General features: G+C 58.0%; 53 protein-coding genes and 1 riboswitch (1 of these 54 running past the window's edge). Of the genes, 35 read left to right on the top strand and 18 right to left on the bottom strand.

Annotated features, from left to right (window positions below; translation table 11 throughout):
- The 5 genes in view from frlD to ABHT90_RS01800 are tightly spaced (at most 33 nt apart) and all read left to right on the top strand, a layout consistent with a single transcriptional unit that may run on beyond the window.
- Positions 1-180: the final stretch of a fructoselysine 6-kinase gene (gene frlD / locus ABHT90_RS01820; RefSeq protein ID WP_195239143.1), read on the top strand. 621 nt of this gene lie to the left of the window's left edge; only the last 180 of its 801 coding nucleotides appear in the window; the start codon falls outside the window, past its left edge; its stop codon occupies positions 178-180.
- Between the two features lie 27 nt (positions 181-207).
- A complete protein-coding gene (locus tag ABHT90_RS01815; protein ID WP_229055555.1) occupies positions 208-1,068 on the top strand; it encodes an amidohydrolase family protein in 861 nt (286 codons plus the stop codon).
- 2 nt (positions 1,069-1,070) lie between these two features.
- Positions 1,071-1,499: a secondary thiamine-phosphate synthase enzyme YjbQ gene (locus tag ABHT90_RS01810; protein WP_117735290.1), complete on the top strand. Its 429-nt coding sequence runs from the start codon at positions 1,071-1,073 to the stop codon at positions 1,497-1,499.
- A 33-nt stretch (positions 1,500-1,532) separates the two neighbouring features.
- Positions 1,533-2,342: a BtpA/SgcQ family protein gene (locus ABHT90_RS01805; RefSeq protein WP_117786628.1), complete on the top strand. Its 810-nt coding sequence runs from the start codon at positions 1,533-1,535 to the stop codon at positions 2,340-2,342.
- A gap of 6 nt (positions 2,343-2,348) precedes the next feature.
- A complete protein-coding gene (locus ABHT90_RS01800; protein WP_346981393.1) occupies positions 2,349-3,866 on the top strand; it encodes an FGGY-family carbohydrate kinase in 1,518 nt (505 codons plus the stop codon).
- A gap of 81 nt (positions 3,867-3,947) precedes the next feature.
- Here ABHT90_RS01800 and ABHT90_RS01795 read toward each other — a convergent pair whose 3' ends face one another.
- Positions 3,948-4,730 (bottom strand): TatD family hydrolase, encoded by a 783-nt coding sequence (locus ABHT90_RS01795; protein ID WP_270226770.1) that lies wholly within the window; start codon positions 4,728-4,730, stop codon positions 3,948-3,950.
- A gap of 14 nt (positions 4,731-4,744) precedes the next feature.
- A complete protein-coding gene (locus tag ABHT90_RS01790) occupies positions 4,745-5,539 on the bottom strand; it encodes a tRNA threonylcarbamoyladenosine dehydratase (protein ID WP_117745882.1) in 795 nt (264 codons plus the stop codon).
- Between the two features lie 178 nt (positions 5,540-5,717).
- Between ABHT90_RS01790 and ABHT90_RS01785 the strand changes: the two genes are divergently transcribed.
- From ABHT90_RS01785 to ABHT90_RS01765, 5 genes are all read left to right on the top strand, one after another.
- Positions 5,718-5,996: an autorepressor SdpR family transcription factor gene (locus tag ABHT90_RS01785; RefSeq protein WP_117794490.1), complete on the top strand. Its 279-nt coding sequence runs from the start codon at positions 5,718-5,720 to the stop codon at positions 5,994-5,996.
- The gene (locus ABHT90_RS01780) at positions 5,989-6,693 is read left to right on the top strand and encodes an SdpI family protein (protein ID WP_270226768.1); all 705 of its coding nucleotides are present in this window, start codon (positions 5,989-5,991) and stop codon (positions 6,691-6,693) included. The genes ABHT90_RS01785 and ABHT90_RS01780 overlap by 8 nt, the downstream gene beginning before the upstream one ends.
- A gap of 183 nt (positions 6,694-6,876) precedes the next feature.
- Positions 6,877-8,556: an energy-dependent translational throttle protein EttA gene (gene ettA / locus ABHT90_RS01775; RefSeq protein WP_346981392.1), complete on the top strand. Its 1,680-nt coding sequence runs from the start codon at positions 6,877-6,879 to the stop codon at positions 8,554-8,556.
- Between the two features lie 280 nt (positions 8,557-8,836).
- On the top strand, positions 8,837-9,964 hold the full coding sequence (locus tag ABHT90_RS01770; RefSeq protein ID WP_161144873.1) for a hypothetical protein: 1,128 nt from the start codon (positions 8,837-8,839) through the stop codon (positions 9,962-9,964).
- Between the two features lie 31 nt (positions 9,965-9,995).
- On the top strand, positions 9,996-10,334 hold the full coding sequence (locus ABHT90_RS01765; RefSeq protein WP_195245735.1) for a hypothetical protein: 339 nt from the start codon (positions 9,996-9,998) through the stop codon (positions 10,332-10,334).
- 10 nt (positions 10,335-10,344) lie between these two features.
- Here ABHT90_RS01765 and ABHT90_RS01760 read toward each other — a convergent pair whose 3' ends face one another.
- On the bottom strand, positions 10,345-11,691 hold the full coding sequence (locus ABHT90_RS01760; RefSeq protein WP_346981391.1) for a hypothetical protein: 1,347 nt from the start codon (positions 11,689-11,691) through the stop codon (positions 10,345-10,347).
- Positions 11,692-11,829: 138 nt separating this feature from the next.
- Positions 11,830-12,783, bottom strand: a complete 954-nt coding sequence (locus tag ABHT90_RS01755; RefSeq protein ID WP_161144876.1) for a hypothetical protein — start codon at positions 12,781-12,783, stop codon at positions 11,830-11,832.
- Positions 12,784-13,278: 495 nt separating this feature from the next.
- Here ABHT90_RS01755 and ABHT90_RS01750 point away from each other — a divergent pair, with 495 nt between their 5' ends.
- The 9 genes from ABHT90_RS01750 (at position 13,279) to ABHT90_RS01710 (ending at position 24,188) form a co-directional block, all read left to right on the top strand.
- A complete protein-coding gene (locus tag ABHT90_RS01750) occupies positions 13,279-13,560 on the top strand; it encodes a DUF2087 domain-containing protein (RefSeq protein ID WP_055251466.1) in 282 nt (93 codons plus the stop codon).
- Positions 13,538-14,197: an MFS transporter gene (locus ABHT90_RS01745; protein ID WP_346981557.1), complete on the top strand. Its 660-nt coding sequence runs from the start codon at positions 13,538-13,540 to the stop codon at positions 14,195-14,197. The genes ABHT90_RS01750 and ABHT90_RS01745 overlap by 23 nt, the downstream gene beginning before the upstream one ends.
- Entirely contained in the window at positions 14,176-14,721 is a 546-nt protein-coding gene (locus ABHT90_RS01740; protein ID WP_346981390.1) for an MFS transporter, read from the top strand. Before ABHT90_RS01745 ends, ABHT90_RS01740 begins: the two co-directional genes overlap by 22 nt.
- 7 nt (positions 14,722-14,728) lie before the next feature.
- Positions 14,729-16,876 carry a B12-binding domain-containing radical SAM protein gene (locus ABHT90_RS01735; RefSeq protein ID WP_346981389.1) on the top strand — a complete coding sequence of 716 codons (2,148 nt, stop codon included), beginning with the start codon at positions 14,729-14,731 and terminating at the stop codon, positions 16,874-16,876.
- A 486-nt stretch (positions 16,877-17,362) separates the two neighbouring features.
- On the top strand, positions 17,363-19,363 hold the full coding sequence (locus ABHT90_RS01730) for an NAD(+) synthase (protein ID WP_346981388.1): 2,001 nt from the start codon (positions 17,363-17,365) through the stop codon (positions 19,361-19,363).
- A gap of 118 nt (positions 19,364-19,481) precedes the next feature.
- Positions 19,482-20,645, top strand: a complete 1,164-nt coding sequence (locus ABHT90_RS01725) for a pyridoxal phosphate-dependent aminotransferase (RefSeq protein WP_346981387.1) — start codon at positions 19,482-19,484, stop codon at positions 20,643-20,645.
- A 201-nt stretch (positions 20,646-20,846) separates the two neighbouring features.
- Positions 20,847-21,797: an L-lactate dehydrogenase gene (locus tag ABHT90_RS01720; protein ID WP_117735270.1), complete on the top strand. Its 951-nt coding sequence runs from the start codon at positions 20,847-20,849 to the stop codon at positions 21,795-21,797.
- 114 nt (positions 21,798-21,911) lie between these two features.
- Complete coding sequence (locus ABHT90_RS01715; RefSeq protein ID WP_195624772.1) at positions 21,912-23,072, top strand: Mbeg1-like protein; 1,161 nt, start codon at positions 21,912-21,914, stop codon at positions 23,070-23,072.
- Between the two features lie 111 nt (positions 23,073-23,183).
- The gene (locus ABHT90_RS01710) at positions 23,184-24,188 is read left to right on the top strand and encodes a nucleoid-associated protein (RefSeq protein WP_022094136.1); all 1,005 of its coding nucleotides are present in this window, start codon (positions 23,184-23,186) and stop codon (positions 24,186-24,188) included.
- A 245-nt stretch (positions 24,189-24,433) separates the two neighbouring features.
- Here the strand turns inward: ABHT90_RS01710 and dapD are convergent, their stop codons facing one another.
- The 3 genes from dapD to dapA are packed head-to-tail and all read right to left on the bottom strand — an operon-like array spanning position 24,434 to position 28,235.
- On the bottom strand, positions 24,434-25,153 hold the full coding sequence (dapD, locus tag ABHT90_RS01705; protein ID WP_346981386.1) for a 2,3,4,5-tetrahydropyridine-2,6-dicarboxylate N-acetyltransferase: 720 nt from the start codon (positions 25,151-25,153) through the stop codon (positions 24,434-24,436).
- Between the two features lie 39 nt (positions 25,154-25,192).
- The gene (gene dapB, locus ABHT90_RS01700) at positions 25,193-25,933 is read right to left on the bottom strand and encodes a 4-hydroxy-tetrahydrodipicolinate reductase (RefSeq protein WP_346981385.1); all 741 of its coding nucleotides are present in this window, start codon (positions 25,931-25,933) and stop codon (positions 25,193-25,195) included.
- Entirely contained in the window at positions 25,926-28,235 is a 2,310-nt protein-coding gene (gene dapA / locus ABHT90_RS01695; RefSeq protein ID WP_346979375.1) for a 4-hydroxy-tetrahydrodipicolinate synthase, read from the bottom strand. The genes dapB and dapA overlap by 8 nt, the downstream gene beginning before the upstream one ends.
- A gap of 65 nt (positions 28,236-28,300) precedes the next feature.
- Positions 28,301-28,469, bottom strand: a riboswitch (Lysine riboswitch).
- Positions 28,470-28,613: 144 nt separating this feature from the next.
- Between dapA and ABHT90_RS01690 the strand changes: the two genes are divergently transcribed.
- From ABHT90_RS01690 to ABHT90_RS01670, 5 genes are all read left to right on the top strand, one after another.
- Positions 28,614-29,801: an N-acetyldiaminopimelate deacetylase gene (locus tag ABHT90_RS01690; protein WP_346979374.1), complete on the top strand. Its 1,188-nt coding sequence runs from the start codon at positions 28,614-28,616 to the stop codon at positions 29,799-29,801.
- A gap of 2 nt (positions 29,802-29,803) precedes the next feature.
- The gene (locus tag ABHT90_RS01685) at positions 29,804-30,127 is read left to right on the top strand and encodes a hypothetical protein (protein ID WP_346979373.1); all 324 of its coding nucleotides are present in this window, start codon (positions 29,804-29,806) and stop codon (positions 30,125-30,127) included.
- A 164-nt stretch (positions 30,128-30,291) separates the two neighbouring features.
- Positions 30,292-30,735: an FxLYD domain-containing protein gene (locus ABHT90_RS01680; protein ID WP_195520506.1), complete on the top strand. Its 444-nt coding sequence runs from the start codon at positions 30,292-30,294 to the stop codon at positions 30,733-30,735.
- 32 nt (positions 30,736-30,767) lie between these two features.
- On the top strand, positions 30,768-31,190 hold the full coding sequence (locus ABHT90_RS01675) for an XRE family transcriptional regulator (protein WP_346981384.1): 423 nt from the start codon (positions 30,768-30,770) through the stop codon (positions 31,188-31,190).
- A 98-nt stretch (positions 31,191-31,288) separates the two neighbouring features.
- Positions 31,289-32,668 carry a serine/threonine protein kinase gene (locus ABHT90_RS01670; RefSeq protein ID WP_346979371.1) on the top strand — a complete coding sequence of 460 codons (1,380 nt, stop codon included), beginning with the start codon at positions 31,289-31,291 and terminating at the stop codon, positions 32,666-32,668.
- A 38-nt stretch (positions 32,669-32,706) separates the two neighbouring features.
- Here ABHT90_RS01670 and ABHT90_RS01665 read toward each other — a convergent pair whose 3' ends face one another.
- Complete coding sequence (locus ABHT90_RS01665) at positions 32,707-33,840, bottom strand: coiled-coil domain-containing protein (RefSeq protein WP_118377185.1); 1,134 nt, start codon at positions 33,838-33,840, stop codon at positions 32,707-32,709.
- 234 nt (positions 33,841-34,074) lie between these two features.
- Positions 34,075-34,707: an MOSC domain-containing protein gene (locus ABHT90_RS01660; protein WP_271745357.1), complete on the bottom strand. Its 633-nt coding sequence runs from the start codon at positions 34,705-34,707 to the stop codon at positions 34,075-34,077.
- Between the two features lie 234 nt (positions 34,708-34,941).
- Between ABHT90_RS01660 and ABHT90_RS01655 the strand changes: the two genes are divergently transcribed.
- Together ABHT90_RS01655 and ABHT90_RS01650 are read left to right on the top strand one after the other, a co-directional pair.
- Positions 34,942-36,198 (top strand): carboxylate--amine ligase, encoded by a 1,257-nt coding sequence (locus ABHT90_RS01655; protein ID WP_117745900.1) that lies wholly within the window; start codon positions 34,942-34,944, stop codon positions 36,196-36,198.
- Positions 36,199-36,282: 84 nt separating this feature from the next.
- Positions 36,283-37,029: an aspartate/glutamate racemase family protein gene (locus ABHT90_RS01650; RefSeq protein ID WP_270226906.1), complete on the top strand. Its 747-nt coding sequence runs from the start codon at positions 36,283-36,285 to the stop codon at positions 37,027-37,029.
- Positions 37,030-37,154: 125 nt separating this feature from the next.
- Here the strand turns inward: ABHT90_RS01650 and ABHT90_RS01645 are convergent, their stop codons facing one another.
- The 5 genes from ABHT90_RS01645 to ABHT90_RS01625 all read right to left on the bottom strand — a co-directional run bounded on the left by ABHT90_RS01645 (position 37,155) and on the right by ABHT90_RS01625 (position 43,967).
- The gene (locus ABHT90_RS01645) at positions 37,155-37,901 is read right to left on the bottom strand and encodes an energy-coupling factor transporter transmembrane component T family protein (protein WP_117745902.1); all 747 of its coding nucleotides are present in this window, start codon (positions 37,899-37,901) and stop codon (positions 37,155-37,157) included.
- Entirely contained in the window at positions 37,894-39,645 is a 1,752-nt protein-coding gene (locus tag ABHT90_RS01640; protein WP_346979370.1) for an ABC transporter ATP-binding protein, read from the bottom strand. Before ABHT90_RS01640 ends, ABHT90_RS01645 begins: the two co-directional genes overlap by 8 nt.
- A gap of 212 nt (positions 39,646-39,857) precedes the next feature.
- Positions 39,858-40,430, bottom strand: coding sequence for a hypothetical protein (locus ABHT90_RS01635; RefSeq protein ID WP_117745904.1), 573 nt, complete (start codon positions 40,428-40,430; stop codon positions 39,858-39,860).
- A gap of 406 nt (positions 40,431-40,836) precedes the next feature.
- Positions 40,837-42,639 carry a C69 family dipeptidase gene (locus ABHT90_RS01630; protein WP_346979368.1) on the bottom strand — a complete coding sequence of 601 codons (1,803 nt, stop codon included), beginning with the start codon at positions 42,637-42,639 and terminating at the stop codon, positions 40,837-40,839.
- A gap of 410 nt (positions 42,640-43,049) precedes the next feature.
- Positions 43,050-43,967, bottom strand: a complete 918-nt coding sequence (locus tag ABHT90_RS01625; protein WP_055309791.1) for a diacylglycerol/lipid kinase family protein — start codon at positions 43,965-43,967, stop codon at positions 43,050-43,052.
- 98 nt (positions 43,968-44,065) lie between these two features.
- Here ABHT90_RS01625 and rnd point away from each other — a divergent pair, with 98 nt between their 5' ends.
- From rnd to ABHT90_RS01590, 7 genes are all read left to right on the top strand, one after another.
- Complete coding sequence (rnd, locus tag ABHT90_RS01620) at positions 44,066-45,199, top strand: ribonuclease D (RefSeq protein ID WP_148345575.1); 1,134 nt, start codon at positions 44,066-44,068, stop codon at positions 45,197-45,199.
- 64 nt (positions 45,200-45,263) lie between these two features.
- Entirely contained in the window at positions 45,264-45,968 is a 705-nt protein-coding gene (locus tag ABHT90_RS01615; protein ID WP_346981383.1) for a zinc metallopeptidase, read from the top strand.
- Between the two features lie 115 nt (positions 45,969-46,083).
- Entirely contained in the window at positions 46,084-47,535 is a 1,452-nt protein-coding gene (gene xseA / locus ABHT90_RS01610) for an exodeoxyribonuclease VII large subunit (protein WP_346979367.1), read from the top strand.
- Positions 47,536-47,577: 42 nt separating this feature from the next.
- Positions 47,578-47,844 (top strand): exodeoxyribonuclease VII small subunit, encoded by a 267-nt coding sequence (xseB, locus tag ABHT90_RS01605; RefSeq protein WP_161144749.1) that lies wholly within the window; start codon positions 47,578-47,580, stop codon positions 47,842-47,844.
- A gap of 49 nt (positions 47,845-47,893) precedes the next feature.
- Entirely contained in the window at positions 47,894-48,229 is a 336-nt protein-coding gene (locus tag ABHT90_RS01600) for a histidine triad nucleotide-binding protein (RefSeq protein WP_035137921.1), read from the top strand.
- A 147-nt stretch (positions 48,230-48,376) separates the two neighbouring features.
- On the top strand, positions 48,377-49,555 hold the full coding sequence (locus ABHT90_RS01595; RefSeq protein WP_138374493.1) for an acetate/propionate family kinase: 1,179 nt from the start codon (positions 48,377-48,379) through the stop codon (positions 49,553-49,555).
- 164 nt (positions 49,556-49,719) lie between these two features.
- Positions 49,720-50,898: an acetate/propionate family kinase gene (locus ABHT90_RS01590; protein ID WP_138374492.1), complete on the top strand. Its 1,179-nt coding sequence runs from the start codon at positions 49,720-49,722 to the stop codon at positions 50,896-50,898.
- A gap of 554 nt (positions 50,899-51,452) precedes the next feature.
- Here the strand turns inward: ABHT90_RS01590 and pta are convergent.
- The gene (gene pta, locus ABHT90_RS01585) at positions 51,453-52,433 is read right to left on the bottom strand and encodes a phosphate acetyltransferase (RefSeq protein ID WP_006234296.1); all 981 of its coding nucleotides are present in this window, start codon (positions 52,431-52,433) and stop codon (positions 51,453-51,455) included.
- Between the two features lie 231 nt (positions 52,434-52,664).
- Between pta and glf the strand changes: the two genes are divergently transcribed.
- Both glf and ABHT90_RS01575 read left to right on the top strand, forming a co-directional pair.
- Positions 52,665-53,867 (top strand): UDP-galactopyranose mutase, encoded by a 1,203-nt coding sequence (glf, locus tag ABHT90_RS01580; protein WP_006234295.1) that lies wholly within the window; start codon positions 52,665-52,667, stop codon positions 53,865-53,867.
- Positions 53,860-54,891, top strand: coding sequence for a glycosyltransferase family 2 protein (locus ABHT90_RS01575; protein ID WP_346979365.1), 1,032 nt, complete (start codon positions 53,860-53,862; stop codon positions 54,889-54,891). Before glf ends, ABHT90_RS01575 begins: the two co-directional genes overlap by 8 nt.
- A gap of 375 nt (positions 54,892-55,266) precedes the next feature.
- On the opposite strand, the gene ABHT90_RS01570 is transcribed toward ABHT90_RS01575, so the two are convergent.
- From ABHT90_RS01570 to ABHT90_RS01560, 3 genes are all read right to left on the bottom strand, one after another.
- Positions 55,267-56,268 (bottom strand): P1 family peptidase, encoded by a 1,002-nt coding sequence (locus tag ABHT90_RS01570; RefSeq protein ID WP_346981382.1) that lies wholly within the window; start codon positions 56,266-56,268, stop codon positions 55,267-55,269.
- A 101-nt stretch (positions 56,269-56,369) separates the two neighbouring features.
- Positions 56,370-56,951 carry a Maf family protein gene (locus ABHT90_RS01565; RefSeq protein ID WP_346979363.1) on the bottom strand — a complete coding sequence of 194 codons (582 nt, stop codon included), beginning with the start codon at positions 56,949-56,951 and terminating at the stop codon, positions 56,370-56,372.
- Entirely contained in the window at positions 56,948-57,490 is a 543-nt protein-coding gene (locus tag ABHT90_RS01560) for a DJ-1 family glyoxalase III (protein ID WP_022094094.1), read from the bottom strand. Before ABHT90_RS01560 ends, ABHT90_RS01565 begins: the two co-directional genes overlap by 4 nt.
- Positions 57,491-57,671: the final 181 nt, after the last annotated feature.

Below are 57,671 nucleotides of genomic sequence, written 5' to 3'. Positions count from 1 at the left end.
GAGCGCTTCTATGAGTGCGGGATCGTACCGGCGGAGAAGGTCGTTAATACCGTGGGTGCCGGCGACTCGTATATTGCCGGGTTTACCAAGGGCGTGATCGATGGCCTTGATATTCCGGCGTGTATGAAGGCGGGCGCTGAGCTGTCGTCCCGAGTGATTGGTTCGTTTGAGCCGTACTAGGGTTAAATGCCTGGAAAGGAGTACGAAATGGTTATCGACATGTTGGTCCATCCTATGCTCTACGGCGAGATCTGTACGCCGGGTGATGAGCCTGATGGATTCGGTTTTTGGTCACGAGAATATGGTATGGGGCATATGGGCCCCATGGATTGGGATGAGCTTCAAGTCGAGATGGACGTCTGCGACGTGCAGAAGAGTGTGCTCATGCCGCTCGATGTAACCACGGCATGCGGAGGGCATTTTGGCACCAATGACCAGATTGCCATGCTGGTTGCCGCGCACCCCGATCGTCTGTGGGGATTTGCGAGCGTAGATCCGCAGGTGAGCGGTGCCGCAGACGAATTGGAGCGCGCCTTTACCGAGTTGGGGGCAAAGGGGCTTTGTCTGCATCCGGCAAAGCAGGGTTTTGCCCCCGATGATGCTGTGGCCGAGCCGCTTTACGAGCTGTGCGAGCGCTATAACAAGCCGGTGGTTTTCCATGCCGGTATGTCTTGGGAGCCTGGCGCAGAGCTCTCGCGCAGTAACCCGCTTGCATTTGAGCACACAATCGCAACGCATCCAAATGTGCGCTTTAGTTTGACCCACTTTGGCTGGCCCTGGGTGCGCGAGACCGTGGCGATGCTGCTCAAGTATCCCAACTGCTACACGGACACCTCTATCACTTACATCGATTCGCCCGAGGAGATGATGCAGCGTCTTTTCACGGTCGATATGGGGCCGCTGTGGTATGAGCGCGCGCTATCGCATCAAGTGATGTTCGCCAGCAATACGCCGCGCTTCCGTGCATTCAAACTCAAGCGGGCGCTCGATACCGTGCCCATGCGCGACGATGCGCGAGAAAGGCTCTACTGGGGTAATGCCCTGCGTTTTCTTGAAGGGGATGAGTAAACATGGTGACGCTCGAGACATTGAGCTATCTATCGACTGCTCCGGACCAGTTCATCGATATTACCGAAGACGTGCACGCTGCCATCGAACGCAGCTCGGTGACCAATGGCTTGGCAGCGATTATTTTGTCGCATACGACCTGTGGAATCGTGGTAAACGAGGGGCTGCCCTGCGTGGAGACGGATCTTATGGAGACGCTTGATCGCATCGCCCCACTCGACGCCCCCTATGCGCATGCACACTTCCTGCCGAGCTATGGAGCCACCGGCAACAACTCCTGTGGGCATATCAAGAGCATGATTTGTGGAAACAGTTGCTTCTTTCCCGTCCAAGATGGCCACATCGTGTGCGGAGGTGCCCAGAACATCTATCTTGCGGAGTTTGACGGTCCTCAGAAGCGAAAAGTGTACGTCGAGGTGCTGGGGGAATAACGTTCCTGCAATAACCCTATGAAGGAGCATGTTATGTCGTTTCTAACCTCGATGTTCAAGACCGAAAAGCCGGTTATCGGAATGCTGCACCTGCGTCCTCTGCCGGGCGATCCACTGTATTACCCGGGCGGAAGCGTGTCGCAGGTCGTGGAAGCCGCCAAGCGCGATCTCGAGGCGTTGCAGCAGGGCGGTGTCGATGGCATTTTGATTACCAATGAGCTCTCGATGCCCTATGAGCAGCACGTTTCTCCCTCAACTCTTGCATCGATGGGCTATGTAATCGGGGCTCTGTCCCATGATCTGTCGACTCCTTGGGGAGCTGAGGCTATTTACGATGGTGATGCCACAATCGAGCTGTGCGCTGCCGTCGACGCGCAGTTCACGCGCTGCAATTTTTGCGGTGCCTGGGCCGGTGATCTTGGGCTGATTAACCGAGATTTCGCTCACACCATGCGTCGCAAGGCGGCGCTGCGCCTGGACGATCTCAAGCTTTTTCACTTCATCACGAGCGAGGGGGAGGTTTATCTCAACGACCGCACGACTGCGGACATTGCCGATTCACTTCTCTTTAATTGCCTTCCGGATGCGATGGTCATCGGCGGTTCGGCTGCCGGTCGTGGCGCTTCGGGCGAGCTTGCCGATGAAGTCCGCGAGCGTGTTGGCGAAGTACCCGTGGTATGTGGCACCGGTTGTCGCGAAAATACCGTGGCTGACGTATTTGCTCACTACGATGGCGCGTTTGTCGGCACCTGCTTAAAGCGCGACGGAAAGCTGGATGCCCCGGTTGATGTTGAGCGGGTAGCTCGTTTTATGGCTGCCGCTCGTACGGCGCGAGGGGAGTAGGCACCTATGGCGCTCTATCTGGGTATTGATATTGGGACAAGCGCCTCTAAAGGCGTTTTAATCGATGATCGATGCAACATCATTTGCCAGGCCTCTTGTGGACACGAGACGGAGAACCCGCGTGATGGATGGTACCAGCATGATGCGGAGGCAGTTTGGTGGGGCGATTTTTGCCGCTTGTCGCGCGAGCTGGTGGTGCGATCGGGGGTTAACGCGGCACAGATCGGATGCGTGGGCCTTTCCGCATTGGGTTGCGACTGCGTACCGGTCGACACCGAGTGCAACGCGCTAGCGCCCGCGATTTTGTACGGAGTCGATGCACGTTCGAAGCCGCAGATCGACGAGCTTCTTTCCGAATATGGGTCAGATCGCGCACGCGAGCTTTTCGGGCATGATCCCTGTTCGTCAGATATTGCTCCCAAGATCTTGTGGTTTAAGGAGAATATGCCCGAGGTGCACGAACGTGCCGCGAAGTTCCTGACGGCGTCATCGTTTCTGTGCGCGAAGTTGACGGGGCGTTTTACGGTGGACCGTTATTTGGCGGAGGATTTTCTTCCCCTATACGACCGCTTCACTTGGAAGGTTGATGCTCGGGAATGTGCTCGTTTCTGCCGGCCTGACCAGATGGCGGAGGTAATGTCGGCTACCGATATTGCCGGGGTGATTACTCAGCGTGCGGCTGAGGCGACGGGGCTCGCGGCAGGGACACCTGTCTTAGTGGGAACGGGCGACTCTGGTGCCGAGGCCATTTCGACGGGTGTATTTCGTCCCGGCGATATGATGGTTCAGTTGGGGAGTACGGCGTATTTCATCTATCTAGCTGATCATATGGTCGATGATGCCCGCCTGTGGCCAGGGACGTTTATCATTCCCGGAACTTACGGGATCTGCGCGGGGACCAATACGGCGGGTGCGCTCACATCGTGGCTGCGCCAAGAGCTGTATCGCGACGCCGTGGAGGCCGAGGGCCACGGTGGCCCCGATGCATATTCGGTTATGGCGCATGATGCCGCCGGTGTGGCGCCGGGTGCCGATGGGCTCCTGTGTCTGCCGTACTTTGCGGGGGAGCGCACTCCGCTCAACGATCCCGAGGCGCGTGGCGTCTTCTTTGGCCTGACCGGAAGGCATACGCGAGCCCATATGGTTCGTGCCGCCTTGGAAGGCGTCGCGTATACCGTTGCATCCCATGTCGACATTATCGAGCGAGAACATGGACTGCCAATTGGGCGCATTATGCTTGTCGGAGGTGGAACCAAGAATCCAGTTTGGATGCAGGCTATCGCCGACGTATGTGGGCGCGAGGTCTCGGTTGCCAAGGTTACGGTGGGCGCATGCTTCGGTGATGCCATCATGGCAGCTCTCGCAGGTGGCGCCTATGCATCATGGGATGAGCTCGCCCAAGTCCTTGGCGTTGCGCAAACAATCGTGCCTGATATGACTGCCCACGAGTTATATGCGTCGCGTCGTCATATCTTTGACGAATTGTATTCACGCAACCGTGATCTCATGCACGAATTGGTGTAATGCTGCCGAATTGTACTGTCTTCCAAAATAGGGACTGCGTTGTGCGATTTGCATGCCCCTTGGCATTTTTGCCCACAGGGGTTAGCGAAGGTCAAAAACAGAGTGCGCATTTGCTAAAACTGCCGACTCGATGCGCTTTGCGTCACAGTTTTTGAGTGAGACGATGCGCATCGAGGTCCTTGCGAGCGATCTGATGAGCGACTGCGCGCTTGTTTCTGTGTTTGGTTCGGCTGGCGCATCGGTCTCGAGCAGTAGACGGTCGAGTGGAATCTGCCGGGCATATTCGCGACCGCGCTTGGTGGCGAGCATACGCTCGTTCACGGAAAAATAGCAGTTTGCGTTTCGCGCGCGGGCGAGTTCGTTCGAAGTGCCGCTAAACCAGTGGAAGATGATAGCGGGGGAGTCGGGGTTTGGGATGAGTAGTCCATGCGATTCGAGGACGTCCAGTACGGCTCCTGCCGAACGAACGGCGTGAATTGATATCACGCGCCCGGTAAGAGGATGCTGCACGAGCGTATCGCAGAGCCGGTCAAATGCCTGTATTTGTAGCGGCTCACTTCCGGCAAAGCGTGCGGAAAAGTCGAGTCCCACCTCGCCGATGTAGCACTCTTGGGCAGCAACTTCGCAAAGCAGATCGACTTCGGCAGGACCGCAGCGGCCGTCGGCGAGCCACCAGGGGTGGAGCCCAACGCCAGCGATGATGCCTGGTAGGCGACGGGCGCGCTCGTTTGCGGCCGAAAAGTCGCGTGGGTCGACCCCGCAGTCAAAGAGCCCCAGACCCAACGCCGCCGACTCACTGGCTGCAGCATCGGGGCCGAGCATCAAATCAAGATGACAATGCGTGTCAAAGAATTGCGGTTCCATCGCAGGACATCCTGCTAGTCCAGGCGTTGGCCGTCGGCGCGTACGCGCTCGGTGCCGCGCCCGCTGATCTGACGGATAACCTCGCCGGCGATCATCTGGCCCATGATGGGCGGCATAAAGCTGGCGGTTCCCAGCTCGGTGCGCTCGTGGATGTTGGAAGGGTCGCGGGGCTGTGTCTTAACCGATTCCTCGCAGCTAAACAGTACGTGCAGGCTCTTGATGCCGCGCTTCTTGCATTCTTTGCGCATAATGCGGCTCATGGGGTCACGTACCGTATCGAAGATGTCGGCAAAGCGGAGGCACTCGGGATGGAGCTTGTTGGCCCCGCCCATGGAGCTAACCAAACGAATGTCGTGGTCCTGAGCATATTTGGCAATGGTGAGCTTGGCCGAGATGGTGTCGATGGCGTCGACGACGTAGTCGAGCTTGCCGTCCGTCTGCTCCAAAACGCTCGCGAAGAACTCGTCGATGTTGTCGCTCAGCAGGTATTCGGTGCGTTTGATAACGGTGGCGGCGGGATTAATGTCGTGGATCATGGCTTCCATAACATCGACCTTGCGCTTGCCGATGGTGCTGTGAAAGGCGATAGCCTGGCGATTGATATTGCTGGGCGCGACGATGTCCTTGTCCAGAATGACGAAATGACCAATGCCGCCGCGGGCGAGCGCCTCGCAGCAATTGGACCCCACACCTCCGCAGCCGAGCATCAGCACCGTAGCATCGGCGAGCTTATCGAGTGCCTCGCGGCCCATGATGATCTCGAGCTTGGTGTCGCGTGTCTCGACGAGAGCGGCAGCGGTTTCGGTCATAGACATCCTCCGATGGGGAAGCGAATCGTGTTTTAGCTATCGTCATTATAGGTAATCGCCATAGGTTGCGATGGCGTTTACTTTGATGTGGTTTGAAGCATTGCGATTAGATAATTAGACAAACATCTAAATATCGAGTATAGTGTGCGCGTCATGAGAGATGATGAGAGGAGGTCTTATGCCGGGAGAGGGTTTTAAGGCGCTGGCCGATCCTACACGGCGTCACATTTTGGAACTGCTGCGCGAGGGCAATTGCACGGCCGGGGAGCTTGCCGAGCATTTTGACATCAGCAAGCCGTCATTGAGCCATCACTTGGCGACGCTCAAAAACGCCGGGTTGGTGACCGACGAGCGCCATGGCCAAAACATCGTATACAGCTTAAACACCACCGTCATGCAGGACTTGATCGGTTGGTTTATGGGCTTTACAAACACGGAAGGTGATAAGGATGAATAACGAAAACAAGGGCATTCACGCCACGGGGGTATCGCGGCGTGTGTGGATTGCGCTGATCGCTCTGTGCGTCGCCAATGTCGTAGTGCACCTCATAGTGATGCCGAGCTTGCCTGCGCAGATTCCCACGCACTGGGGAGCGAACGGCGCCGTCGACGGTTGGGGCCCTAGCTGGATGGCCTCCGCGCTCGGCGTGCTGCCTCTGGCACTTCTTGCAATGTTCCGCGTGGTGCCGCACATCGATCCCAAAGGTGAGGCATATCGAACCTCGGGCAAGTTCTATCAGGGCTTCGTAATCGCCTTTACCTTGTTCATGTGTGCCGTAAGCTGGCTGGGAGAGCTTACGGTCTGGGGCGTGGTGCCGGCGGTCGGTTCGGTCAACGTGCTGATTTCCGGTGCTATCGGTTTGCTGTTCATCGGCGTAGGCAACTACTTGCCGCGTGTGAAGCAGAACTATACGCTCGGTATCAAGACACCTTGGGCGCTTGCCGATCCCGAGAACTGGCGCCGTACGCAGCGTTTTGGCGGCGCCTGCTTTATGGTGCTGGGTATTGGCCTGATTGTGATGGGCGTGGCAGGCAGCGTGCTTTCGAGTGAAGTCGTCGCCGCGGTGATTGCGGTTCTGGCGTTTGGTTCGGTTGGAGCCGTCTACGTCTACTCGTATCTGTTGTGGCGCAAATCGCAGCGAGCCGCTCGTTAAGGTTGCGGAAAACTAGCGTACGCAGTTCATAGTATGTTCCGGGGGACTTTTCCCAGGTAGTATTAGGGGCGTGGGCAACCATGCCCCTTTTTCGTTAAGTTTCAGAGCTGGTTTCCTCATTTCGTTTCCACTAAAGCGAATCAAGAATAGGGAAACAGCAGGTAGAAAGGATAGAACAGACATATGGCGGAGTTTATCTACCAGATGCATCAGGCTCGCAAGGCCCATGGCGACAAGGTAATCCTTGACGACGTGACCCTGAGCTTCTACCCCGGTGCCAAGATCGGCGTCGTGGGCCCCAACGGTATGGGCAAGTCGACCCTGCTCAAGATCATGGCCGGTATCGAGGAGGTCTCCAACGGCGATGCCAGGCTCACCCCCGGCTACACCGTGGGCATCCTGCAGCAGGAGCCGCCGCTCGACGATGACAAGACCGTCATCGAGAACGTGCGCATGGCGTTTGGCGACATGATCGCCAAGGTCGATCGCTTCAACAAGATCGGCGAGGAGATGTGCGACCCGGACTGCGACATGGACGCCCTCATGGCCGAGATGGGCAAGCTCCAGGACGAGATCGATGCCGCCGACGGCTGGGATATCGATTCCAAGCTCGGCCAGGCCATGGACGCCCTGCAGCTGCCCGATTCCGACATGCCGGTCAACGTGCTTTCCGGCGGCGAGCGCCGTCGTGTTGCCCTGTGCAAGCTGCTGCTCGAGGCTCCCGACCTGCTGCTGCTCGACGAGCCCACGAACCACCTGGACGCCGAGTCGATCCTGTGGCTCGAGCACTTCCTGCATAACTATCAGGGCGCGGTGCTTGCCGTCACACACGATCGCTACTTCCTGGATAACGTTGCCGAGTGGATCTGCGAGGTCGACCGCGGTCACCTTTATCCCTACAAGGGCAACTACTCCACGTATCTGGAGACCAAGGCCGCGCGTATCGAGGCGCAGGGCAACCGTGACGCCAAGCTCGCCAAGCGCATGGAGGCCGAGCTCGAGTGGGTACGCAGTTCACCCAAGGCTCGCCAGGCCAAGAACAAGGCTCGTCTGGCTCGCTACGAGGAGATGGAGGCCGAGGCCCGCGCAAGCCAGAAGCTCGACTGGACCGATATCCGCATCCCTGTGGGCCCGCGTCTGGGCAACAAGGTGCTCGAGGCCCATCACCTGCACAAGGAGTTCGACGGTCGCGTGCTCATCGATGACCTTTCGTTCACCCTGCCGCGCAACGGCATCGTGGGCGTGATCGGCCCCAACGGTGTCGGTAAGACCACGCTGTTCAAGACGATTGTGGGTCTGGAGCCGCTGACTTCGGGCGAGCTCGAGGTGGGCGAGACCGTCAAGATTAGCTACGTTGATCAGAACCGCTCCGGCATCGACCCCGACAAGAACCTGTGGGAGGTCGTCTCGGACGGCCTGGACCACATGATGGTCGGCGAGACCGAGGTCCCGAGCCGCGCCTATGTGGCGAGCTTTGGCTTTAAGGGCCAGGACCAGCAGAAGCGCGCTGGCGTACTCTCCGGTGGCGAGCGCAACCGTCTGAACCTGGCACTCACGCTCAAGCAGGGCGGCAACCTGCTGCTCCTCGACGAGCCCACGAACGACCTCGACGTCGAGACGCTGTCCTCGCTCGAGGCGGCGCTGCTCGAGTTCCCGGGCTGCTCGGTGGTCATTAGCCACGACCGTATGTTCCTGGACCGCGTCGCCACGCACATTCTGGCGTGGGAGGGCACCGACGAGAATCCGGGCAACTGGTATTGGTTCGAGGGTAATTTCGAGGCCTATCAGGCCAACCGCATCGAGCGCCTGGGCGAGGACGCGGCCCAGCCGCATCGTATTCACCGTAAGCTGACGCGCGACTAGTAGCAAGTAGAAAGGCCGCCACCAAGGGCGGCCTTTCTTGTAGCAATTGCACTGCAGCTATGCCCTGGCTGCTGGTTTGATTCATAATCAAAGTTATCTCTTTGGGATTAAAGCCCGTTTTTGCTATGAGCGATTTTCTAATTCCGTTTAAAACGTAAAGACGCATTGGGTTGCAAGGACATAAGCAAATCGAATTGAAATATAACCAGTGCTGTAACGTTACAAAAAAGATTATAGAATAGGAGTACCTTATAAGTCGCTTCTCTAGAAAGAAGAACATATGCTTTCGCGTCGTCGTTTTCTGCAACTTGTCGCGTCTTCAATTGTCGCCTTAGCCGCACGTCCGAAAGAGGTTTTTGCTTCGACGGGCAATATTGATGGTGAGCAGATACAATTTACTTCTGAAATTGCGCAAGAGCTTGCCGATAAATATATAAAGGGACTCCTCGGCTATTCGTATACGCCTTCTGACCCTATTCCTTTTGTAGATGTTGATGGGTCCCCGCTTGGTTACATTGTTCCGGTTGTGACATCCAATAGAGCCGCGGGCTATTTGGTTTTAGATGCTTCAGATGATGAAATACTTACGGGATATCGTTTTGGAGACGGCTTAGTCAGCCCTATGGATCGGGGAGGAGATCTTGGTGTCGAGTCTTATTCTTTCAATAACCCAGTCGTAATGATCAATCCATTCGAATTCGGCGTGCAATCTTTGGACGGTTCAATAACAACAAATTGCGGAAGAACAATCCCGGCTGTTTCCATAGAAGGACGGCCTGTCGTTTTATCGAATAAACCTTCAAGCTGGAACGATGTTGTAATTTACGCAACTCAAATGCAGGATTACACAGTATCTGGATTTCGTTCCATTTCTCAGTTTATGTCATATGATGAAAGCGAGATTAAGAGGCTTACCGCCCACTATGCTTGTATGGTGACAGCTTTTTCGAACGTTGCGGAACTGTATGGCATTGCCAATTTATATAGCGACCCTTCGCAATATATGCAGATATGGAGTTACACCAATACCCATGCTCTTTCCGATGAAGAACAGACTGTTCCCGGCGTTGTTTTGGGTGGAACGCCGATATCAACCTGTGCAACGGGGTTTACAAATTACTGCGCAAGCAGAGGAAGTACTCTTATCGCCCGCACTGTCTCCTCTCCGGCTATCGCGAGCATTCAAAATGAGATTAACTCTAATAGACCGAATGTTTTACATGCGAGTTTGTACAACGGATCAGCCCATTCTGTAACAGCGGAGGCTTACGCCACACTTACTGGTAAGAAAACTGGAGAGACAAGGCAGATGATTGGCATAGCGGACGGCTGGAATTCATCTTTATCCTTCCTGAAGTATGATCAGAGCTATTATGCGTGGACTTATGGAACGACTTTTTCGAAGTAGGGCGATTCGTCTAGCCCTGTCTTTGGTGCTGATGGCTTCATTGGTGGGCTGTTCAACAAAGGAAGAGATATCGCGCGGAGGTTCCGGAGAAGTGACTGCGACAGACTCAGGTTCATTAGAAATAGCTGGCGGGCATGCCGATGTGATGTTACAAGGAAAAGGCGTGCTTAGGTCGGTTGATGCTGAAGACGCTGTCTGCTCAATAGAGGATTTAAAGACAGGTGAAACTGCACCGTACCGAGTCTCAGATAATGCTGCGAATATGATTGAGTCGATACCGACTGGAGCGCAGGTTTCTTTTAGATACTTTGCTCCGCAACTTGAGGATGAGCTTGCTTCTCTGGTGTCTATATGCACCGATGACAACTAAAAGGCCTTTTTTACTCGACCGGGGCTTCGACCTTGTCGATGACCCAGGTGGCTCCGAGGCCGCCGGTGGTGTTGCGGCGGATGCGCACGGTGACTTCGTGGCGCTCGCCGGCCTGCGTGTAGTGCAGGGGGAAGCTTGCGCGGTTTCGCGCGGCCTCGATGGTACCGCGCTCGCGGGCGATCCAGTAGTACTCGCCGACGATACCGAGCGTGTCGGCGCCGTAGGGGAGATAGGTCGATAGCTCGTGCAGAAGCGGGCCGGGGCAGAAGACCTCGGTTGCGAAATCGATGGGGAAGTCCTTGGGGATGGTCGGTGCTGCGGGTGCGGGGGCCGGTGCTGCAGCGGGGGCCGGAGACGGTGCCGGTGCGGGAATTTGTTCGCAAACAGCGGCGGGCACGGATTCGATGACGGGTGCGGGCTCCGGCGTCGCTTCCGGCTTGATCGTGGAATCTGCGGGCTCCGGCGTCGTCTTCGGCTTGGTTGTGGAATCTGCGGGCTTCACGGTGACGGGCGCGTCTGCAACTGCGGTTTCAACCTCAACCTGCGTCGCGTTCTCGTTCTCGACGCTCGACTTTGCCTCGATGGGCGTGGATGCCATGGTGGTGATGCCGGCGTTTGCGTTCTCGGGGTCATAGACGACCGTGAGCGAGATGGCGGGCTGCGGCGTCTCGGGCTCCGGCGCCGACTCGGTAGCGCCTTGATCGTCGGGCTCGTCGGGCTGATCGTCCTCGGTCTCGTCGCCAAAGACATCGCTGTTTTGGAACGCAGGCGTTTCGGGCTGGTCAGCGGCTTCTTCGGTTGTCGACTTGGGAGCTTCGTTGAGCTCCGCAGTGGCTTCCTGCTCGGATATGACTTCGGGATCGGTCGTGGCGGTGATTTCGGTGTCGGCTTCTGCCGTTACCTCAATAGCGACTTCGATCTCTGCCTCGGGCTCGGGCTCCGGAGCGACTTCGGCCACGGGCTCGGGCTCGGCGCGCTTAACGTGCTTGGGGCGCACGGCCTTGAGGTCCTTCTCGCCGCGCTTTTTCTTTTTGTAGGACTGCTTGGCACCCTTGGCAGCCTTGGGCTTGTCCTCGCCCTTGGCAAGGGCGGCATCCCAGGCCTCGTTGGCGATGAGCGTGGCATACAGGCGACCGCCCTTAAAGACGGTCAGCCTTATGCAGTCGTCGAGCTCCTCGAGCAGCTCGCGCGTGGACTCGAAGCCCAGGTCATAAGCGGCCATGTCACCAGCAGCGAGCGCCTCCTCGACCTGCGTCATAAACGTTTGCTTGCCGCACCCAATCGCATCACGCAGCAGACGATACAGATAGATGTGGTTGCCCAGCGATAGCGTGGGCTTAACTATTGTCTTGCTCATGGCAAATCTCCTCTTTACACACCAAAGCATCTTACCATCGCGCGGGGCTTGCTACCTCGGCGCCCAAGGCAAACGGGCGCGACCGTTGCCGGTTCGCGCCCGTTATACAGGTCGATTATCTATGAGGGGCAAACGTGCTTAGTTGCCCGATGCCGTGCCTTGGCTCGAGCTGTCAGATGCCGTGCCGGACGCGGTTCCACTCGAGCTGTTCGAGTTGCTGGTGTTGCTGCTGTCTGCTGAGCCCGTTCCCGACGTGGTGTCGCTCGTCTGGTCGCCCGTGCTCGGTTGAGAGCCGTCAGTCGTTTGGCTTGAGTCGGTTGTGCCGGATTGCGTACCGTTGTTGTTCACAGAAGAATCGGCGCCCTGCGACTGATCGGGGGTGTTCGAGGACGAGTCGGTGGATGCGGAGGTGCCCTGCGAGTCGTCCTGCTGGCTTTGCGATTGACCAGTGCTGTCCGCGTCGTGCTCGGTCGTGCGTGACGACAGAATCGGCTCGGGACGCTCGCCCAGACCCTCACCGGCGGTGGTGATAAGGATGGCAGCGGTGCAGGCGATAACCGCGACGATGGCGATGGCGATCGAGAAGATGATGACCTTCTTTTGCGTCTGGCTGCGCTCTGCCGCCGCCTTGGCGCGCAGGCTGTCGGGGGCGACGCGCGCCGTGGTCGCGCGCCCTGCAATCTGGCGCATCTCCTGGGTAGTCGCGGCGCCGCCTAAGTGCTCCTCGGCATTTAATTCAACGGGTTCATAGGCGCCGGCGGGGTAGTCGACGGTGGCGTGCGTACCTTTGAGGGCTTCGGCGCTGGCAGAGATAAAGTGGCGGTAGACCTGCGAGGACACAACGGTGATGACCGAGCTCACGGCGGCACCGATCACCGATCCGGCGATACCGATCTTGGAGGCAAGCGCGACGCTCGTGGCGGCAGCTGCGGCGCCGGCGATGATTTGGGGAATGGAAATGTCGTCAAACAGGCCCTTTTTGGGCGCGATGGCCATGGTCTGTCCGATGGAATGGTTCTCGTGCACGCCGTTGTTGAGCGATGCCGGCGTCATGACGCGCGTGCGCGGCGCGTCGGTGTACTTGGTTGTCATACGGGGTCCTCCCGGTGTAAATCTGCTTCGTTTCGTGTAGCCATCAGGGTACCCACCAGATGTGAATCGTACGTGACATTTAACAGATACCATCAACTCATCAAGGGGGGGCTTGCTGTCTTTGGTGCAATAGCTTGATGCTAAACTGGATTTACGATTGCGAGGTGGTTTACGTGATGTACCCGTATATGACATTCGAAGACGGTACCGAGGTCGTTCATTCTGACCTGATTGCAGATGAGGATATCGAAAAGGTTGTCGTGCATTTTGAACGACCGACGGCAGAGGGCTTCGACTCCGCTCGCTGTGAGTTGCCTTCCTGTTCGTGGACTGACTGGGAAGGGCATTTTACTCAGAGTGAAAAACGAGCTTTCGAAGAGTGTTTGAGCAAATCATTTAGATTAGTTCGAGTTTAGTTCGAATAAAGAAGCCGAATGCGATGACCTAAAGCGTATGCATTTTTAGTATTAGATGCGTATGAAATGGAGGATGTGAATGGATGAGCTAATAGACTTTAAAAAACGATTTCTCAAGAATGGCGAGCTGGTTTCAATTCCAAAAAAGGAAAGCTATAAAAGAATCATGCTGCTATGGGCCGTCTCTTTCTTTGAATTAAATACAAGTTATACGGAGCTTCAGGTTAATCGTGTGCTGTCACAGCTCTATCCTGATTATGCCGTGTTGAGGCGGTACTTGGTTGATTATGGATTCCTATTAAGGGATGAACGAGGCCTGAAATACGAGGTTAATCGTGATGTTCACGGTATTGAGAGCTAGCCATCCGGTTCGGGTCCTATATATTGCTAGAGGGATAAGCGAAATAGGCAATTGGTGTGCGAATATTGCTTTGCCAATGCTGATTTACGAGGTAACTCACGATGTTTCTGCAACTGCTTTGATGGTCTGCTGCAGATTTGCCCCCTCTCTGTTTTCAGTTTCGCTCGCGCAGCTGCCTCAGAAGATGGGTATCGGGACACTGCAGGCCATGAGATTGGCAGACTTAATTCGCGCGGGATTATTCGTTTGCTATATTTTTGTTGATAGTAAATGGAGTATGTTTGCTATTACGTGCGCGGTATCGCTTTGCCGAACGGTTGAAATGCCCTGCTTTTACTCGTTGTTAAGAGCCAATACGAATAGTATCAATCGCGACGTAATTAATAATTCGTTTGGGTTTCTGCAGAATTTGATGATGGTTCTGGGGCCAGTTGCCGGCGGTTTTGTTGTCGCTCAATTTGGGGCGGAGGCTGTTCTTGCATTAGACGCGCTTTCTTTTGCCGCGTCGTTCTGGTTGCTGCGAGATGTTCCGTCGGTTATCGAGGTTAATGATAAAGAGGGGATAAGCAAAAATGAAAAAACAGGACTGCATTTAGTGATCTTAGCGCGAAGCACTTGGCAATTGGTTTCCTATTAATCGATATTTCTAGTGGCGTGGCATTCGGCTCTCTGAATTCTCTTTTGCCAGCTATAGCGCAATTGCAATTTGACTCGTCATCGATACAATATGGATTCCTTCAGAGTAGTCTTACAATCGGACTGTTGTTCGGAAATACAATATATGGTCGTTTAATTAGTGGTTCCGATTGCGTTAAATCATATTGTTTTGTGACGTATCTTGCGCTCGGTGCGTATCTGGCGTTTGGCTATCGTTATGCGTCTGGGATATCGTTTATTTTCCTTTTTATCGTCGGTGCCGGAAACGCCATTCAAGATGTGCTTCTCATAACATCGCTGCAGGATTTGGCGAGAGACGAATCTGAATCGATAAGCCTGTTTTCAATTAGGGAGTCTTTGCAATCGGTTGCTGTTGTTATTTCAACACTCCTTGTTTCGCTGTTCACGAGCACCGCGATGTTCTCAATTCTCGTTACAGGACTTGGTGTATTTTCAATTATGATGGTAGCTGCGTTTCAATTGAATTATTTGCGAAAGATGTGACGTTGATATGCCTAAAACGCTTTTAGTATTTCCCCCAGGATGGAGTCCAGTGGGGCCGTATCTTGCCTTGCCTGTTTTGAAGTCATATCTTCAAGAGGTTGAACAATATAAAGTTGACATTGTTGACTTAAACGTGGAATTTTACGATGACCTCCTATCTTTTAGACATGTCGAAGAGTGCTGTAAAAGGTATCGGGAATCAAAGGATTCGTTTAGTTCGAATGTTCAATTAACAATCGAGTTGATACAAAAGTCAGCACTTAATGTTGACGAGGCAAAAGATATTTTCAGATCGAAGAGATACTTTAATCTAAAAGAAAGACAATATGCTGAAAACATTTTTAGAAATGCACTCTATATCATAAATCACGTCTCGTATGGAGTTAAATACACGTTCAACTCCATAGATCTGCCCTATGATTATTATTCGACACCAGAAATAATGAAATCGCTTGCGGATACCTTGCATAATCCGTTTATTTCCTTCTATGAAACTGCCTTTCTTAAGCGTATTCAGAGGGAAAAAATTGAGTTTATTGGGATTTCGGTGAGCGGCTGTTTCCAATTGATTTCTGCAGTTACGTTAGCGAAACTGATTAAAGAAGAATGTCCATCTGTTAAACACGTCTCATTGGGCGGCAATTACATTACTCGTTTAGCAGATGACTGCATGAAAGAATGGCATCCCTTTTTTGAATACATTGATTCGATAATGATGTATGACGGCGAAGAGCCGCTTGCACGTCTTCTTGAGGCTCTTGACTCCGGTGATGACAATCTCGACTGTGTTCCAAACCTTTGCCATGCTAAAGGTGGAAAGATATATAAAAACCATCGGATTGAGCAAACATTTATCAACGATACAGTTCCCGATTTCGATGGCTTCGCCCTTTCTAAATACTTCATGCCTGAGTTAATATTGCCGGTTTATTCCTCTAGGCAGTGTTTTAATCATTGCGCCTTCTGCACCATTCCCGGTGCTACCGGTGGTTGTTACCGAAAGATGCCTATATCGAGAGTATTTGAAATAATGTGTCGGTTAAATGAAAAATACGGCACGAGAGTTTTCTCTTTTGTGGATGAAACATTCGAAGGCAAAAGAATGGAGCAACTCGCGGATGAAATAAACGCATCGGGAAAAACGTTTTTCTGGCATGGAGAAACGAGGTTCTCTCCAACCCTAAGTACAGACGTTTTCAACAAGATATACCAAAGTGGATGTAGGCAGATTCAGTTTGGCCTCGAGTCATACAACCAAAGAGTTCTTGATCTAATGAAGAAGAACACGAGAGTTGATTGGATTGATCGCAATATCCATGATTGTCTCAATGCGGGTATTCCTGTTCATCTATTCTTTATGATTGGCTTCCCGACCGAAACTAAAGAAGAGGCTCTGAACACCTTAGCTTATACAGAGAATGTTTTGAATTATTCAAAACAGGTATGTGGTGTTCCATATTCCACGAGAGGATTTACGAATTTTGGTCTCGTTATGGGGTCGGATGTTTGGAATCATCCCGATAAGTATGGTGTCTCTGTAATGCCGAAGTCCCAATATGAGGATTTGCGCCTCGAAGTGGATTATGTTTCAGGCACTGGTTTAACTTTAAATGAAGCAAAATCCTTATCTGATGAGCATCATATTGATTTTTATATGCAAGAGGTCATAAACGGTAGCGACACAATTGACTTGCCCCAGCGGCTTCATATTTCAGAGGTGACCTGGATCCTAGATTCTATTCACGCTGTCAGGTATAAGGGACATTTGACCAAAGTAAAGCGACGGCTAACTAGTCTAAATCCAGCTGATCGAATCTGGCTGGATTCCAAGACCTCTGTCGTGCTCGTTGAGCCATTTGCCTACTTCTATAATTCTGAATACCATCATGTCTATGCTGTTTCCCAGTTGGTATACCTTAAGTTGGCCCGTTTATTGGAGGCCGATTGTAGCATTTCTCTTATCCTTGATCAGGGCGACCTCGAGCTGACAAGGGCGATAGAAGAACTGTTGCATTATGGATTGCTGAATACAAATATCGATGCCGATTATGTAATGCACGATAATGGTTTTCAATTGGTTAAAAGTTCGTTTGTGAAAGAAGTCGGACGCTCAAAAGAGGGGGTTAAGAGTACTGCTGAGTTGTGCCACCCATAGAATGTGTGCGGTTAATGATTTTTCGTTCGCTTTGCTTTCGTTGTTTGAAAAGCCGATTACTAAGAACGAGGTGCGCGACATTTTGAAAAAAGAGGGACTATCGGCAAGCGAGGAGCAATTAAACAAGTTGGGTGATAATTGCATGAAAGCAGATATACTACAATTGATTAAATAGAGGAGGTTTCTGCATGGACGTTATTAACAAAGATCTCTTGGAGCAACTGAAAGAGTTTCAGGAAGAGGGCGTCGTGGTAGAAGTGTTCGACTTTGAGGACTACACGGATAAATTCTGCCATTAGTTTCGGAATTTACTCGCCTCGCTTAAAGGAGAAGTCGATTATCGATTCTCCTTTTTTAACTAAAGATATTTTTGAACTACATGCTCTTAGCACAGGTTGGCCTCTCAGTAAACTGGGAGGTTGCTTTGGCTAGTTAGAGATATGTGAACGTCCGTTAGACTGAATCTCAGGGTAGAAGGGGCCTCCAGTGTCCAGATCAACAAGGCAATGCTGCGTTTCGGCTAATAAGAGCGATGGCTTTTTGCGTGTGGCGGCGGCCTCGCCGCGGATTCGCGTGGCCGATGTCGAGGGCAATGCCGAGGTTGCGCTGGCGGCTGTTCGCGAGGCTACCGAGCGCGGCGTTCGCGCGCTGGTGCTGCCCGAGCTTAACCTGACCGGCTATACCGCGGCCGACTTGTTCCATAACCGCACGCTGCTGCATGCCTGCGAAGCAGCGCTGGTGCACATACTCGATGAAACCCGTGAGCTGCCGATCGTCTTTACCGTTGGCTTGCCCGTTGCGGTGGCTGAAAATATCTACAACTGCGCGGCCGTGTGCTGTGCGGGCGAGCTTTTGGGCCTCACGGCCAAGAAGTATCTGCCCAACTATGGCGAGTTCTATGAGCGTCGCTGGTTTGTTCCGGCGCCTGCGGATCCCGTGTGGGTTGAATTTGCCGGTCAGGGTCCGGTTCCGCTGGGTTCGGGGCTTATCTACCGTTGCTGTGATGAGGGTGCCGAGGATATGGTGCTGGGCGTTGAGGTCTGTGAGGACCTGTGGGTGCCGGCGCCGCCTTCGACCGAGATGGCGCTTGCCGGTGCGACGGTGATTCTCAACCCGTCGGCTTCGGACGAAATCATCGGTAAGGCAGACTATCGCCGCAGCCTTATCTCCAATCAGAGCGCACGCCTGTACTGTGCCTATGCCTATGCAGACGCGAGCGAGGGCGAGTCCACGACCGATATGGTCTTTGCGGGCGAGAACCTCGTCTACGAAAACGGCTCGAAGCTCGCCGCGACCAAACTGCTTACCTGCGATATGGCCGTCGCCGATGTCGATCTTGACCGTCTGGTTGCCGAGCGCCGTCGCTCGACGACGTGGACGCGCGCGGACGATGCGCCGGAGGCCACGACCGTTGAGTTTTCGTTTGAGGGCGTGCTGGCCGAAGAACCTGTCCTGCGCGATGCCTGCGATATCGACCGCGTTTTCCCGCGCGCGCCCTTTGTGCCGGCCGACCACGGCGACTTGGCCGAGCGCTGCGAGACGATCCTCGATCTGCAGACTGCGGGCCTCAAGACCCGCCTTGCCCACACGGGTACCAAGGTTGCGGTTATCGGCCTTTCGGGCGGCTTGGACTCCACGCTAGCGCTGCTTGTGACCGTGCGTGCCTTCGATGCACTGGGGCTGCCGCGCACTGGTATCACAGCCGTGTCCATGCCCGGCTTCGGCACGACGCATCGCACCAAGTCGAATGCCGAGTCGCTCGCTCGCGACCTGGGTGTGAGCTTCCGCGAGGTTTCGATCCACGCGGCTGTGGAGCAGCACTTCAAGGACATTGAGCATGATCCGGCCGTGCAGGACGTGACCTACGAGAACAGCCAGGCGCGCGAGCGTACGCAGATTCTGATGGATCTGGCCAACCAGGCTGGCGGTTTTGTCATTGGCACGGGCGACCTGTCGGAGCTGGCGCTCGGCTGGGCTACCTATAACGGCGACCACATGAGCATGTACGCCGTCAACGCGAGCGTGCCCAAGACGCTCGTGCGTCACTTGGTGCGCTATGCCGCCGATGTCTTTGGCGGGCGTATTGCCGAGGTCTTGCTCGATATCCTCGATACGCCGGTGTCCCCCGAGCTTCTGCCGCCCACGGGCGACGGCGAGATTGCGCAGAAGACCGAGGATTTGGTGGGCCCGTACGAGCTGCACGACTACTTCCTCTACTACCTGCTGCGCTTTGGCTTTGAGCCGGGCAAGATCTACCGCATGGCGCTCAAGAGCTTCGAGGGCGTCTACGACGCCAAGACAGTCCACACGTGGTTGCGTACGTTCTATCGTCGCTTCTTTGCCCAGCAGTTTAAGCGCAGCTGCCTGCCCGATGGTCCCAAGGTGGGCTCGGTGACGCTCAGCCCGCGCGGCGATTGGCGTATGCCGAGTGACGCCAGCTCGCGTTTGTGGCTTGCGCAGATCGACGCGCTCAATGCAATTGACTAAGGTTGGCTAAATTGAACCAATACGGGGTTTGCAAGCGTTACACTTTTGCAATCTGATGGCCCGTATCGCGCGGCGCTCTTGTCGGAGCGCCGCGTTTTTTATATCGAAAGGTGGCACCATGCAGGCATCGCAGCGTCTCGATCGCTTTGGCGCGGAGGTCTTCGCCTCGCTCAACAACAAGCTTCTCGCGCTGAAGGCTCAGGGCAAGACCATTTACAACATGAGCGTGGGCACGCCCGACTTTAAGCCGTACGGCCACGTGGTCGATGCGCTCACACAAGCCGCCCAGGATCCAGAGATGTGGAAGTACGCCCTGCGCGACCTGCCCGAACTCAAGCAGGCCGTGTGCGATTACTATGAGCGCCGCTTTGGCGTTTCGGGCATTACGCCGTCCATGGTGCAGTCGTGCAACGGCACACAGGAGGGCGTGGGTCATTTGGGCCTGGCCCTGCTCGACCCGGGTGACACCATTCTGGTTCCCGATCCGTGCTACCCGGTCTTCGAGGCGGGCGCCAAAATCGCCGATGCCAAACTCGAGTACTATCCGTTGGTTGCCGAGCACAATTACCTGCCCTATGTGGCGGGCATCGATCCCGAGGTTGCCGATCGCGCCAAGTATATGATCGTGTCGCTGCCCGCCAACCCGGTGGGCTCGGTGGGTACGCCCGAGATCTACGAGGAGATCATCGCTTTCGCCCGCGAGCACGACCTGCTCATCGTTCACGACAACGCGTACTCCGACATCGTGTTCGACGGCGAGCCGGGCGGAAGCTTTTTGCAGTATCCCGGTGCGCTCGAGGTGGGCGTTGAGTTCTTCTCGCTCTCCAAGTCGTTTAACGTCACCGGTGCGCGTATCGGCTTTTTGGTCGGCCGCGAGGACGTGGTCTCTGCCTTTGCCAAGCTGCGCAGCCAAATCGACTTTGGCATGTTCTTCCCGATCCAGAAGGCCGCCATCGCCTGCCTAAACGGTCCGCGCGATGAGGTCGAGGCGCAGCGTCTGAAGTACCAGGAGCGCCGCGACGCCCTGTGCGACGGTCTTGAGGACTTGGGCTGGGAGCGCCCCAACGCGCATGGCTCTATGTTTGTGTGGGCCAAGCTTCCCGGTGGTCGCACCGATTCCATGGCGTTTTGCGAGGAGCTCATGGAGAAGGCCGGCGTTGTGGTGACGCCGGGTGCGAGCTTTGGTCCTTCGGGCGAGGGGCACGTGCGCATGGCGCTGGTCCTGCCGCCCGACCAGATCGCTTTGGCTGTCGAGGCCATTCGCGAGGCGGGCCTGTATTAGAAAGCTATTTCGGCTCGTCAATAGCTCGAAACCGATTTCGTGCAGTTATTTTACGAATCCTGCAAACAATTTCGGTAAACGGTCGATTTTTGGCTGCGAATAGGAGCATAATCAAAGTCCCGATTGGATGTATTGGGATTACGGCAAGCCGCTCGGGTCGTTCCCGGGCGGCTTGTTTGTGGAGAGAGATGGGAGTTTCTAATGGTTAACGAGAAGAAGGTCGCTATCGTCGGCTGCGGTTTCGTCGGTTCGTCTTCGGCGTTCGCGCTGATGCAGAGCGGTCTGTTCTCCGAGATGGTCCTCATCGACGTGGACAAGAACCGCGCCGAGGGTGAGGCCCTGGATATCGCGCACGGCATGACGTTTGCCGAGCCGATGAAGATCTATGCCGGCGATTATTCCGATGTCGCCGACGCCGCCATGATCGTCGTCACCGCTGGCGCTGCCCAGAAGCCCGGTGAGACCCGCCTGGACCTGGTCAACAAGAACGTCAATATCTTTAAGTCCATTATCCCCGAGATTAAGAAGTCTGGCTTTGACGGCATTCTGCTCATCGTCTCCAACCCGGTCGATGTCCTGACCTATGCCGCCATCAAGATGTCCGGCTTGCCCGAGGGCCATGTCATCGGCTCCGGCACCGTGCTCGACACCGGCCGTCTGCAGCAGATGCTTGGCGCTCACGTCGAGGTTGACCCGCGCGACGTTCAGGCCTACGTCATGGGTGAGCACGGCGACTCCGAGTTTGTCGCTTGGTCCAGCGCTCAGGTTGCCGGCGTGCCGCTGAACACCTTCTGCGAGCTTCACGGCCACCTGGAGCATGAAGCCGCCGAGAAACGTATCGCCGAGGACGTCAAGAACTCCGCCTACACCATCATCGAGAAGAAGCACGCCACCTACTATGGTGTCGCCATGGCCGTCAAGCGCATCTGCACCGCTGTTATGCGTGATGAGCAGACCGTTCTGCCCGTTTCCTCGCTCATGGTGGGCGAGTATGGCCTGTCCGATCTGGCCATCTCCATGCCGACGGTCGTTGGCCGCGACGGCGTCGTCTGCCGCGTCCCCGTGCCGCTGAACGACGACGAGCAGCATGAGCTCACCGTCTCCGCCAAGGCCCTCAAGGACATCATCGACAGCGTCGACTTCTCCTGCTAAATCAAGCTCGCTAGAGCGAAAAGCTACAATGAAGGCGTCCGGGTCCACACGGCCCGGGCGCCTTTTTGGTGCAAAGTAACCTGACTCCAATGCACCATAGTTGATGGGAGGGCCATGTCGGATTCGCCTAATTTTTTGACCTATGTCCAGACGGCGTTTGATCCCTTTGAGGAGCGGCCGTTCTGCGCGGTGGATAGCCTGGTCTTTGCGTGGTTGTCCTATTTGCGCTTGCCGGGTGATATGGCGGGGCTGACGAACTGGCAGGGCCTAGACGTACGCGAACTGCTGCGTGCCGAGTGCTACCGGGACATGATTGACGACTTGTGGGACCCAGAGGGAAGCAGGGCCTTGTTGGAGGCCGTGGCAGCAAATCCCAGATACCGCGGCGTGCACGTTTGCGGCTATCGTGCCGTGAGCGATGTGGTGGCGACGGAGCAGTTTGCAGCCATGGCGTTCCGGTTTCCGGCGGGGTTTAGCTATCTTTCCTTCCGGGGGACCGACAGCACGATTGTGGGCTGGAAAGAGGACTTTAACATGGCGTTCCGGTGTCCTGTGCCGGCCCAGGAATCCGCGGCGCGTTATGTGGACGAGGCGGCGGATGCGATCGACGGGCCGCTTTTGTGCGGAGGTCATTCCAAGGGCGGAAACCTTGCGGTGTACGGTGCGGCGATGTGCTCCGATGTCGCCCGTGAGCGAATCGAACGGGCGTATTCCCATGATGGTCCAGGGTTCGTCGAGGAGTTTCTGAACGGCAACGCCTTTGCCGATCTTTCCGGTCGAATCGACAAGACGCTACCTCGGTCGTCGATCTTCGGCATGATGTTCGAGACACAAGAGGACTATGCCATCGTTGAGAGCACCGAGTTCAGCCTGCTGCAGCACAATCCCTTTAGCTGGGTGGTTGATGGTTGCGACTTCGTATACTGTGAGCGCCTGTCCGCCGGTGCTCGATACGTTGATGGCTCCATTCGCGAGATGCTGCTTGCAGTGTCACCTAGCGAGCGCGAGCGTTTTGTAGATGCGTTGTTCTCCGTGTTTGAGGCTACGGACGCCGAACGGTTTGCGGATATCGCAGGAAATCTGCGTGAGAGTCTGCCCGTGATGCTCCAGGCTGCGCAAGGCTTTGACAAAGATACGCGACGCTTTATCTCGCAGACCATCGTGGCGATCCTTAAATGCGCACTGTTGCCCAAACGACCCCAGATCGACGTGCCCGCTGCCGGCAAGAGTTTGGCAGAACAGCTCGAGGCTTGGCAGTCCGAGCTCCTGCGCTAGCCATTGATACAAAGCAACCTGTCCCCGATGCGCCAATCTTCGATGCGCCTGGGGCGGGCTCGACCGCTATACTGGTTCGTGCCGAAATCGATCTAGAACGGAATGCCGTATATGAAAATCAATCACGCGATTCTGCATATCCTGGACTTTGACTCTGCCGTCAACGTTATGAGCCAGCGCGAGTTGGATATCGAGAGCCGCACCGTGCGTAATTTCGTAACCACGCACCTGCGGCGCGCTCGTACCTCGGCCGACAACAAACGCGCCACGTTTGCCGAGAACTCTGCGTTTGGTGGTGAGCTCAAGGGCTATTTCTTTGGCGAGCGCGAGTTCGTGGACCTGTCGCAGCAGATTGCGGAGTTTATCTCCTCCGAGCTCACCAAAGCCGAGAAAGCCGAGTCCACCGACGTGCTCGTGGCTGATTTTGACGACGATGAGGATGCCCGCTGGTTTGCCGTGATGCTGCTGGGCTCCAAGCAGGCTTTTATGCACGAAGTGGGCCGCGAAGAGGGGGAGGTGCGCAACGACATCGCGCGCCACTACGCCATTCTGCCGAACCCCTCGCAAAAGGTGCCGAGCTATGCAATCGTGCGTGCAAGCACCATGGAGATCGGCTATGTGGATAAGAAGCGCAAGATTGCCGGCGAGGATCGCATGCTCATTCCCGATGGCCTGCTGCAGTGCGACACGGGGGTATCGGGCAAGGAGGTCATCGACACCGTGACGCGTGTGGTCGAGGAAGTCGCCGAGGAGCACGGTGCCAACACGGCCGTGGCGCTCGCCAAGGTTAAGGCTGCCGTTGCCGAGAAAGTCGAGGATGACGAGGAGCTGCCGCCTTGGGATATCGTCGATGAGGTCTTTGAGGACGAACCAGTTATCAAGGAGAGCGTGCGCGCGGCACTGACTGAGGAGAAGGTGCCTGAGCGCGTTCCCGTGGAGCGCAAGCAAGTTGAGCGCGCGGCCGTGCGCAATCACAAGATCCGTACCGACACGGGCATCGAGATCAGCTTCCCGGCCGAGATGGGTTCGAACTCCGAGTACATCGAGTTCGTCAATGAGCCCAACGGCCTCATCTCCATCGAGCTCAAGAATATCGGGTCAATTGAGAATCGATAAACTGCGCTTGGACGCTGCAAAAATAAAGGCCGAAGCCCCGGATGAGGGCTTCGGCCTTTTTACTTGGGGCTGAATTACGTTGCAGGTCGAGCATACGTCAGCGAAAACGCCCCTAAGCGAGCAAGGTGACGTGAAAGAGGAGGGAAGCGTACTTCGGTACGCGACCGACGATTGAACGTCAGATTGCCGCTTAGGGGCGTTTGCAGCGTCGGGCCGTTACGGCGTTTGGTAAAACGCCGTAACTATTAAAGCTGGCGCAGGCCCTCTTCCAGGCCGGTCTTGCTGTCGGTCTTCTCGTCGCGCATCTTGATGGCGCGGGCGGGGACACCGGCCACGACGGCGCCGGCGGGGACGTCCTCGACGCACACGGCGCCGGCGGCAACTACAGCACCCTTGCCCACGTGCACGCCTTCCAGGACCACGGCGTTTGCGCCGATCATGACATCGTCCTCGATGATGACGGGCGTGGCGCTGGCGGGCTCCACAACGCCTGCCAGCACGGTGCCGGCGCCGATGTGGCAGTTCTTGCCCACGGTGGCGCGACCCCCCAGCACGGCGCCCATATCGATCATGGAACCCTCGCCGATAACGGAGCCGATGTTGATGATGGCGCCCATCATGATGACGGCACGGTCGCCAATATCGACGCGGTCGCGGATGATCGCGCCCGGCTCGATGCGGGCGTTGATGCCCTTAAGGTCGAGCATGGGCAGGGCGGAGTTGCGGCAATCGTTTTCAACGTCGTAGTAATCGATGGAATCGGCATTGGCATCAAGGATGGCTTTGAGCTCGTCCCAGTCGCCAAAGACGGTCTTGCCGCGACGGCCGCCGTAGACATGTGCGTCACCCCAGGCAACCTTCATGCCGGGTTTCTCGCGCACATACAGCTTGACAGGCGTCTTTTTAGGCGCGGTGGCGATGTAATTGATAATCTCCTGGGCATCCATCTCGGCTGCGTTGCTCATTTGCTATCTCTCCTTTGGGTGGATTCGGTTGATACTTGGTTAGGCAAACATGACCTGGTCGAACGTATAGAAGCCGGGTTCGCGGGCGACGAGCTTCTGCGCGGCTGCCAGGGCGCCGTTGACAAAGATCTGACGGCTTGTGGCGCGGTGCGTGAGCGTGACCTCCTCGTCCTGGCCAAAGAAACTCACCTCGTGCACGCCGGCGACGGTGCCGCCGCGCAGCGAGTGCATACCGATTTCCTTGGGGTCGCGCGCGCCGCACATGCCCTCGCGACCGTAGACGGGGTGGTAGCCTGCTTCGGGCTCGGCCTCGACTACGGCGTCGAGCAGCAGCTTGGCGGTGCCGCTGGGGGCGTCGACCTTTTGGTTGTGGTGAGTCTCGACAATCTCGCAGTCAAAGCCGGGCAGCTCACGCGTGGCCTGGGCTACTAGATGACGCAGGGCTGCGATGCCGATGGAGTAATTGCCCGAGTGCATAACGCGGGTGTTCTGGCCCAGCTCGCGCAGACGGTCCATCTGCTCGGGGGTGTAGCCTGTGGTGCCCGAGACCAACGCCGCGCCCGTGCGCTCGACATAGGCGACGACGGCATCGAAGGTCGCGACGTTCGAGAAGTCGATAATCACATCGGCCGCCGGGGCGCTCTCGAGCTCGGACAGATCAAAACCGATCTGGGCGACGATATCAAAAACGGGCTGCCCGGCGGCGTCGACAATGCCTTCGGCGGTAGTGCGGATGAGCGAGCCCATGCGGCCCGTTCCCATAATGATGGTCTTAATCAAGCAGACCAGCTCCCTTCAGGGCATCGGTAAGTGCAGAGCGCGTGTCGTCTGCCATGGGGCACAGCGGCATGCGGTAGTTTGCCTCGATCATACCCATCTGAGCGAGTGCCTCTTTGACGGGGATGGGGTTGACCTCACTAAAGAGGGCATTGATGAGTGGCTGGCCGGCAATTTGGATATCGCGGGCACGCGCCACGTCACCGTCCAAATAGGCGCGGCACATGTCATGCACGAGCTGCGGCTGCACGTCGGCCCACACGCTGATGGTGCCCGAGGCGCCCAGGCTCATGAGCGGCACGGTAAGCGCGTCCTCGCCCGAGTACATGCGAAAGTCATCGGATAGCAGGTGGGCGATCTTGGCCGCGTAGGCGACGTTGCCCGAGGCCTCCTTGATGCCCATGATGTTGGGGTGCGCGGCCAAACGCTCTACGTTGCGCTCGCTGATGCCACAGCCACAGCGGCCGGGGATGTTGTACAGAATGCAAGGGATGTCCACGGCGTCGGCCACGGTCTTAAAGTGCTGGTAGATGCCCTCTTCGTTAGACTTGTTGTAGTAGGGGGTAATGAGCAGCAGACCATCGGCGCCCAGGCCCTGATAGGTGAGCGACTTGGTGAGCATGGTCTGCGTGGAGTTGGAGCCCGAGCCGGCAATGACGGGGACGCGTCCTGCAACATGCTTGACCACGGCGGCGACGACGGAGTTGTCCTCGTCGTCGGTCATCGTGGCGCTCTCGCCGGTGGTACCCAGGGTGAGGATGGCGTCGGTGCCGTTTTGCAGGTGGAAATCGATAAGGTGCTCGAGCGCGTCAAAGTCGACACTGCCGTCCTTTTTAAACGGCGTAACCAGGGCGACGATTGAGCCCTCGAGATTGCGGATGTCCATGTTCTTCTCCTTCGCGTCCGCGATCTGGATGCGTTTGTTCCATTGGGCGGCGACGGCCAGGCGCTCGTCTTGAGCGCGACGGCGGGCGCTTTCGGCGCGCGACTTGGCCAGCAGCTCTCGGCCGCTCGGCAACACGTCGAGCGTGGCAAAGTAATCGTCCGGGCGCTCGGCACGGCGGATGAGGTCGGCCGAGCCATCGGGGCGCAGCAGGACCTCGGCCGAGCGCAGGCGGCCGTTGTAGTTGTAGCCCATGGAGTAGCCATGCGCGCCGGTGTCGTGAATCACGAGCAGGTCGCTCATATCGATATGCGGAAGCTCACGGTCGATGGCGAACTTGTCATTGTTCTCGCATAGATTGCCCGTGATGTCATAGGTGTTCGTGACGGGTGCCGTGGTCTTGTCGGGGCCGCCCGGCTGACCCATCACCGTGATGTGGTGGTAAGCGCCATACATGGCGGGACGAATGAGGTCGACGGCACTGGCGTCCACGCCGATATAGTCCTTGTAGATCTGCTTCTCGTGGATAGCCTTGGTGACCAGGCAGCCGTAGGGGCCCATCATAAAGCGGCCCATCTCGGTGCAGATGGCCACATCGCCCATGCCGGCGGGAACCAGGATCTCGTCGTATGCCGCGTGTACTCCCTCGCCGATGGCGCGAATGTCGTTGGCCTGCTGCTCGGGCAGGTAGGGGATGCCGACGCCGCCGGACAGATTGATGAAGGCGACGTGTGCGCCGGTCTCGCGCTCCAGGCGTACGGCAAGCTCAAAGAGGATGCGCGCGAGCTTGGGGTAGTAGTCGTTGGTGACAGTGTTGCTGGCAAGGAATGCGTGGATGCCAAAGTCCTCGGCGCCCTTGGCCTTGAGCATGCGGAAGGCCTCGAAGAGCTGCTCGGTGGTCATGCCATATTTGGAGTCGCCCGGGTTGTCCATGATGCCGTTGGAGAGCTGGAACAGACCGCCTGGATTAAAGCGGCAGCTGACCGTCTTGGGGATGGGCCCCGCAACGCGCTCAAAGAACTCGATGTGGCTGATGTCGTCAAAGTTGACGATGGCACCCAGCTTGTCGGCGAGCTCAAAGTCGGCAGCCGGCGTGTCGTTGGAAGAGAACATGATGTCGTGTCCCGTGATACCCAGTGAGCGGGCGATCATAAGCTCGGTATAGCTCGAGCAATCGCAGCCGCAGCCGTATTCGTTGAGAATGGAGATGAGCGCCGGGTTGGGGTTGGCCTTGACGGCAAAGTATTCCTTAAAGCCCGGGTTCCATGCAAAGGCGTCGCGCACTTCTTGCATGTTGCGGCGGATGCCCGCCTCGTCGTATAGATGAAACGGCGTGGGGAACTGCTCGACGATATGCTCGAGTGTCTCCTTGTCCACAAACGGCTGCTTGGCCGCATATGCCTCGTTGGGGGTCAATGCCATGTCCCGTAAACCTCGCTATCCAGACGGCGCCATCTGCGCATCGAATCCGCATAGCGTGGACCCAATGTCCGGATAGCGCTCCCGCATTGCTGCAGACAGTCCTGTGGGTGTTTCCCACAGGCCCACCAGGTTGTTCGTGCCCGAAAAACCCAGTTCGGCGGGTTTCGCCTCCCCACGGGGTCAAAGCCTGCCGGCTCGCCCGCGGCTCTTCGTGCCCGCGCCTCTATCAAGTGGTAAAGACCCTATCACGTTGCACTTTACCAAACAAGAGTATTCGTATATAACGTTTAAAAAATGCAGCAATATGCTGGAAACATGTGTGCCACAATCCTGTATCACAATAAGTTGCAACAGATGTGCCTCACGAAGGGATTCTCTATGACCGAGCTCCAAGAACTCCGTCGCTATCGCCGCGATCTCCATCGCATTCCGGAGCTCGATTTCGATCTTCCGCAGACTATCGCCTATATCGAGGGCGTGTTGGCGCCGCTCGCTTGCGAGGTGACCCATCCGTGTCCCAGCTGCGTCTGCGCTTTCTTCGACGCTGGCGTTGGTGCCGCGCGTGCCACGGCGATTCGCGCCGATATGGATGCGCTGCCCATCGCGGAGGCGACGGGAGCGGCCTTTGCCTCGATCCATCCCGGCAAGATGCACGCTTGCGGACATGACGGACACATGGCCATGGCACTTGCCGCCGCGACGTATGTCGACCGTACGATTCGCGAGCAGCCGGGCGCCATTAGGCGCAACGTTCTCTTTGTGTTCCAGCCGGCCGAGGAAACGACCGGTGGTGCCAAGACGGTATGCGAGAGCGGTGTGTTCGAGCGCTATGGGGCTGACCGCATTTTTGGCTTCCATGTGTGGCCCGATCTGCCTGCCGGCACGTTGGCGAGTTGTTCCGGTCCGCTGCTGGCGCGTTCGAGTGAGACACACATTCATATTCACGGGACGAGCATCCATATCGCTAAGACCTATGGCGTTCCGGTCGAGGAGTCGCACGATGCGGCGCTGGCGGCTGCCAAGTTCTTGGTTGCCGAGCGCGAACTGATGGACGAGCTGGGCACCGACGAGCCCTGTATCGGTAAGTTTGGTCTGCTGCAGGCCGGTACGGTTTGCAACGCGGTGGCGGGGGAGGCCCATGTGGCCGGAAGCCTGCGTGTGTTTACGGACGACATGTTCGACCGGGCGCGCGAAGGCGTGCGCCGCGTGCTGGACGATGCCTGTGCCGCAACGGGCTGCACGTATGATCTCAACTTTGCCGAGGGCTATCCGCCGGTCGATAACGACCCCGAGCTGTTCGCCCACATTGCGCCTGTCTTGTCCGAGCTGCAACTCGTGGATGAGCCTTTGCTGATTGCCGAGGACTTCGCTTTCTATCAGCGCCATCTGCCAGGCGTGTTCTTCCTCCTGGGTACGGGCGTGCCGGAGGGACAAGATAATCCGATCGATTCGGATGGCTGCCCCGCCTATGCCACGAGCGCCCTTCACACTGATACCATGCTCTTTGACGAGGAAATCCTACTCAAAGGCCTCGATGTCTACAAACGATTGCTTGGCTTGGAGTGACGATGGAACGACGCCGACAGTCTGCCGTATATAGTCCGGGTGGATGCGGATGCGGTTTGCTGCTGCTTCCGGTCATCGCTGTGAGCATTGGCGTGATGTTTGTGTTTGCTGGGCTGGCTGCGGCGGCACTCGTACTGTTTATCACTGCCATCGGCGTGACGATTTGGCTCTGCCGCAATCGCGAGCGACGCCGTGCCGGCGGTAAAACCAATGTCGGCTGGGTTGTATTCCTGGTCATTGCGTACCCGCTGAGTGTCAGCTACCTGGTGTTCTTTGTCCTGTTGATGGTCAGTGCCTTTACCGGGGAATCCGTCACGGTGGGTTGATGCGCTGCCGGCAGACGGTCGCGCAAAGTGCGTTTGCTCGGCGTTTGGATAACTGCATTGGCCGTTTACCGCAACCTTAGCTCTCAGCTAATGAATTCAAGTTTAATCCTTCCTACGATGTGCTGTGTGCCGGCACGGTAGCCGGATCGTAGGAAGGATGAATAATGGCAAAAGAGGGAAAGAAGCCGATCGGTAAGATTGTCCTAGGCGTCATCGTGGTGCTGGTTATTGTCGGTGCCGTGGGCTCTATGGGCGGCAACTCAACCGATTCGCCTGCGAGCGATTCGGCAAAACCTGCCGGGACGACACAGCAGGCTGAGGAGCAAAAAGAACCGCAAGAACCGTATACCATTGCTGACGAGGCTGAAGACACTTCCAATCAGTTTGCCTATAAGATCACGGGGACGCTGACCAATAACACGGACAAGGAAAAGAGCTACATTCAGATTGAGTATGTTCTGTATGATGCTGATGGCAACCAGGTTGGAACGGCTCTTGCAAACACCAATCATCTGAAGGCGGGCGGCTCCTGGAAGTTCGAGGCGCTGGGCACGGTGTCTCCCGATCAGGTCGCCAGTTGGGAGCGTTCGGACGTAAGCGGTTTTTAGCATGTTGTATGCACTGGGGGAGGTGAAGTCGTATGCCCGATAAAAAGCTGACTGACGAGTTACTCAATGAGCTTCTCGACGCGCCAAACATCGATGGCTATATCAAAGAACACGACTTTGCCGCCCCGTCGCTTTCGGACTACCTGAAGCAGCTACTGCAGGAAAAGGGCTTGGAGCGCTCGCGCGTGGTTCGTATGGCCGATCTCAATGAGACCTTTGGCTATCAGATCTTTACCGGTGCGCGGCATCCGAGCCGCAATAAGGTGCTGCAGATTGCCTTTGCGATGGCGCTGGCGCTCAAAGAAACCAACCGTGCGCTGACGGCTGCCGGGGTAAGCGTCCTTAACTGCAAGGACCGCCGCGATGCGATTATCATTTTTTGCATCGATCGCGGGTGCAGCCTCCAAAAGGTCAACGAGGAGCTGTATCGCTTTGGCGAGGAGACGGTGAGTTAGCGGCTGATATCTGAGCCGGCGGAGCTGCCGAACAACGATGCAAGCGAACGGGGCGCAGATGCCATGGGGTGTCTGCGCCCTGCGCTATGATGGAGGCTATGGATACTCAGAGCCCAACATATTCCGATGACGAGCTGACCGCAGCGCTTGCCGAGCACCTGGCGTCGCTCGATCGCGACGACAGCTATCGCGTGGAGCGTGTACTTAAGCGCTCGTCCGTCGAAACAACCGAGCTCGTGTACTTTGAAGGAACCGGCGATGGTTCGCTCGGTCCCTTTGTTCGTAAACGCATCGATGCCTCGGCTCAAATCGGCGGGGCATACGAGCGTCTGTTTGCCGCTCAGCGGGCAGGCAGGCGTTTTGAGCACCTGCCCAGAATCGTCGATTGTCGTCGTGTGGGCGACGAGCTCAACGTGGTTATGGAATACATCGAAGGGGAGACACTCGGGGCGCTGGTGGACCGTCTGGGAGCCACCCCCGATTATGCGCGTGAATTGTATCCTGCCCTATGCGATGCCGTGGGCGAGCTCCATGCCGGTTTTGCAATGGTGGGGGAGACGTCGGCGCCGGTGATCCATCGCGACCTCAAGCCGTCGAATATCATCGTGACAGGTGCCAACTATACGCCTGATGACGGCCTGGCATTTTCATCGCTGGTGATTATCGACCTGGGGATCGCGCGCGTATGGCGCGATGGCGCCGATGCTGACACCGTCAAGTTTGGCACGCGACCCTATGCGCCGCCCGAGCAGTATGGGTTTGGGCAGACGAGTGTGCGCAGCGATGTCTACGCACTTGGGGCCCTGTTGTTCTTTTGCTTGACGGGAGTCGACCCTAAACCAGGGCTCGACATGCGCGAGCAATGTGAGGCATGCGGCATTCCCACTCCACTTGCCGATGCCGTCTGCATGTCGATGGCGCTCGACCCGGCCAAGCGTTTTGCGAGCGCGGAAGCGTTGGGACGGGCGACGCGCGCGGCATACGATCTAAGTCGCCCCGTGCGGCCTCCTGCGCCTGTGCTTGTCCGTACTCCGGCCTCGGAGACGGTGTTGACGCCCCAAGGACTCCAGAACCCCACAGGGCTTCCTAGGCCTGCCGCCTCCACTGCATGCGGTCTGCTCTCTCGCGTTCCGGAGTCTCTGGGGCGCATTTGGAATACGCTCGTCTTCTTCTCGCTGCTTGTGTTCTTTGCCGGAAGTCACTTTGCCGTCTTTCACCCCACGGGAGCAAACCAAAGCTACCCGACGTGGCTTCTCATAATCGAGTATTTTTTCTTTGTCGATGGCCTTATGGTGCTTATGCATTTTGCGCTGTTCGATAAGCGCCGTCTTCGTCGGCGATTCGCATTGCTCGACAGCTATCGCGGCAAGAAGCTCGCGAAGCTCTTGCTCAAGGCATTGGGTGTGCTGCTCCTATGCATGATCGTCATAGTCGCGGTTGCCAATGCGACCGGCGTCGTCGATACCTCCGCTACCTAAAAGAAAAAGGGCCCCATTGGGGCCCTTTGCAGTTGCACTTAGATGCGGTTCATCTGAGCGGCGACTTTGTTGTACCAGTCCTGCCACGTGGGCGGGCAGTACTTTTTGGCCGCGGCTGGGGTAAGGGTGGAGCCGTAGTTGGCGCCCAGATAGGCAACGTGAGCGGAGATGCCCTCGCTCCAGCTGCCAAAGCTGCGCCAACCGCCGCCGCGGGCACTCCAGCCCCAGGCGTTGTAAGAATTGGCGCAATAAGCACCCTTGGTGCTCTCGATGCAGGCGATGGCGGGGGACCAACGGGGGTCGACACCGGTATTCCAAGCGGCGACGGCAAAGTTATAGCCCTGGCCTGCCATGGGGGAGCCGGCGAGATAATTGTCGATGCGGCCTGTCCACTCATTAATGAACGAATCGTAATCGGAGCTACCGGTATTGGCGTTGTTCACCGTGGTGTCGATGGTGGTGTTGGTGTTGGTGGCCTGGCTGCTGGAATTGCTGCCGCTTACGCCCTCGCCCGAGAGCTTCTCGGCGGCAGCGGCCTTATCGGCCTCAAGCTTGGCAAGCTCGGCGGCATTTTCCTGCTCTGCTTTTGCCTGTGCCTCGCTGCGGAGCTGCTGGGCCTGCGCCAGCGCATCCTCGGCGTTTTTCTGCTCTGCCTCAAGCTGAGACTTGGCTTGCTGGAGCTCGGCTTTGTTCTGCTCGAGTTCGGTTTGCATGTTATTGAGCTGCTCGATCTCGTCGACGCTCGAGCTCGTGATCTGGTTGGTGTATTTGCAGGTCGTGATGAACTCACCCAGGCTCTGCGCGTTGACCAGGAAGCTCACGATGGGATTGGTGCCCTTCTGATACTTGTACAGATCGCGCATGGCGGAGCTTGCCTTGGCCTGCTGCTCGGGAAGCTTAGCCTCGATTTCCTCGATGCTTGCCTCATTGGAGTCAATCTGCTTTTGCAGGTCATCGAGTTTGGTGCGGGCGTCGTTGTAGGCGCTCGTGGCGGCTTCGATCTTCTGCTGGGCTGCGGAAAGCTGGTCCTGCGTTGCCTGCGAGGCGGCATACGCCGCAACGGGGGAGAGCATCGGCGTGGCCGTCAGCGCAACGGCGAGCGCGGCGCTCGTGATGATACGAGCCGGCTTCGACGCAATGAGCGCTGCGGTGCGATGATTCGAATGCTGCATCCAGTCCCTCTGCAATCAATCGTAGGTTATGGTTCGAACGATATTCTACTACTGCTTTCGACCTCAACTTGAACCTTAAAGGTCCCAAAGGGTCAAGTTGAACTTGAGGCTTTGGCTTTGACCTGCAGTTATGATGAATTGTTGAGAAACCATAGAGTTCAACTTTAACGTTACAGAGCCCTGTTTAAGAGGAGTTTTGGTCTGTAAAAGCCATCTCAACGTGGGGTTTTACAACTACAGCGTGCCCTCCTGACGAGCCTGCTCAATCTCTTCGAGCGCCTCGGCGGGGGTGAACGAACAGGAGCCGTCGTCGAGTTTGACTACCTGGATATCGTCGCCGGTATGGACCTCTCCGCCCTTTAGGACCACGCCAAAAATGCCCTCGTGGGGAAAGATACAGTCGCCGGCGAGATAGTAGATGGCGCAACGGGTGTGGCAGACCTTGCCGATTTGGCTGATTTCGACAAGCACGTCGCTTCCAAGCTTGAGCTGCGTTCCCAGGGGGAGCGAGAGCAGGTTGATGCCCTGGGTTGTGAAGTTCTCGCCAAAGTCGCCCTCGTGCACATCGAGCCCGCGCGCCTGCGCCGTCTGGATAGACTCTGCAGCTAAAAAGGAAACCTGGCGGTGCCAATGCCCGGCGTGCGCATCAGAGGCGAGGCCAAACTGCTCGATGACGGTGTCGTGCCCGTCGGCGACGGGCGACTTACGTGTGCCTTTGTGCTTCGACGTGTTGATTGAGACGATGCGGGCGGGCCCGTTGTAAGCATCGTTTGCGGTGCGTAGGGGAGCTGCCGTTTGTGCGCGTTCCGCCAGCTCGTGCTTCGCGGCATTGAGGATGGGATTATCGGTCGGATGGTCTTGGGGCACGTGCGTGCCTTTCGCTCGAGGATGTCAATACACTGAATCCTACAACAATGGTAGGTTCATTGCCCATTGTCATACAACGGTGAGCGCCGTCTTCGTGCTGGCCTTCGTGCTGGACGATTACGTCGATTGCCATAGATACGGTGGAGCTTTGGGCGCCGGCGGCTTGGCACGCTAGAATAAATCAGTTGCGCAAAGACCGCCCGTTGTGTGGGCAGTTCATGATAGGAAGTTTCCATGGCATTGCAGTTTACAGAGCGCGAGTTCATCCCCGTGCTGCTCGGTGGCGACATCAACGCCTACTCGGTGGCGCGCGCCTTCTACGAGGAGTACCAGGTCAAAAGTCTGGTCTTTGGCAAGTACCAGACGGGCCCTGCGTACCGCAGCCAGATTATCGACTACACGCCCAACGTGGATATCGATACCATGCCCGTGATGCTCAAAACCGTCAACGGCATTGCCCAAGCGCATGCCGACAAGACGATTGTCCTTGTGGGCTGTGGCGATAACTATGTTGCCCTCGTGGCTCAGGCCAAGGATGCCCATGAGTTGGCGGATAACATCGTCGCGCCTTACGCTCCCTATAGCATGCTTGAACAGTGTCAGAAGAAGGAGATCTTCTACGAGCTGTGCGAGAAGCATGGCGTGCCCTATCCGCACACGTTTACCTTTACCAAGGCGATGCTCAATGCCCAGGGTGAGGCGCCTGCCGAAGTGCTCGACCAGATCGATTTTCCTTACCCGATGATTCTGAAGCCTTCCGACGGCATCATGTGGTGGCAGCATGAGTTCGAGGGCCAGAAGAAGGCCTATGAGATTGCCGACCGCGCCGAGCTGGAACAGGTCATTCGCGACTCGTATGCCAGCGGCTACACCGACGACCTGATCTTGCAGGATCGCGTGCCCGGCAACGACGAGTACATGCGCGTGCTCACCAGCTATTCCGACCGCAACGGTAAGGTCCGCATGATGTGCCTGGGCCATGTGCTGCTCGAGGAGCATCAGCCCCACGGTGTCGGCAACCATGCCTGTATCATTACCGAGCCTAATGACGAGCTCATGGGCGGCGTGCGCAAGTTGCTCGAGGACCTTCACTTTGTGGGCTATTCCAACTTTGACGTTAAGTACGACGAGCGCGATGGCTCGTTTAAGTTCTTCGATTTCAACACGCGCCAGGGCCGCAGCAACTACTACGTTACCAACAGCGGCTTTAACGTTGCCAAGTATGTGGTGGACGAGTATGTGTTCAACCGCCCGTTTGCGCCGGAGTTTGTGACGGCGCAGGACGAGGCTCTGTGGATGGTCGTCCCCATGGGCGTCGTCGACAAATACGTCAAGGATCCCGAGCTGCGCGCTAAGGTGCATCGCCTGGACAAGGAAGGCAAGGGCGCCGACCCTTCGTTTATGAAGGGCGACTTTGTCTTTAACCGCTGGCTGCGCATGTGGCACACTAAGCTGCGCCACTTTAAGCTGTTCAAGACGTATTACAAGTAGATGAGTGCGGCGCCCGTCCGGTTTGCATCGGGCGGGCGCGGGTACGATACGCGCAATTGCGCAAGCGTCACCAAGGAGGCGGCGATGGAAAAGCTGGGAGTTATCGGCGGCATGGGCGCCGAGGCCACGTCGTATTACTACGACCAGGTGGTGCGTCATACGGCTGCTGCCTGCGATCAGGAACATATCGACATGGTGGTGCTCTCCAAGTCGACCATGCCCGACCGCACGCTGGCCATTAAGACCGGCGAGCATGCCAAGCTGCTGGCGACCATGAAAGAGTGTGCCCAGGCACTCGAGTCGCTGGGCTGTGCGCACATTGCCATTCCCTGCAACACGTCACACTACTTCTACGACCAGATCCAGTCGTTTACCACAGTGCCGATTATCCACATGCCGCGTGAGTCGGTGCGCTATGCTCTGGCCGGTGCGGTGATGGGGGAGTGCGAGTTCGACCCCAACCTGAGTATGCCGGCCGAGCCGGTGCACAAGATTGGCATCATGGGCACCGACGGAACCGTGGGCGCGGGCGTCTACGGCCGCGAATGTAAGGCTGCGGGTGTTGAGGTTGTCTATCCCAGCGAGAAACGTCAGAACGATGTGATGTCGCTTATCTACGATGATGTGAAGGCCGGACGTGAGCCCGATATGGATAAGTTCGACCGCGTGATGTGGGAGTTCGCCCGTAGCGGCTGCGACCGCGTCATCCTGGCCTGTACGGAGCTCTCGGTGCTGCAGAAATACCGTGAGATGCCCGAGATCACCCTCGACGCCATGGACGTCCTGGTGCGCGAATCCATCATCCGCAGCGGCGCTCCCTACCGCCTCTAGCTTCCGACCTGCCAAAAAGGGACAGGTTAATTATGGTGGGTTTTATCTGGAGAAACAGTAAAGGCCTCGGCTCGTTTGGTGCGAGCCGAGGCCTTTTGCGTTGGGCGGTTGCTGTCGGTGGTGAACTAGAACAGGAAGCCGATGGCGATGAGGGCGATGCTGACGATGAGCACGGCGATGTCCAGACCCTTGATGGGATAGCGCTTGTACGAGCTGGCGCGTGTGCGCAGGTAGAAGCCGCGCTGCTCGGCGGCAAGCGCGGTGGCATCGGTCTTGCCCACGCTCGAGATGAGCAGCGGCACGCACAGTGGCAACATGAGCTTAAGCTTCTTGATGGGGTTCTTGGTGTCGTACTCGACGCCGCGTGCGGTCTGCGCCTCCATGATGGCGTTCATCTCCTGACCAAACACCGGCACAAAGCGCAGCGCCGTGGTAAAGGTGAAGGCATAGCGATACGGTACGTGCAGCACCTCGACGCAGGCGTTGGCAAGGTCGTTGAGCTTGGTCACCATGAGCATGAGGATGAGTGGCAACGCCACACCTAGCAGGCGCAGGCAGGCCTTCGATCCCGTGATGAGGCCCGCGTCGGTGATAAAGCCCCACACCACGTTGCCATCGCGCATAAAGGCCAGCTGGAGCACCAGCATGATAAGCGCGAGCGGAATCAGCAACTTGAGCAGCGAGAGCAGACGGTCGACGACGCCGGCATAGGTACCCAGTGCAAGGGTGAGTGCCAAAAAGCCCAGCAGCGCCACGTAGGTGTCGGACAAGAAGATGCCGACGATGATGGCGGCGGCGAGGCCCAGTTTGACGACGGGGTTCAGGCGATGCAGCAGCGTATCGCCCGGCATGTAGTCGATGACGTTAACCACGGTGGACCATCTCCTTGGTAATTCGAACGACATCGGTGACCTCGCTCACCTGCGCAAAAGCGGGCGAGACGGAAGATGCCAGACGGCGCGAGAGTTCAATAACCTGGGGAGGCTCCACGTAGGCACGCCGCATGAGATCGATGTTCGAGAACAGCTCGTGCGTGCGGCCGCGGTCGAGGATGCGGCCGTCGGCCATTACTACGATGCGCTCGGCAAAGTCGGAGACGACTTCCATGTCGTGGCAGACCATGATGACGGCGCATCCGCGCTCGGCCATGGTGCGCACGGTTTCCATGACGGTCATGCACTCGCGGTAGTCAAGGCCGCTCGTGGGCTCGTCGAGCACGACGATCTTGGGCTCAACCACTACGACGGAGGCAAGTGCCACCATCTGGCGCTGGCCACGCGAAAGCGAGAACGGTGCCTCGTCGGCGGGCAGACCAAAGCGGTCGATGACCAGCTGGGCGCGACGCAGAGCCTCGGCACGGTCGATGCCGGCAAGCTCCAAGCCAAAGGCGACCTCGTCGAGCACGGTATCCTTGCAGATCTGGCGGTCGGGGTTTTGGAAGAGGGTCGCGACCTCGCGGGCAATGCGGCTCGTGGGAACGGTTGCAGTATCCAGTCCCGTGACGCGCACGCTGCCCGAGGCGGGCTTGAGCAGGCCCGTGAGCAGCTTGGTGAGCGTGGTCTTGCCGGCACCGTTCTGACCGACGATGCCCACGAGCTCACCGGGGTAGAGGGTCAGGTTAAGGTCGTGTACGGCGGCGCCGCCGTTGGGATAGGCAAACTCAACATGGTCGAAGGTGAGTACGGGTTCGGCATCCTTGGCATGAGGACGCAACGACGGTGCATGCGGGGAACCGGCGGGCGCCTGGGCTTCGATGGCAGCGTGTGCGGGGTCGACGATACCCGAAATCAGACACTCGGCTTCGTCGACATCCAAGCAAGGGGTGCCGCTTGCCAGGCCATCGGCCTCGAGGCTATTGAAGATGCGTGTGACACGGGGACAGTCGACGCCAATGGTGCGAAGCTCATCGGTGTGTGCGAAGACCTCGTGCGGCTCGCCCTGCAGTGCGATTTCGCCATGGTTGAGCACGAGCACGCGGTTGCAGTACTCCGAGAGCAGGGCGACCTTTTGCTCAACGACGACGATGGTGATTCCAAGTATGCGGTTTGCCTCACGCAGCGTCTCGAAGACCAGCGTGGAGCTGGCGGGGTCGAGTGCCGCGGTGGGCTCGTCGAGAACCAAGACGCGCGGACGCATGGCGAGGATGGCGGCGATGGCCACCTTTTGCTTCTGTCCGCCCGAGAGGGTGGCGATCTCGCGGTCGCGCAGGTCGCTGATGACGACGGTCTCGAGCGTTTCGCTCACGCGCTGCTCGATCTGGTCGTGGGGAACGCCAAAGTTCTCGAGGCCAAAGAGCATCTCGTCCTCGACGACCGAAGCGACCATCTGCGTGTCGATATCCTGCAGCACACTGCCGACGATTTGCGACACGTCGGTGAGCGAGACTTCGCAGGTGTCGTGGCCGTCGACCATGACGGACCCAAAGAACGTGCCGGTGTAGTGGTGGGGCACGGCGCCCGACAGACAGGCGGCAAGCGTGGACTTGCCGGCGCCCGAGGGCCCGATGATGCCGATGAAATCTCCCTTGTTCACGCTGAGCGAGATGTGGCTGAGCGCCTGCTCGGTCTGCGTGCCATAGGAGAACGAGACATCGTCGACGTTGATGATCGTTTCCATGGATACCTTTCATAGTCATTGGGGACGTTCTTACATGACTAGTCGTTTAAGAACGTTCCCAAAAGCTAGTTGTTTGGGACAGTCTTTGGTGGTGAAGCACGGAGACGGCTTTACGAGGGGCCCCAGGTTGGCGCGAAAGAGGAGCGAAGCGTACTTGGGTACGCGAGCGTCGAATGAACGCCAAGATGGGGTGGCTCGTAAAGCCGAGCGGGTTAGTTGAGCCTAAGGGCCTTCTGGATGGGCAGGTAGAGGGCGCCGACCAGAATGGCGTTAAAGACGGCGGTCATGGCGACGACGGGCAACATGGCGGCGGCGAGCTCGCCGACCACGCCGAGCATGGCCATCTTGATGACCATGAAGATGACGCCGGAGACAAAGGTGGTCAGGAAGGTTGCGACAATGGCGATGGCGGGCTTGACCTGACCGTCCTTGCCGGCGGCGTTGACGATGCCGGCCATGAGCATGGCGGCGATGCCCTCGGCGGCAAAATCGACGAACGGCGAAGTGGTGGTGATCTGGATCACGGCAGCCGAGATGAGGCCAATGACGAGCGCCTGGCCGATGTTGGGGCGAACGACCAGGATGGTGAGGCAGAAGGCCGAGATGATGAACTCGGGGCTGATCATGCCGCCCGAGATGCCTGAGATGGCCTTGCCGACGGTGAAGTTGAGGATGAAGCCGGCGGCGAGCAGGATGGCGAGCAGGACGAGAGCGCGGACGTCGAGTTTGCCGCGGTCGGCGGTCTGGACGGTGCGGGGCTGGGTGGCGGTGGTGTTCTGAGACATGGTGAAAAGCCTTTCGGAATGGGGGTGCAAGAGAAAAGCGGAGGCGCGTGATGCGAATGCGATCGGGCTCGAGATAGAAAAAGGCCCCCGGTCGAAACCGGAGGCCTTCCAATCACCTAGAGCGCAAAAACAGGCGTGAGGGACTCACTGTCGACCGATCGTATTCGCATCACGCCACCACCAGTTGTTGAGAGACTTCATCGTGTTCTTCATCTTGGTGGCTCCTTTCGTGATGCCGTGGCGCGGTCGCACCTTGTTGCTGTTGCGCTGCACTATAGCACAGCAAAGTGTGTGCGGGGAAATCTTTTTTGAAAAGATTTCAGCGGTGTTTCCCGCCGGTCAAAAGGCGGGTTAAGCGGGCGAGGTGACTCATGTGCCCCGCCCGCTCAGCTAGGACATGAGGGTCTTAGGCCTTCTTGCGACGATAGATCACGTAGACGCAGACACCGATGATGACGACGGCGCCAACGGCCATGGCGGCCATGTTGTTGCCCTCGGACTTCTCCTCGGTGACCTCTTCCTCTTCGGCCTCTGGCTCGGTCACGTCCTCATCGGAAAGGGCCTCGTCGGCGTAGGTGATGGATTCGACCAGGCAGTCGTTGTCGGCATCGTAGTCGCTCGGGACGAACTCCTCGGAGAAATCGCCCTCCTTGAGGTAGTCGCGCATCTCCTCGAGCATGGCCTTGCACTTAACATAGGTGTTCTTGGTTGCAGCCTTGCCGGCCTTGTTGGCCAGGGCGGTACGGGCCTCGGTGCCTTCTTCGGCCTGCATGGCCTCGTCGACGGTCAGGTTCTGCTCGATGAGTTCCTTCTGCAGGGCGTCGAGATAGGCGCGGACGCCGGTGGCGCAGTGGTCGCGGTTCTCATAGGCGAGCGTGTTGATGTCCATGAGGACGTAGTTGATGGAGTTCTTGGGCTCCTCGTTGTTCACGACGTCTTCCTCTTCGCAGTGATCGAAGGAGACATCCTGATCGCTGAAGTAGGGGCTGACCTCGGTGAGCAGTGCGGAGTAGAAGGGGATGGCGACGGAGAATTCGGCGTTGGAGAGCATCTCCCACTGAATGGTCGCGATCTCGGGGTCCATGCCCTGACGGATCTGGAAGGTGTGGATCTCGGTGTTGCGGTTGGAGCCGATGGCATAGGCGCCGTCGGTGTTGGCGTTGAGGCCGGCGACATTCTCGCCGCGAGCGGCGAAGGAACGAATCATCTCAAAGGTGTTCCAGTCGGACTTGCCGGGCTGGAAGAACAGCGGCTGCATCTCGTGGACCAGGGCGCCGGTCGTGGCGCGAGCCTCTTCGCGCTCGTCCTTGACGATCTCGTAGTCGGTGCCCTCGGCAAGCGGAGCCATGAAGTAATCACGACCCTGGATATAGCGCGACCACTGGTGCATACCGGCCTCGCTAATCTCCTCGCCGTAGGTCTTGGCGACGTCGAACTTGCCGTCGGTGTACTCGGCAAAGCCCTTCTCCTTAGGCATGGACTCGATGCCCTCGGAATGGAGACAGTTCTCGGTGTCATCGAGGTCGACGTTATAGGTGAGGTTGCCGATGTTGGGGTTGAGCGAGGCGATGTCATCGGCGAGCTTCATAGCAATCCACTGATGGCCGGAAAGCGCTGCAAACAACCAGGTCTCGTTGTTGTCGGCAATGATGATCTGGTCGTTGGAGCAGACGCCCTGCTCGTCAATCAGGCTGCCGAGGAGCTCGACACCCTCGCGGGCCGTGGCACTCTCGCCCAGGATGACGCTGGCATAGCTGTATTCGCCAATGCCAGTCTCCTCGGTGATGGGGTCGGCCTCTTCGGCCTTCTCGTTATAGGAGGTGCTCAACGTGGCAGAGCAGGAGACGCCCTTCTCGTTGATGCCTGCCTCGGAATATGCGTCGTAGCGATCTTCCCACTGCGAGGGGTTGTCGCGAACGAAGGTGTAGCGGTAGGTTGCGCCCTTGGACTTGTACTCAAAACCGGACTCGACCGAGGTGTACTCGTTGCCGTCCTTGTGTGCGGGCTCAATGCCAAAGTGCTTGATGTAGCGCGGACCGAAGTCCTCGGAACGGCCGTAGTACGTGTTGCCGTCTGCCGTGAGCTTGCTGCCCATGTAGATCTGGGTGCAGGCGAGTGCCGAAGTCGGCATGGCCATGATGGCCGCTGCTCCAAACGCAAGGCCGCAGCCGAGCTTCTTGAGCATGTTGACAGGATGAGTAAACCTCATAATCCCTCCCAACTGTTGAAACCCCGCGAAACCGTACGGAGTTTCAGCTAATAAATACATCTACTAGCCTAAAGGAAGTGTAAAGAGTATTCACTCGACAACAGCTTTTACTCGATGAGCGTGTGGAAATATACGATGAACGGATAATAATACTCATTTTATGGCTTTAGTTAAATAAAGGCACCCTGCATTTACTGTAGCTGAATAAAGCATTAGACGGTGCTCAAAAAGAAAACTCTCCCGCTGTTTAGGATTTGCATAAACAGCGGGAGAGTCGATAACTGGATGAATATCATACCAATGTGGATTTACTTCTTTCGGCGGTGAATCACGTTGATGGCGTAACCGACGAGCATGGCCAAGACGATGACAATAAAGCCGATCAGGGGATTGTCGTTCATGGGGTCCTCCTATTTTCCGAGCGGGGAGAATTCGTCGACGATGAGGTCGAGGCATTGCGGAAGCGCGCGGGCTCCAAAGACGCCCGAATTGCTGGAGATAATCTCGCCATCGAACTGCATGCCCAGCGACGGGGTGCAGGTGATTTTGGCTTCCTTGGTCTGGATGATCTTGAACTGCGGGCGCCCGAGTACCTTGCCGGCGGGGTCAAGCGCAGCGGTGATCACGGTAGGCAGCAGCTGCACGGTGCGCACGGGTTCGATGACTGCAATGTCGACCATGCCATCGTTCATGCGGCAGTCGGGGAACAGGTTGATGTCGTTTTGGATGACCGAGGTATTGCCGGCCATGCAGCAGATGCCGTCGAGCTCCTCGACAATGCCGTCATGCTCAATGGTAAAGTGCGCTACCGTAGGGTTGGGCGTGGCGAGTGCAGAGAGGAAGTAGGCGATCTCGCCGATGTCGTTTTTGGTGGGGGCGGCCTTCATCATGATCTCGGCGTCGAAGCCCGAGCCGGCGATGATGATGAAGCCGTGGCGCTTCTCGTTGCCGTTCTCGTCGAGCCAAAAGAGCTCGCCCATGTCGACTTTGACCGTGCGACCGGCGCGGCAGGCCTTGGCGAGCGCCGCTGCCTCGGGGGCATTGCCGATGTTGTTGAAGAACAGGCAGGCTGTACCGGAGGGGAAGACGAGCGTGGGGACACCGCATCCGCGCATCTGGTCGAGCACGTTGGAGACGGTGCCGTCGCCGCCCGAAACGACCACGCGATCAAACTCGCGCACGTCTGCCACGGCGTCCTCGGGCTCCATGCCATCGCCGATAAAACGCATCACGACCTCGTCGCCGCCCTGCGCGAGGGCGTGCGTGAATGCGTAGATTTCATCTGAGCTGGGGCCCGATGCCGGGTTGTGGATGATAAGGCAGCGCATACTTACGTTCCCGTTCTGTGACTAACCGAGTATAGTTGTAAGGCAATGCCGATATCCTACCCGTGTTTTTCGGGCCTAACCTTATTCGATGGGTTGATATGTACATTTCCACACATCAGGCTCTACTCGACTTTTGCCAGCGCGCCCGTGAGTTCGACGCGATTGCCGTCGATACCGAGTTTTTGCGCGAGCGCACGTTCCATCCGCGTCTATGTTTGGTTCAGATTGCCACCCCTGCTGAGAGCGTCGCGGTCGATCCCCTGGTAATCGACGACCTATCGCCGCTGGCCGAGCTTATGGCCGACGAGAGCGTGACCAAGGTCTTCCACGCGTGCTCGCAGGATATGGAGGTCATGCTCCATACCGTGGGCGTGCTGCCACGACCGATTTTCGATACGCAGGTCGCCGCCGCCTTTTTGGGCGAGCGCCAGCAGATTTCGTATGGCGCGCTTGTTCAGACGTTCTGCGGCGTATCGCTGCCCAAGACCGAGTCACTGACCGACTGGTCGCGCCGCCCGCTGACCGATAAGCAGATTGAGTATGCGATCGATGACGTCAAGTACCTGATCGTCGCCTATACCGAGATGATGAGCCGCCTGCGCGAGCTGGGCCGTGTGGACTGGGTGCTCGACGAGCTGCGCCCGCTGGCTGACGAGTCGCACTATCGCGCCGATCGCCACGAGGCGTTCCGCAAGGTCAAGCGCATCAATTCGTGCAGCCGTCATCAGCTGGGTATCGCGCGCGAGCTCGCCGCCTGGCGCGAGGACCGCGCCGAGCGGCGCAACATCCCACGCAAGTGGGTCATGTCCGACGACACGCTGCTAGCGCTCGTTAAGCGCAATCCCGTGCGCGTTGAGGAGTTCCGTAGCATTCGCGGTACCGATCAATTGGGGGAGCGCGACGTGGACGGTGCGCTCATGGCCATCAAGCGCGGTGCGAGCTGTCCGCACGATCGCCTGCCGCTCTTGGTGCGCGGACATCGTCAGATTTCGCCGGAGCTGGAGAGCGTGACTGACCTTATGTATGCGCTTATCCGCCTGGTTGCCGAGCGCTCAGGCGTTGCGACCTCGGTCATTGCCTCGCGCGATGACCTGGCCGACTACATTGAGCATCCCGAGCAGAGCCGCCTGCGCGAAGGTTGGCGCTTTGAGCTTGTGGGCTCGCGCCTGGACGATCTGCTTTCCGGCAATATGGGGTTGACGGTGAAGGACGGCAAAATCGAGCTCCTGTAGGGAAGCCTAGCCGGTTGAGTGGGTAAAATGCCTCCAACGTGTAACTCGACTCGGAGGAATTCGCATGCCTTATTACTATGGATACGGCTTTGGCATCGACCCGCTGTACCTGCTGGTTGTTCTTGTCTGCACGGTGCTTGGCCTTGCCGCACAGAACTATATCAACTCGACGTACAAAACCTGGTCCAAGGTTCGCTCGGACGGCGATACGGGTGCCACAGTCGCTCGCCGCATGCTCGATGCCAACGGTTGTAGCGCCGTGGGTATCAAGGGTGTCGCTGGCGAGCTCACCGACCATTACAACCCGCAGGACAACAACCTGTATCTGTCGGATGCCAACCGTTCGGGCGGTTCGGTCGCAAGCGTTGCCGTCGCCTGCCACGAGGCGGGCCATGCCGCCCAGCGTCAAAGCGGCTATGCCATGATGAAAGTGCGTACCGCCCTCGTGCCGGTCGTCAACTTTACCCAGAACACCTGGACCATCGTGTTACTCTTGGGCCTGTTTATGAACATTGCCGGGCTCACGACCCTCGCGTTGATCTTCTTCTCGTTTAGTGTGCTGTTCCAACTCGTTACGTTGCCTGTCGAGATTGACGCCAGCCGACGTGCTGTGTCGTACATCGAGCAGTCGGGCATGAGCTCCAAGCAGGTCAACGGCGCCAAGAAGGTACTGACGGCAGCCGCGCTTACCTATGTGGCTGCAGCGCTCACTTCGATCATTCAGTTGCTCTACCTTATGGCTCGCTACAACAGAAACTCCAACCGATAACAAATGGGACAGGCAGGCGCCGCGGGGATTCGTGTCCTCGCGGCGCTGTACTATGTGTTGGACTTAATTTCGCACGGGGCCGGAGCCTCTGTGCTCGATAACGAAAGGAGGCTGCGTGGCAGGCTGGAACCTAACCGGTAATGCCGTTTCCGCCGAGTTCGACGGTTCGGACGAGCAAGAGCGCAAGGAGCTCAGCGTGAGCCAGGCGGTGGAGATCGCCGCCGGTGCGCTCGATGCCATTCCGCAGCTGAGCGTCTTGGGCGAGGTCACGGGTTTTCGTGGTCCTAACGCCCGAAGCGGCCACTGCTATTTCCAGATCAAGGACGATTCGGCCGCCGTTGACTGCATCATTTGGAAGGGTGCCTATCTCAAGCGCACGTTCGATCTGCGCGACGGTATGCAGGTGAGCTTTAAGGGCAGCTTCAATCTCTATAAGGCTACGGGCCGCATGAGCTTTGTCGCTCGCTCGTTTTCGCTGGCGGGGGAGGGTCTGCTGCGTCAACAAGTGGCGCAACTGGCCGAAAAGCTACGCCGTGAGGGTCTGATGGACGAAGCGCGCAAGCGCCGCATCCCGGTGTTCTGCTCCCGCGTGGCGGTCGTCACCTCGCTTTCGGGTGCCGTAATCGACGACGTCAAGCGCACATTGCGTCGTCGCAACCCTCTCGTCGAGCTCGTCTGCGTGGGTGCCAAGGTACAAGGCGAGGGTGCGCCGACAGAGCTCATTGAGGGCCTGCGCCGCGCCGCTTCCATTACGCCGGCGCCCGACTGTATTTTGTTGGTGCGCGGCGGCGGCTCCTTTGAGGACCTCATGACCTTTAATGACGAGGAGCTTGCCCGCGCGGTGGCGGCTTGTCCCGTGCCCGTGGTGACCGGCATTGGCCATGAGCCCGATACCTCGATTTGCGACATGGTGAGCGACCGTCGCGCCTCCACGCCTACGGCGGCGGCCGAATCGGTGGCGCCGGCTATGACGGAGTTGGCCGATGTGCTCGAGGCGCGCTATCAACGTCTGGGTGCTGCGATGGCATCGATGATTGGGTCGGCCCAGGTCGACCTGGAGATGCTCGATCAGCGCGGTCGCCGTGCCTGGGATACCTATACGGCTCGCTTGGGCGATGCGCTCGATGCGGCTGCGTGCCGCCCGTGCCTCAACGACCCAACGTTTATGGTCGAGCGTCGCGAATCGGAGCTTGCGCTGACTGCCGATCGCCTGTCGGGTGCCATAGTACGCTCGGTCGGGACATTTCGCTCCAACTTTGAGCGTTTGCCCGAGCGTCTGGTTACAAGCACCTCGGGGCTCGATGGTAAGCGCCATGCGCTCACGCTCGCAAGCTCCCGCCTGGAGCATCAGGGGCGCACGATGCTCAGCAAGCCAGCGTCCGACCTGGGCCGTGCAGCGGCTTCGCTCGATGCCCTGTCGCCGCTCAAGGTGCTCGCCCGCGGCTATTCCATCGCGTACAGCGTTGATGGTGTGGCCACGAGCGCCAAGACCTTTAAGCCCGGCGACGCCATCCGTGTGCGCATGGCAGACGGTAACGTTGCGGCAACGGTCAATACGGTCGAATAGACCGCGTTTTACAGTGATAAACCTTTGGGAAAGGAAATAGATATGGCAGAGAAGACCCCGGTCGAGCAGCTTACGTACAAGCAGGCCTCGCAGGAGCTGGAGCTCATCATCCGCAGCCTGGAGTCGGGCGACATGGAGCTCGAGGAGTCGCTCGAGAGCTACACCCGCGGCGTCGAGCTCCTCAAGAGCCTGCGCACACGCTTGGCCGATGCCGAGCAGAAGGTCTCGGTGCTTCTTAAGGACGTCGACGGCAACGACGTGCTTGCCGACGGCGAAGCCGCCAACACGGACGACAACCTCTCGTTCTAACCATCCCGACCAAATATAATTACCTTGGTCTGTGAGAAAGGAACCAACCATGTGCGATTGCATCTTCTGCAAAATTGCCAACCACGAGATCCCCTCGACCGTTGTCTATGAGGACGACCAGGTCATCGCCTTCGACGACCTCAACCCCCAGGCGCCGGTCCACACGCTCGTGATCCCCAAGAAGCACTACAGCGATATCGCCGATAACGTGCCGGCCGAGACCATGGGCGCCATGGCTCACGCCATCCAGGAGGTCGCTAAGGCCAAGGGCTTGGAGGACGGTTTCCGCGTCATCTCCAACAAGGGCGTCAACGCCGGCCAGACCGTCATGCACTTCCACATGCACGTTCTCGGCGGCAAGAACCTGGGCGAGAACCTCATCTGAGGACGCCTCTTCCGTGCAATGAAACGGAAGCTCAGGCACCGATAACTTATATATCAACGCAATAAACCCGAGCGCGAGGGCGTTTGGGTTTATTATTGAAGCGTATGTAACCTGGCGGCGCCACACCGCCTGTTAGTAGGGAGACACATGAACGTTCTGGTCGTCAACGCAGGATCTTCGACCCTTAAGTATCAGGTCATCGATACCAAGTCCCACAAGGTGTCCGCAAAGGGCTCCTGCGAGCGCGTCTGCTTTACCGGCGGTACCTTCACCCACGCTGCCAACGGTTCCAAGAAGGTGACCGAGAACATCGAGTTCCCCGACCACAAGGTCGCCATCGAGGTCGTTCTGAAGGACCTCGAGGCCAACGGCGTCAAGATCGAGGGCATTGGTCACCGTATCGTTCAGGGCGGCTGGTACTTTGGCGACTCCTCCCTCGTCGACGAGGACGTTCTCGCCAAGATCCGCGAGGTCGCTCCGCTGGCGCCGCTGCACAACAACCCCGAGGCCAACGTTATCGAGTACTGCCTGGAGCAGTATCCCGACCTGCCCAACGTCACGGTCTACGACACCGCTTTCCACTTCAACATGCCCGAGGTTGCCAAGACCTATGCCCTTCCCAAGGATGTTTGCGACAAGCTGCACATCCGTAAGTACGGCGCCCACGGCACCAGCTATCGCTACATCTCCAAGAAGATCGCCGAGATGACCAACGGCGAGGCCCGCAAGGTCGTCGTGTGCCATATCGGCTCCGGCGCTTCCCTGTGCGCCATCGAGGACGGCAAGTGCATGGACACCACCATGGGCTTGACGCCACTCGACGGCGTCATGATGGGCACCCGCTGCGGCTCCATCGACCCGGCTACCGTGTGCTACCTGCAGCGCGAGGGTGGCTACACCTTCGACGAGGTCGACGAGATGATGAACAAGAAGTCCGGCCTTTTGGCTGTGACCGGCGGCAAGACCAACGACTGCCGCAACGTCGAGGAGCTCGCCGCCGCTGGTGACCCCGATGCTCAGCTCGCCTTCGACATGTTTGTCTACAAGATTGCCGCCAAGGTTGCCGAGATGGCTACTTCTATGTGCGGTATGGACACCCTGGTCTTTACTGCCGGCATCGGCGAGCACGCTCCGGCTGTCCGCGCTGGCGTGGCCGACCGTCTGGCCTTTATGGGCGTCAAGATGGATCATGCCCGCAACGCCCTGCGTGGCGACGGCGCTTGGTGCCTGTCCGCCAAGGATTCCAAGGTCAAGATTTTCGTCATCCCCACGGACGAGGAGTTCATGATCGCTTCCGACGTCGAGCGCATCGTCAACGGCAAGTAATTGCAAGAGGGGAGGGGCTGGACGACCGAGCGCCGTTCGGCCCCCCTTTTATGCTCGTTGGGCGATATGCCTGATAGCTATTTATTAAGTTGTGATAACTTCTTATTAAAATGCGGCCGCCTTAAGGGGTCTGCGTCGACCGTATTGCACTGCAAAGGAGTCTCATGAACGTACTTGTTGTCAACGCCGGCAGCTCAAGCCTTAAATATCAGCTTTTGGATACCGATACCCGCGAGGTTTTCGCCAAGGGCAACTGCGAGCGTATCGGATCGGGCATGGGCATCTTCGGCCACTCCGAGAACGGTGGCGCCAAGCAGACCGAGGAGGTCCCCTTCCCCGATCATCGCTCTGCTATCGCTCGCGTGCTCGAGGAGCTCGAGAAGACCGACTTTACGATTGATGGCATTGGGCATCGCATCGTTCAGGGTGGCTGGCACTTCGATGATTCCGCGGTCGTCGACGATGAGGTCATGGCTAAGATCCTTGAGGTGGCCCCGCTCGCTCCGTTGCACAATTACGGCGAGGCCGCGGCAATCGAATATTGCCGCGAGAAGTATCCGGAGCTGCCCAACGTGGCCGTCTTCGACACCTCGTTCCACATGACCATGCCCGAGGTCGCCTACACCTACGCGCTGCCCAAGGACGTGTGCGACAAGTACCACGTGCGCAAGTACGGCGCACACGGTACGAGCCACCGCTACGAGTGGATGATGGCCAAGGAGATCCTGGGCTCGCGCTGCCACCGCCTGCTTTCGTGCCATCTGGGCAACGGTGCTTCGCTCGCTGCTATCGAGGACGGCGTGTGCCGCGACACCACGATGGGTCTCACGCCGCTCGACGGCCTGATGATGGGCACCCGTTGTGGTTCCATTGACCCGGCCACCGTGTGCTACCTGCAGCGCGAGGGCGGATACAGTTACCAGGAAGTCGACGACATGATGAACAAGCAGTCTGGTCTGCTTGCCATCTCGGGCATCTCCAACGACGCCCGCGACATCCGTACGCGCGCCTCCGAGGGTGACGAGCGCTGCCTGCTCGCCTTCGATATGTTCGCATACAAGGCCATGCAGCAGGCCGGTTCCATGATCGCCTCCATGGCGGGCGTGGACACCATCACCTTTACCGCCGGCATCGGCGAGAACGACTGGTCGATCCGCAAGGCCTTCTGCGACTGCTTTGAGTGGCTGGGCGTACGCATCGACAACAACAAGAACCGCGAGGCTGTGGGCAACGGCCCGCAGGTTATCAGTGCCGCCGGTTCCGCCGTCACGGTCATGGTCATCCCCACCGACGAGGAATACATGATCGCCCACGACGTCGAGCGTCTGACCAAGAACAACTAACGCACGCATTTGCAAGTAAACGAAAGGCCTCCAGAGCAACAGCTCCGGAGGCCTTTTTTACTAGCAGGCGGACGGCGGAAACCCCATCCCATTTCGAGCGCAAATACTGGGACACGCTTTCCGGTTGAGGCACGTTGCGGAAAGTGCGACCCACAATAAAGCATAATTCCGTCCCACGGTTTCCCAAACAGGCCCCAAGCGGAAGCCACATCCCACAATCCGCCTCCAAACCGGGACACACTTTCCGGCGGGCTAGACATCAGACCGCAGCCAACATTTCGGTCCCAAAGTGGCCATATCTGCATCGTTTGACCCTCCAGCAACGGCACTCATCCATTCAGTTTTTCAGCGCCAGCTCGTAGCCAAGCCGCCGTCCACTCCAGATACCCTGATTGCTACGTAGCGGTAGAAGGCCGTACGGGCTAACCCCTGAAAACAATCCGCAGACCAGAAGCGCCCCCGTTCGTAGCTCCGAAGGAGCAGAACGGGGGCGCTTCATTGGTCGAGGACGTTTTCAGGGGTTAGCCCGTACGGCCTTCGGGCGAGTGCGTGCGCTACTCAGCCATCTGAGCCTGGACGGCGGTGATGGCCACGACACCCACGATGTCGTCGGCAGAGCAGCCGCGCGACAGGTCGTTAACCGGCTTGGCGATGCCCTGCAGGATGGGGCCGTAGGCGTCAGCGCCAGCGAAGCGCTGGACCAGCTTGTAGCCGATGTTGCCTGCCTCGAGGTCGGGGAACACGAGCACGTTGGCCTTACCAGCGACGGAGGAGCCGGGAGCCTTGAGCTGGGCGACGGTGGGGACAATAGCGGCATCGAGCTGCAGGTCGCCGTCGATGGCGAGCTCGGGAGCCTTCTCCTTGCAGAACTTCACAGCCTCCTGGACCTTCTTGGCGACCTCGCCGCCAGCGGAGCCCATGGTGGAGTAGGAGAGCATGGCCACGTGCGGCTCAACGTTGCCCATGAAGGTGGACCAGGAGTGAGCGGAGGCGATGGCGATCTCGGAGAGCTCGTCGGAGGACGGGTTGATGTTGAGGCCGCAGTCGGCGAAGATCAGCGTGCCGTCAGTGCCGAACTGCGGGGTGTCGGTGCACATCACGAAGAAGGCCGAGACCAGCTTGGTGCCCGGGGCGGTCTTGAGGATCTGAAGCGCGGGGCGCAGGGTGTCGGCGGTGGAGTGGCAGGCGCCGGAGACCAGGCCGTCGGCATCGCCCATCTTGACCATCATGGTGCCAAAGTAGGTGGCGTCCATCACCTGGGCGCGAGCCTGCTCGATGGTAACGCCCTTCTTGGCGCGGAGCTCGGCAAACTTCTGCGCGTACTCCTCGTGCTTCTCGGCATTGCGCGGGTCGATGACGGTAGCGCCGGGAACGTTGATCTCGTCGGGGTTGCCCAGGATGACGATCTTTGCCAGGCCCTCCTCGATGATCTTGGTGGCCGCGACGATGGTGCGCGGATCCTCGCCCTCGGGCAGGACGATCGTCTTAAGGTCGGCCTTGGCGGCAGACTTCATACGGTTTAGGAAATCGCTCATGTTACTCCTTACAAGCGTTTCGCTAAGCTCCAGGCACCCGGCTGTTCACGAATAAACCCGCTGCTAGCGGGTTTACCTTTCAATTATGTACGCCGCGGTGCTTGAGCTTTCCTTGTGTGGCAAGCTCATTATAGGACGCATTAGCGCTATAATCGCTCTGATAAATATGTCTCGAAGAATGTTCGAGAAAAGCCCAGCTAACGAGCCCGTGGCTTTTGACAAGGAGTATCGATGCAGATTACCTCAGGCCTGCCTGAAGGCTTTAACGCCGGCGCGTACGACATGATTGTCGTCGGTGCTGGATATGCCGGTGCCGTTTGCGCCCGCCGTCTTGCCGAGACCATCGGCTATCGTGTTGCCGTTTTGGAGCGCCGTAGCCACATTGCGGGCAATGCCTATGACTGCACTGACGAGGCCGGAATCCTGATCCACGAGTACGGTCCGCATATCTATCACACTTTTAACGAGCGCGTGCACAATTTCCTGTCGCGCTTTACCAAGTGGACGGATTATCAGCACAAGGTACTCGCCAACATCAACGGTACCCTTATGCCCGTGCCCTTCAACCATGCGAGTCTCAAGCTCGCCTTTGGTGACGAGCGCGGCGAGGAGCTGTATCAGAAGCTCGTGGAGACCTTTGGCAAGGATGTCAAGGTGCCCATTATGGAGCTGCGTAAGAAGAACGACCCGGATCTTGCCGAGGTCGCCGATTACGTCTACGAGAACGTCTTTTTGCATTACACCATGAAGCAGTGGGGCCAGACGCCCGACCAGATTGATCCCTCGATCACCGGCCGTGTTCCCGTCTTTGTGGGCGATGATGACCGCTACTTCCCGCAAGCTCCCTTCCAGGGCATGCCGCAGGAGGGCTACACGGCGCTCTTTGAGCACATGCTCGACCACGACCTGATCGACGTGTTCTGCGACGTGGACGCCCGTGACCTCTTTGAAATCGACGAGACTACCGTCAAGATCGACGGCAAGGTCTATGGTGGCGAGATCGTCTACACCGGTCCGCTCGATGAGCTGTTCAATCTCGATCTGGGCGCGCTACCGTACCGCACGCTCGACATGAAGTTCGAGACGCTCGATATGGACCAGTTCCAGCCCGTGGGCACCGTCAACTACACCACGAGCGAGGACTACACGCGCATTACCGAGTTCAAGAACATGACCGGTCAGATCCTGCCCGGCAAGACCACCATCATGAAGGAGTATTCCAAGGCCTATACGCCCGGCTCGGGCGAGACGCCGTACTACGCCATTCTTGAGCCCGAGAACCGTGAGCTCTATGAGCGCTATCTTGAGCGCGTCCAGAACCTGACGAACTTCCACCCGGTGGGTCGTCTGGCCGAGTATCGTTACTACGATATGGACGCTGTGACCAATTCCGCCCTCGATCTTTCGGATGAGATTATCGCCTGCCATGCATAAAGTCATAACATTCGGTATTCCCTCGTATAACGCCGCCAAGGACATGGACCATTGCATCACCTCCATCTTGGAGGGGAGCAATTACGCCACCGATATCGAGATTATCGTAGTGGACGACGGCTCCAAGGACGAGACGGCCGATAAGGCCGACGAGTGGGAGGCACGTTATCCCGGTATCATTCGCGCGGTGCACCAGGAGAACGGCGGCCACGGTATTGCCGTCCTTTCGGGTCTGCGCGAGGCACAGGGCACCTACTACAAGGTCGTCGACTCGGATGACTGGCTCGATGCTGCGGCTCTTTCGACTATACTGTCGATTCTGCGTGGCTTTGAAGAGCGTGACCAGCGCGTTGACCTGTTTATCTCGAACTACGTGTACGAGAAGGTTTACGAGGGCACGCATACCGCTATTGGCTACAAATTTGCCCTGCCGCGCAAAAAGATCTTTTCCTGGGATCAGATCGGTCATTTCCGCCTGGACCAGAACCTACTCATGCACAGCCTGTGCTATCGCACGGATGTGCTGCGCGAGTCCAACCTTCCCATGCCGCCGCACACGTTCTATGTGGACAACATCTACGCCTACGTGCCGCTACCGCGTTGCAAGACCATGTACTACGCCGACATCGACCTCTACCGCTACTTTATCGGTCGCGAAGGCCAGAGCGTCAACGAGGCAACGATGGTCAAGCGTCTGGACCAGCAGTTCCGTGTTACACGTATCATGATGGAGTCGTACCATCTGTACAGCGATGTTGAGTCGTCGCGCTTGCGTTCGTACATGATGGGGTACTTCACCATGATGATGGCGATTTGCTCGGTGCTCACCAAGCTTTCCGAGGAAGATTGCGCCGACGAGCGCCTAAAGACGCTGTGGATTGATTTGAAGGCCTATGACGAGCGTATGTATCGTCGTGCACGTTACGGTGTGGTCGGGTTCTTCACCAATCTGCGCGGTCGTGCCGGTGACAAAACCACACTCGGCCTATACCGTCTTGCCTCAAAGATCTTCAAATTCAACTAGCTGCTGAGTAATCGCTGCTGATAGGTTGACTGGGCCCCTTGGCCTTTAGTTTGCTACTGCGAACAGTCCTGCTCGCACGGAAAGCACATTAAGTGCTTTCCGGCTCGTGCGGAACTTGTATCAAACTAAAGGCCAAGGGGCCTCTGCTATAAGAATCGATTGTCAGGTTATTTGAATTTGAAGATCTTCGACGCGCGGTACACAGGGGCCTGGGCTGAAAAAATATTAGTTGGTAGTCGGTCGGAGGCGGGCGGGCATTACGTTTGTCGCGAGTTCCGCATGCAAAGAAGGCCACTTAATGTGGCCTTCGTCTTGCATAGGACTGTAGAGCAGCAAACGTAACGCCCGCCCGTCTCCGACCGACGGTCGAGTGGACTATTTTGCGGCACCGGGGATGCCGTGGGAGGTTTTGGCGGTTTTGGCTCCGTTTACGATGGCGGTTTCCAGGGCCCTTACGGCGAGCATGCCCAGCAGGTCTAGGGGAACGGCGGCGCTTGCCTGGGCGCCCAGTTTGCCGCTGGCGAGGGTGTAGATGGCGTCGCCGTCGTTGGTGGTGTGTGTGGGGCGGATGGCGTGTGCGTAGGCGTCTGCGGCCATCTGGGAGACCTTGGTGGCTTGTGCCTTAGTGAGTTCCACGTTGGTGACGATGCAGCTGATGGTGGTGTTGGTGCGGTCGAGCGGCATCTGCATGGATCCGGCGGCGGCAAAGGCTGCGAGTTCCATGTCGACGATCTGGTCGCTATCGGCTGCGGCGCGCATGCCTGCGACCCACTCGCCGGTGAAGGGGTCGACAACGTTGCCGCAGGCGTTGACCGAGACCACGGCGCCCACCTTGATGGGGCCGAGTGCCACGGCGGCAGCTCCAAGGCCGGCCTTCATGCAGGTAGCGGGGCCCATGAGCTTACCCACGGTAGCGCCCGTGCCGGCGCCTACGTTGCCCTGTTCGAGCTTGGTGGGGGTGTTGTCGAGTGCTTCGCGCACGGCGGCGATGCCGGCCTCAATGTCGGGGCGAACGGTGGGGTTACCAAAGGCGAGGTCGAAGATACAGCTCGAGCACACGATAGGCACCTGCGTGGGGCCGACGGGAAGGCCGATGCCGCGGCTCTCAAGCTCGCGAGCGACGCCGCTTGCAGCCTCGAGGCCAAAGGCCGATCCGCCCGAAAGGCAGACGGCGTGGACCTTGTCGACGGTGTTCTCGGGTCGCAGCAGGTCGGTCTCGCGCGAAGCGGGAGCACCGCCGCGAACGTCAACGCCGCCGGTGGCGCCCTCGGGTGCCACGATTACGGTGCAACCGGTGCCGGCCTCCTCGTCCGTATAGTTGCCATAGCAAAAGCCATCGACATCGCAGACGTCAATGGCCTCGAGCAGTGTATCCATGTTTAACTCCTATCGGTTTTCCGCCGCGCCTTGTGCCCGGTCGGGATCCGTACGGTACGCCAAAATTGTAGGCGCTGGGGGATACCCAGCGCCAGATGCAATTACGAGAGTTTTTGAATCGCGCGCGCGACGCGGGCGATGGGTAGGCCCACCACGTTATAGAAGTCGCCCGAAATATCGTGCACGAGCATGCGGCCGCCTGTGCCCTGGATGCCGTAGGCGCCTGCCTTATCCATGGGCTCACCCGAGGCAACGTAGTGCTCGATCTGCTCGTCGGTGAGCTCGTAGAATGTCACGTCGGTCATATCGACAAACGACAGGCTCTCGGCGGCATGCGGGGCGGCCGTATCGCCTGCCTTAACGATGCAGACGCCGGTTGCGACCTGGTGCGTGCGGCCCGAAAGCTCACGGAGCATGGTGCGCGCCTCGCCCTCGGTTGCCGGCTTGCCCAAAATCTTGCCGTTGAAGGTGACGATGGTGTCGGCCGCGACCGTCAGCTCATTGGGCTCGGCATACTCGGCAGCAACGGCAGCCGCCTTGGCGCGTGCCAAGCGCTCGACAAGCGTGAGCGGGGCCTCGCCATCAAAGGGCGTTTCGTCGATATCCGCGGGAATCACGCGAATGTTGTAGCCTGCCTCGCGCATCAGCTCTATGCGGCGCGGTGATTGCGAAGCCAAAATCATAGTTGGATGCCCTCGGCGACCTTCTCGACAGCCTTGTCGCCGGCGATCGTGCGCAGCAGCTCAAGCGCAAAGGGGAGCGACTGGGCCATGCCGCTGGCGGTGATGATGTTGCCGTCTTGCGTAACCTTCTCGCCGGTATAGGCGCCCTCGGGGAAGCTTTTCTCAAAGCCAGGGAAGCACGTGGCGTGGCGCCCCTCGAGCAGGTCGAGCTCGCCCAGGATAAACGGGGCGGCGCAGATGGCGGCGACGTGCTTGGTCGCGGCGAACTCGCAGACCACGTCGCAGACGCGCTGATCGGCGCGCAGGTTGGTGGCACCGGGCAGGCCGCCGGGCAGCACGACGCAGTCGTACTCGTCAAAGTTGATCTCATCAAAGAGCGCATCGCAGGTCACGGGGATCTGCAGCGAGCTTACGACCTCGCGCGTGGGCATAATCGAGACGAGCGTGGCGCGCACGCCGCCGCGACGCATGACATCGACCATGGTCAGGCATTCAATCGTTTCAAAGCCATCGGCGGCAAGAACGGCAACGCTGGGCATAAGGGTTCCTTTCATAGGGCGGCATACAATTAGCCGTCTTATACCCCGAAGACCCCCGCTTGCCACGCTCGATTTCCCAATGTTTAAAAGGGACGGGGATTAAATAAGGCTCTGTTAGACCAGGATTGACATACATGTGTCCCCACGGTGCCATATCGTTAGCCCCGTAGACCGCGACGGA

The sequence above is a fragment of the Collinsella aerofaciens genome, from assembly GCF_039758815.1.
In the GTDB taxonomy this organism is placed as follows: Bacteria; Actinomycetota; Coriobacteriia; order Coriobacteriales; family Coriobacteriaceae; genus Collinsella; species Collinsella aerofaciens_BP.
This window is presented reverse-complemented; position numbering and strand designations above follow the sequence as displayed.

Coding starts and splice junctions, on each gene's coding strand:
- ABHT90_RS01815 (WP_229055555.1), top strand. CDS start 208: ATGGTTATCGACATGTTGGTCCATCCTATGCTCTACGGCGAGATCTGT.
- ABHT90_RS01810 (WP_117735290.1), top strand. CDS start 1,071: ATGGTGACGCTCGAGACATTGAGCTATCTATCGACTGCTCCGGACCAG.
- ABHT90_RS01805 (WP_117786628.1), top strand. CDS start 1,533: ATGTCGTTTCTAACCTCGATGTTCAAGACCGAAAAGCCGGTTATCGGA.
- ABHT90_RS01800 (WP_346981393.1), top strand. CDS start 2,349: ATGGCGCTCTATCTGGGTATTGATATTGGGACAAGCGCCTCTAAAGGC.
- ABHT90_RS01795 (WP_270226770.1), bottom strand. CDS start 4,730: ATGGAACCGCAATTCTTTGACACGCATTGTCATCTTGATTTGATGCTC.
- ABHT90_RS01790 (WP_117745882.1), bottom strand. CDS start 5,539: ATGACCGAAACCGCTGCCGCTCTCGTCGAGACACGCGACACCAAGCTC.
- ABHT90_RS01785 (WP_117794490.1), top strand. CDS start 5,718: ATGCCGGGAGAGGGTTTTAAGGCGCTGGCCGATCCTACACGGCGTCAC.
- ABHT90_RS01780 (WP_270226768.1), top strand. CDS start 5,989: ATGAATAACGAAAACAAGGGCATTCACGCCACGGGGGTATCGCGGCGT.
- ettA (WP_346981392.1), top strand. CDS start 6,877: ATGGCGGAGTTTATCTACCAGATGCATCAGGCTCGCAAGGCCCATGGC.
- ABHT90_RS01770 (WP_161144873.1), top strand. CDS start 8,837: ATGCTTTCGCGTCGTCGTTTTCTGCAACTTGTCGCGTCTTCAATTGTC.
- ABHT90_RS01765 (WP_195245735.1), top strand. CDS start 9,996: ATGGCTTCATTGGTGGGCTGTTCAACAAAGGAAGAGATATCGCGCGGA.
- ABHT90_RS01760 (WP_346981391.1), bottom strand. CDS start 11,691: ATGAGCAAGACAATAGTTAAGCCCACGCTATCGCTGGGCAACCACATC.
- ABHT90_RS01755 (WP_161144876.1), bottom strand. CDS start 12,783: ATGACAACCAAGTACACCGACGCGCCGCGCACGCGCGTCATGACGCCG.
- ABHT90_RS01750 (WP_055251466.1), top strand. CDS start 13,279: ATGGATGAGCTAATAGACTTTAAAAAACGATTTCTCAAGAATGGCGAG.
- ABHT90_RS01745 (WP_346981557.1), top strand. CDS start 13,538: ATGTTCACGGTATTGAGAGCTAGCCATCCGGTTCGGGTCCTATATATT.
- ABHT90_RS01735 (WP_346981389.1), top strand. CDS start 14,729: ATGCCTAAAACGCTTTTAGTATTTCCCCCAGGATGGAGTCCAGTGGGG.
- ABHT90_RS01725 (WP_346981387.1), top strand. CDS start 19,482: ATGCAGGCATCGCAGCGTCTCGATCGCTTTGGCGCGGAGGTCTTCGCC.
- ABHT90_RS01720 (WP_117735270.1), top strand. CDS start 20,847: ATGGTTAACGAGAAGAAGGTCGCTATCGTCGGCTGCGGTTTCGTCGGT.
- ABHT90_RS01715 (WP_195624772.1), top strand. CDS start 21,912: ATGTCGGATTCGCCTAATTTTTTGACCTATGTCCAGACGGCGTTTGAT.
- ABHT90_RS01710 (WP_022094136.1), top strand. CDS start 23,184: ATGAAAATCAATCACGCGATTCTGCATATCCTGGACTTTGACTCTGCC.
- dapD (WP_346981386.1), bottom strand. CDS start 25,153: ATGAGCAACGCAGCCGAGATGGATGCCCAGGAGATTATCAATTACATC.
- dapA (WP_346979375.1), bottom strand. CDS start 28,235: ATGGCATTGACCCCCAACGAGGCATATGCGGCCAAGCAGCCGTTTGTG.
- ABHT90_RS01690 (WP_346979374.1), top strand. CDS start 28,614: ATGACCGAGCTCCAAGAACTCCGTCGCTATCGCCGCGATCTCCATCGC.
- ABHT90_RS01685 (WP_346979373.1), top strand. CDS start 29,804: ATGGAACGACGCCGACAGTCTGCCGTATATAGTCCGGGTGGATGCGGA.
- ABHT90_RS01680 (WP_195520506.1), top strand. CDS start 30,292: ATGGCAAAAGAGGGAAAGAAGCCGATCGGTAAGATTGTCCTAGGCGTC.
- ABHT90_RS01675 (WP_346981384.1), top strand. CDS start 30,768: ATGCCCGATAAAAAGCTGACTGACGAGTTACTCAATGAGCTTCTCGAC.
- ABHT90_RS01670 (WP_346979371.1), top strand. CDS start 31,289: ATGGATACTCAGAGCCCAACATATTCCGATGACGAGCTGACCGCAGCG.
- ABHT90_RS01665 (WP_118377185.1), bottom strand. CDS start 33,840: ATGCAGCATTCGAATCATCGCACCGCAGCGCTCATTGCGTCGAAGCCG.
- ABHT90_RS01655 (WP_117745900.1), top strand. CDS start 34,942: ATGGCATTGCAGTTTACAGAGCGCGAGTTCATCCCCGTGCTGCTCGGT.
- ABHT90_RS01650 (WP_270226906.1), top strand. CDS start 36,283: ATGGAAAAGCTGGGAGTTATCGGCGGCATGGGCGCCGAGGCCACGTCG.
- ABHT90_RS01640 (WP_346979370.1), bottom strand. CDS start 39,645: ATGGAAACGATCATCAACGTCGACGATGTCTCGTTCTCCTATGGCACG.
- ABHT90_RS01635 (WP_117745904.1), bottom strand. CDS start 40,430: ATGTCTCAGAACACCACCGCCACCCAGCCCCGCACCGTCCAGACCGCC.
- ABHT90_RS01630 (WP_346979368.1), bottom strand. CDS start 42,639: ATGAGGTTTACTCATCCTGTCAACATGCTCAAGAAGCTCGGCTGCGGC.
- ABHT90_RS01625 (WP_055309791.1), bottom strand. CDS start 43,967: ATGCGCTGCCTTATCATCCACAACCCGGCATCGGGCCCCAGCTCAGAT.
- rnd (WP_148345575.1), top strand. CDS start 44,066: ATGTACATTTCCACACATCAGGCTCTACTCGACTTTTGCCAGCGCGCC.
- ABHT90_RS01615 (WP_346981383.1), top strand. CDS start 45,264: ATGCCTTATTACTATGGATACGGCTTTGGCATCGACCCGCTGTACCTG.
- xseB (WP_161144749.1), top strand. CDS start 47,578: ATGGCAGAGAAGACCCCGGTCGAGCAGCTTACGTACAAGCAGGCCTCG.
- ABHT90_RS01600 (WP_035137921.1), top strand. CDS start 47,894: ATGTGCGATTGCATCTTCTGCAAAATTGCCAACCACGAGATCCCCTCG.
- ABHT90_RS01595 (WP_138374493.1), top strand. CDS start 48,377: ATGAACGTTCTGGTCGTCAACGCAGGATCTTCGACCCTTAAGTATCAG.
- ABHT90_RS01590 (WP_138374492.1), top strand. CDS start 49,720: ATGAACGTACTTGTTGTCAACGCCGGCAGCTCAAGCCTTAAATATCAG.
- pta (WP_006234296.1), bottom strand. CDS start 52,433: ATGAGCGATTTCCTAAACCGTATGAAGTCTGCCGCCAAGGCCGACCTT.
- glf (WP_006234295.1), top strand. CDS start 52,665: ATGCAGATTACCTCAGGCCTGCCTGAAGGCTTTAACGCCGGCGCGTAC.
- ABHT90_RS01575 (WP_346979365.1), top strand. CDS start 53,860: ATGCATAAAGTCATAACATTCGGTATTCCCTCGTATAACGCCGCCAAG.
- ABHT90_RS01570 (WP_346981382.1), bottom strand. CDS start 56,268: ATGGATACACTGCTCGAGGCCATTGACGTCTGCGATGTCGATGGCTTT.
- ABHT90_RS01565 (WP_346979363.1), bottom strand. CDS start 56,951: ATGATTTTGGCTTCGCAATCACCGCGCCGCATAGAGCTGATGCGCGAG.
- ABHT90_RS01560 (WP_022094094.1), bottom strand. CDS start 57,490: ATGCCCAGCGTTGCCGTTCTTGCCGCCGATGGCTTTGAAACGATTGAA.